Source organism: Sediminibacterium soli (assembly GCF_009939225.1).
In the GTDB taxonomy this organism is placed as follows: domain Bacteria; phylum Bacteroidota; class Bacteroidia; order Chitinophagales; family Chitinophagaceae; genus Sediminibacterium; species Sediminibacterium soli.
On record NZ_JAACJR010000008.1, the window covers coordinates 1417377 to 1475047 of the forward strand.

The 57671-nt window shown below is 49.0% G+C and carries 42 protein-coding genes; 22 read left to right on the forward strand and 20 right to left on the reverse strand.

Features of this window, described 5'->3' with window-relative positions:
* Both GWC94_RS13170 and GWC94_RS13175 read left to right on the forward strand, forming a co-directional pair.
* Positions 1 to 2748: T9SS type B sorting domain-containing protein (locus GWC94_RS13170; protein WP_161835475.1), on the forward strand; the 2748-nt coding region annotated here is incomplete at its 5' end.
* A 39-nt stretch (positions 2749 to 2787) separates the two neighbouring features.
* Positions 2788 to 3813 carry a PorP/SprF family type IX secretion system membrane protein gene (locus GWC94_RS13175; RefSeq protein ID WP_161835476.1) on the forward strand — a complete coding sequence of 342 codons (1026 nt, stop codon included), beginning with the start codon at positions 2788 to 2790 and terminating at the stop codon, positions 3811 to 3813.
* A gap of 78 nt (positions 3814 to 3891) precedes the next feature.
* Here the strand turns inward: GWC94_RS13175 and GWC94_RS13180 are convergent, their stop codons facing one another.
* The 6 genes from GWC94_RS13180 to rpoN all read right to left on the reverse strand — a co-directional run bounded on the left by GWC94_RS13180 (position 3892) and on the right by rpoN (position 12632).
* Entirely contained in the window at positions 3892 to 4548 is a 657-nt protein-coding gene (locus GWC94_RS13180) for a hypothetical protein (RefSeq protein WP_161835477.1), read from the reverse strand.
* A 56-nt stretch (positions 4549 to 4604) separates the two neighbouring features.
* Positions 4605 to 4760 (reverse strand): hypothetical protein, encoded by a 156-nt coding sequence (locus tag GWC94_RS13185; protein WP_161835478.1) that lies wholly within the window; start codon positions 4758 to 4760, stop codon positions 4605 to 4607.
* 184 nt (positions 4761 to 4944) lie between these two features.
* Positions 4945 to 7680, reverse strand: coding sequence for an OmpA family protein (locus tag GWC94_RS13190; RefSeq protein ID WP_161835479.1), 2736 nt, complete (start codon positions 7678 to 7680; stop codon positions 4945 to 4947).
* Positions 7665 to 8654 carry a PorP/SprF family type IX secretion system membrane protein gene (locus tag GWC94_RS13195; RefSeq protein ID WP_161835480.1) on the reverse strand — a complete coding sequence of 330 codons (990 nt, stop codon included), beginning with the start codon at positions 8652 to 8654 and terminating at the stop codon, positions 7665 to 7667. The genes GWC94_RS13190 and GWC94_RS13195 overlap by 16 nt, the downstream gene beginning before the upstream one ends.
* 20 nt (positions 8655 to 8674) lie before the next feature.
* Positions 8675 to 10993: a gliding motility-associated C-terminal domain-containing protein gene (locus tag GWC94_RS17020; RefSeq protein ID WP_161835481.1), complete on the reverse strand. Its 2319-nt coding sequence runs from the start codon at positions 10991 to 10993 to the stop codon at positions 8675 to 8677.
* Between the two features lie 148 nt (positions 10994 to 11141).
* On the reverse strand, positions 11142 to 12632 hold the full coding sequence (gene rpoN / locus GWC94_RS13205) for an RNA polymerase factor sigma-54 (RefSeq protein ID WP_161835482.1): 1491 nt from the start codon (positions 12630 to 12632) through the stop codon (positions 11142 to 11144).
* Position 12633: 1 nt separating this feature from the next.
* Here rpoN and GWC94_RS13210 point away from each other — a divergent pair, with 1 nt between their 5' ends.
* Complete coding sequence (locus GWC94_RS13210) at positions 12634 to 13032, forward strand: hypothetical protein (protein ID WP_161835483.1); 399 nt, start codon at positions 12634 to 12636, stop codon at positions 13030 to 13032.
* 24 nt (positions 13033 to 13056) lie between these two features.
* Here the strand turns inward: GWC94_RS13210 and GWC94_RS13215 are convergent, their stop codons facing one another.
* Positions 13057 to 14274 carry a DegT/DnrJ/EryC1/StrS family aminotransferase gene (locus GWC94_RS13215; protein ID WP_161835484.1) on the reverse strand — a complete coding sequence of 406 codons (1218 nt, stop codon included), beginning with the start codon at positions 14272 to 14274 and terminating at the stop codon, positions 13057 to 13059.
* 142 nt (positions 14275 to 14416) lie between these two features.
* On the opposite strand from GWC94_RS13215, the gene GWC94_RS13220 reads away from it, so the two are divergent.
* A complete protein-coding gene (locus GWC94_RS13220) occupies positions 14417 to 15061 on the forward strand; it encodes a DsbA family protein (protein ID WP_161835485.1) in 645 nt (214 codons plus the stop codon).
* A gap of 65 nt (positions 15062 to 15126) precedes the next feature.
* Here the strand turns inward: GWC94_RS13220 and GWC94_RS13225 are convergent, their stop codons facing one another.
* The gene (locus GWC94_RS13225) at positions 15127 to 15672 is read right to left on the reverse strand and encodes a DinB family protein (protein WP_161835486.1); all 546 of its coding nucleotides are present in this window, start codon (positions 15670 to 15672) and stop codon (positions 15127 to 15129) included.
* 273 nt (positions 15673 to 15945) lie between these two features.
* Between GWC94_RS13225 and GWC94_RS13230 the strand changes: the two genes are divergently transcribed.
* The 9 genes from GWC94_RS13230 (at position 15946) to porZ (ending at position 28471) form a co-directional block, all read left to right on the forward strand.
* Entirely contained in the window at positions 15946 to 16362 is a 417-nt protein-coding gene (locus GWC94_RS13230) for a DUF5606 family protein (protein WP_161835487.1), read from the forward strand.
* 106 nt (positions 16363 to 16468) lie between these two features.
* Positions 16469 to 19444: a glycoside hydrolase family 3 N-terminal domain-containing protein gene (locus GWC94_RS13235; protein WP_161835488.1), complete on the forward strand. Its 2976-nt coding sequence runs from the start codon at positions 16469 to 16471 to the stop codon at positions 19442 to 19444.
* Between the two features lie 58 nt (positions 19445 to 19502).
* Positions 19503 to 21227 (forward strand): DUF4836 family protein, encoded by a 1725-nt coding sequence (locus GWC94_RS13240; RefSeq protein ID WP_161835489.1) that lies wholly within the window; start codon positions 19503 to 19505, stop codon positions 21225 to 21227.
* Between the two features lie 80 nt (positions 21228 to 21307).
* Complete coding sequence (locus tag GWC94_RS13245; RefSeq protein ID WP_161835490.1) at positions 21308 to 21955, forward strand: ATP-binding cassette domain-containing protein; 648 nt, start codon at positions 21308 to 21310, stop codon at positions 21953 to 21955.
* Between the two features lie 8 nt (positions 21956 to 21963).
* Complete coding sequence (locus GWC94_RS13250) at positions 21964 to 23157, forward strand: ABC transporter permease family protein (protein WP_161835491.1); 1194 nt, start codon at positions 21964 to 21966, stop codon at positions 23155 to 23157.
* Between the two features lie 304 nt (positions 23158 to 23461).
* The gene (locus tag GWC94_RS13255) at positions 23462 to 23971 is read left to right on the forward strand and encodes a hypothetical protein (RefSeq protein ID WP_161835492.1); all 510 of its coding nucleotides are present in this window, start codon (positions 23462 to 23464) and stop codon (positions 23969 to 23971) included.
* A 668-nt stretch (positions 23972 to 24639) separates the two neighbouring features.
* On the forward strand, positions 24640 to 25431 hold the full coding sequence (locus tag GWC94_RS13260; protein WP_161835493.1) for a sensor histidine kinase: 792 nt from the start codon (positions 24640 to 24642) through the stop codon (positions 25429 to 25431).
* Entirely contained in the window at positions 25428 to 26081 is a 654-nt protein-coding gene (locus tag GWC94_RS13265) for a response regulator transcription factor (protein ID WP_161835494.1), read from the forward strand. The genes GWC94_RS13260 and GWC94_RS13265 overlap by 4 nt, the downstream gene beginning before the upstream one ends.
* A 119-nt stretch (positions 26082 to 26200) precedes the next feature.
* A complete protein-coding gene (porZ, locus tag GWC94_RS13270) occupies positions 26201 to 28471 on the forward strand; it encodes a type IX secretion system anionic LPS delivery protein PorZ (protein ID WP_161835495.1) in 2271 nt (756 codons plus the stop codon).
* 11 nt (positions 28472 to 28482) lie between these two features.
* Here porZ and GWC94_RS13275 read toward each other — a convergent pair whose 3' ends face one another.
* The 3 genes from GWC94_RS13275 to GWC94_RS13285 all read right to left on the reverse strand — a co-directional run bounded on the left by GWC94_RS13275 (position 28483) and on the right by GWC94_RS13285 (position 34995).
* Positions 28483 to 30915, reverse strand: coding sequence for a bifunctional YncE family protein/alkaline phosphatase family protein (locus tag GWC94_RS13275; protein ID WP_161835496.1), 2433 nt, complete (start codon positions 30913 to 30915; stop codon positions 28483 to 28485).
* Positions 30916 to 31013: 98 nt separating this feature from the next.
* Positions 31014 to 31598 carry a hypothetical protein gene (locus GWC94_RS13280; RefSeq protein WP_161835497.1) on the reverse strand — a complete coding sequence of 195 codons (585 nt, stop codon included), beginning with the start codon at positions 31596 to 31598 and terminating at the stop codon, positions 31014 to 31016.
* A gap of 40 nt (positions 31599 to 31638) precedes the next feature.
* Complete coding sequence (locus GWC94_RS13285; RefSeq protein WP_161835498.1) at positions 31639 to 34995, reverse strand: methylmalonyl-CoA mutase family protein; 3357 nt, start codon at positions 34993 to 34995, stop codon at positions 31639 to 31641.
* A 109-nt stretch (positions 34996 to 35104) separates the two neighbouring features.
* Here GWC94_RS13285 and GWC94_RS13290 point away from each other — a divergent pair, with 109 nt between their 5' ends.
* Positions 35105 to 36037: an aldose 1-epimerase gene (locus GWC94_RS13290; protein WP_161835499.1), complete on the forward strand. Its 933-nt coding sequence runs from the start codon at positions 35105 to 35107 to the stop codon at positions 36035 to 36037.
* Here GWC94_RS13290 and GWC94_RS13295 read toward each other — a convergent pair.
* Complete coding sequence (locus GWC94_RS13295) at positions 36032 to 36418, reverse strand: RidA family protein (protein ID WP_161835500.1); 387 nt, start codon at positions 36416 to 36418, stop codon at positions 36032 to 36034. The two genes, GWC94_RS13290 and GWC94_RS13295, sit on opposite strands and share 6 nt — an antisense overlap.
* Positions 36419 to 36559: 141 nt before the next feature.
* Between GWC94_RS13295 and GWC94_RS13300 the strand changes: the two genes are divergently transcribed.
* The 4 genes from GWC94_RS13300 (at position 36560) to GWC94_RS13315 (ending at position 39769) form a co-directional block, all read left to right on the forward strand.
* Positions 36560 to 37177, forward strand: coding sequence for a 3-hydroxyacyl-CoA dehydrogenase family protein (locus tag GWC94_RS13300; protein WP_161835501.1), 618 nt, complete (start codon positions 36560 to 36562; stop codon positions 37175 to 37177).
* Positions 37178 to 37180: 3 nt separating this feature from the next.
* Positions 37181 to 37873, forward strand: coding sequence for a tRNA (adenosine(37)-N6)-threonylcarbamoyltransferase complex dimerization subunit type 1 TsaB (gene tsaB, locus GWC94_RS13305; protein ID WP_161835502.1), 693 nt, complete (start codon positions 37181 to 37183; stop codon positions 37871 to 37873).
* 101 nt (positions 37874 to 37974) lie between these two features.
* Positions 37975 to 38310, forward strand: coding sequence for an ArsR/SmtB family transcription factor (locus tag GWC94_RS13310; RefSeq protein ID WP_161835503.1), 336 nt, complete (start codon positions 37975 to 37977; stop codon positions 38308 to 38310).
* 43 nt (positions 38311 to 38353) lie between these two features.
* Positions 38354 to 39769 (forward strand): MBL fold metallo-hydrolase, encoded by a 1416-nt coding sequence (locus GWC94_RS13315; protein ID WP_161835504.1) that lies wholly within the window; start codon positions 38354 to 38356, stop codon positions 39767 to 39769.
* Between the two features lie 56 nt (positions 39770 to 39825).
* Here GWC94_RS13315 and GWC94_RS13320 read toward each other — a convergent pair whose 3' ends face one another.
* From GWC94_RS13320 to GWC94_RS13350, 7 genes are all read right to left on the reverse strand, one after another.
* Entirely contained in the window at positions 39826 to 40710 is an 885-nt protein-coding gene (locus GWC94_RS13320) for a lysophospholipid acyltransferase family protein (RefSeq protein WP_161835505.1), read from the reverse strand.
* A gap of 2 nt (positions 40711 to 40712) precedes the next feature.
* Positions 40713 to 42308 carry an L-aspartate oxidase gene (gene nadB / locus GWC94_RS13325; protein WP_161835506.1) on the reverse strand — a complete coding sequence of 532 codons (1596 nt, stop codon included), beginning with the start codon at positions 42306 to 42308 and terminating at the stop codon, positions 40713 to 40715.
* 8 nt (positions 42309 to 42316) lie between these two features.
* On the reverse strand, positions 42317 to 44326 hold the full coding sequence (gene ispG / locus GWC94_RS13330) for a (E)-4-hydroxy-3-methylbut-2-enyl-diphosphate synthase (protein WP_161835507.1): 2010 nt from the start codon (positions 44324 to 44326) through the stop codon (positions 42317 to 42319).
* A 140-nt stretch (positions 44327 to 44466) separates the two neighbouring features.
* The gene (locus GWC94_RS13335; RefSeq protein ID WP_161835508.1) at positions 44467 to 45303 is read right to left on the reverse strand and encodes a class D beta-lactamase; all 837 of its coding nucleotides are present in this window, start codon (positions 45301 to 45303) and stop codon (positions 44467 to 44469) included.
* A 32-nt stretch (positions 45304 to 45335) separates the two neighbouring features.
* Complete coding sequence (gene kbl / locus GWC94_RS13340) at positions 45336 to 46529, reverse strand: glycine C-acetyltransferase (RefSeq protein WP_161835509.1); 1194 nt, start codon at positions 46527 to 46529, stop codon at positions 45336 to 45338.
* A gap of 77 nt (positions 46530 to 46606) precedes the next feature.
* Entirely contained in the window at positions 46607 to 47293 is a 687-nt protein-coding gene (locus tag GWC94_RS13345) for a response regulator transcription factor (protein WP_161835510.1), read from the reverse strand.
* A complete protein-coding gene (locus GWC94_RS13350; RefSeq protein WP_161835511.1) occupies positions 47290 to 49047 on the reverse strand; it encodes a sensor histidine kinase in 1758 nt (585 codons plus the stop codon). The genes GWC94_RS13345 and GWC94_RS13350 overlap by 4 nt, the downstream gene beginning before the upstream one ends.
* A gap of 123 nt (positions 49048 to 49170) precedes the next feature.
* Between GWC94_RS13350 and GWC94_RS13355 the strand changes: the two genes are divergently transcribed.
* The 4 genes from GWC94_RS13355 (at position 49171) to GWC94_RS13370 (ending at position 56215) form a co-directional block, all read left to right on the forward strand.
* The gene (locus tag GWC94_RS13355) at positions 49171 to 49995 is read left to right on the forward strand and encodes a GLPGLI family protein (RefSeq protein WP_161835512.1); all 825 of its coding nucleotides are present in this window, start codon (positions 49171 to 49173) and stop codon (positions 49993 to 49995) included.
* A gap of 500 nt (positions 49996 to 50495) precedes the next feature.
* Positions 50496 to 53744, forward strand: a complete 3249-nt coding sequence (locus tag GWC94_RS13360; protein WP_202628760.1) for a SusC/RagA family TonB-linked outer membrane protein — start codon at positions 50496 to 50498, stop codon at positions 53742 to 53744.
* Positions 53745 to 53848: 104 nt separating this feature from the next.
* Complete coding sequence (locus GWC94_RS13365; protein ID WP_202628762.1) at positions 53849 to 55546, forward strand: RagB/SusD family nutrient uptake outer membrane protein; 1698 nt, start codon at positions 53849 to 53851, stop codon at positions 55544 to 55546.
* Between the two features lie 183 nt (positions 55547 to 55729).
* Positions 55730 to 56215, forward strand: coding sequence for a peroxiredoxin family protein (locus tag GWC94_RS13370; protein WP_161835514.1), 486 nt, complete (start codon positions 55730 to 55732; stop codon positions 56213 to 56215).
* A 31-nt stretch (positions 56216 to 56246) separates the two neighbouring features.
* On the opposite strand, the gene GWC94_RS13375 is transcribed toward GWC94_RS13370, so the two are convergent.
* Complete coding sequence (locus tag GWC94_RS13375; protein WP_235918534.1) at positions 56247 to 57635, reverse strand: Gfo/Idh/MocA family oxidoreductase; 1389 nt, start codon at positions 57633 to 57635, stop codon at positions 56247 to 56249.
* Positions 57636 to 57671: the final 36 nt, after the last annotated feature.

Sequence of the window (57671 nt, forward strand, 5' to 3'; positions counted from 1 at the left end):
AATGCCAACACGCCCACTTCCGGTACAGGTAAATGGAGCGCGGTGGCCGGTAATCCTTCCGCTGTGGTGTTTGATGATGTCAATAACCCCACCACTACCGTAAGGGGTATGGCTGCCGGTACCTACCGGTTTATGTGGACCATCTCCAACGGTACCTGCTCGCCTTCTTCCGATATCGTGGACATTACCGTATATCCGCCCACAGTGGCGGGCAGGCTGATTGCAGATTCCTTTGTTTGCGCACCCGTGAACAAGGGTGTGGTAAGGCTGTCCGGCAATACCGGCCGTATACTGCGCTGGGAAATGTCTGCAGACGGCGGCGCTACCTGGACCATCAGCAACGATACCAGCTCCATCCTCACTTACCAGAACCTGACAGCCACAACCCGTTACCGCGTATTGGTACAAAGCGGAAACTGCAGCAGCGCTTACAGCAACACGGTAACGATCAATGTAAACCAGCCCACCAAGCCTGGCAACCTGTATACCAGCAACAAAACGGTTTGTCAGACCGTAAACAGCGGCGTGCTTGAATTAAGGGGTGCCACCGGCGGACTGATCCGCTGGGAGTCTTCCACAGACAAAGGCCGCAGCTGGAACGTGATATCCGATACCGATACCGCGTATCAATACGATAACCTCACCACCAGCACCTGGTTCCGCGTACTGGTGCAAAATGGTGTTTGTACGGCAGCCTATTCGGATACGATGATGATACAGGTAGACTCCAGCACGGTTGCCGGCAAACTTGGCGGAGACGCCACTGTTTGTATGAGCAATAACAACGGCAAGCTGGTATTGACCGGCAATACCGGATCGGTGATCCATTGGGAGTCTACGATCAACAAGGGCGTTACCTGGACGGTGATCGCGCAAACAGGCACACAGCTGAGCTATACCAATGCCGACTCCACCACGATCTACCGTGCGCTGGTTAAAAACGGCGTCTGCGCTACGCAGTATTCCAACGAGATTATGGTGATCACAGTACCGCCGGTTACCCCATCCAATGCCGGCCCCGGCCAGACATTGTGCAATGCAGAAACCAACACTGTGCTGAATGCGAATAAACCTGCCTCCGGCGCCGGTATATGGACACAGCTGCGCGGCCCTTCTGCCGCGGCGTTCACCAATGCGGCCAGCGCTTCTACCAGGGTAGACGGACTGGTACCGGGCACCTATGAATTTGCCTGGAGCATCGCCAACGGGGTTTGTACCGCATCGACCAGTACGGTTACCGTAAAAGTGGAAAAACTAAGAGCTGCATTCGGCGTAAAAGGCATCTACGACTGCGGTCTCACCACGTTCAATTTCCGCGATTCCTCTGCTGCACATTTCAATATTGTTAAACGCAAATGGGTGCTGAACGACAGGGACAGTTCGTTTGATGTAAACTTCCAGGCGCTGTTTACGCAGACGGGCACCAACCGCGTGGCGCTGACGGTTACCAGCGAAGTGGGCTGCAGCAACACCGCCCGTATCGAATTCCCTGTGGATGTTTTTGAATTTCCGAAAGCCAATATCGCAGCCATGAGCGAGGCATGCCGAAACCAACTGCTCGAACTGAAATCGGATGTGCATTCAAAAGACTCGATTGCCTATATGCTCTGGTTCCTCGGAAACGGCACCAGGATTGCCGACTCGCTGGTTAAGGCGCAGTATACCAAAGAAGGTGAATACACAGTGAAGCTGCTGGTATCGACTGTTAACCGCTGTTTTGATTCGGCATACAAACAACTGATGATCCATCCAACACCGGTGCTTTCCCTTAACAAGGAAAACATCGTCTGCTCAGGAGACTCGGCCGGTCTGGGTGTATCCGGCGCCTTTAACTATATATGGAAAGACCAGAACGATAATGTGGTATGTAATTCCTGCCGCGTGTTCCGTGTAAAACCCACCGAGAATACCACGTACAAGGTGATCGGTTATACAGAATACGGATGCTCTGATGTGGCCAGCACTTCTGTTCGTGTGATCAAACCGCTTTCGCTCAGCGGACAGTTGCAGGATACGATCTGTTTTGGCAACAATGTGCAGATACGTGTACAGGGAGCCGCAAGCTACCTGTGGCGCAACGATCCGGGACTGAACAATTACTCCATCGCCAACCCGGTTGCTTCACCAAAGGAAACCACTACCTATCAGGTGGTGGGCAAAGACGCCTACAACTGTTTTGCAGATACAACGGATGTGCGCATCACGGTTGGCAAACCCACCGAAATCAAACTCAATAAGGATACCGCGATCCTGGCCGGCACCGGCATACAACTGCGTGCCATCAGCAGCCTGCCCAATATCAGGACCTGGCGCTGGGAAGGAGCCGATTTCTCCTGCCTCAATTGCCCGGCACCGATGGCAAAAGTGGTGATGGACCAGACCATCCGCGTTACCGGTACCAATATATACGGTTGCACCAGCAGCGATACCATGCGGATAAAAACATTCTGCCCCACTACCGAAATATTTATCCCGAATGCCTTCTCTCCCGATGGAGACGGCATTAACGATAAACTGGTTGTACAGGGCAAGGGCGTAAAAGTGATCAAGAGTTTCCGCATCTATAACCGCTGGGGCGAAATGGTATTTGAGAAACTGAATTTCTATCCCGGAGATGCAAACAGCGGATGGGACGGCACCGTACGCGGAAAAGCCGCCACACCCGATGTGTTCGTATATGTCTGTGAAGTGATCTGTGAACGAGGTACGCCCGGATTCTTCAAAGGAAATGTTGCCGTACTGAGATAACCGATATCCAAATCCTATGAACCCCAAATAAGACCCCCTATGAAAACCAAATTTTACACACTCCTGCTTACGCTGTGCTGCAGTGGCTCGCTGATGGCGCAGGACTTTTCGTTCTCGCAGTTTTACGAGCAGCCGCTGCTGCGTAACCCGGCGCTGGCGGGGTTGTTTGTGGGCGATCTTCGCGTGTCGATGGCCTATCGCGACCAGTGGAGCAGTGTAACCGTGCCTTACCGCACCGCATCACTGAGCGTTGAACACAAGACGCCCATCGGCAAACACGATGATTTTATCACCATCGGCGCACAGATGAGCCTGGATGGCGCCGGCGATATACGATTGAAACGAACACAGTTCCTGCCTGCGGTCAACTTCCACAAGTCACTCAATCCTGAACGCGACACCTATCTTTCGCTGGCGGTAATGGGCGGGCCGGTGTCAAGCCAGTTCGATCCCACAAAACTGAAAATGGGCGATCAGTACGGCGCCAATGGCTACGACCCGGGTATCCCCAGCGCACAGCCTATTTCGCGCAACGGTTATTCTTACTGGGATCTGAGTACCGGTCTTTGTTTCAGCACTGTGCTGGATAATAATATCAAATTCTACCTGGCTGCCGGCGTATCGCATATCACACGCCCAACCATCCGTTCGGTGATCAACAATGGGTCTACGTTTCTTTCGCCCAAAATTTCTTTCAGCATGGGCACCAGCACCAAAATGGGCGACCGCGGCCACGTGATTGCATTTGCCGATTACTATGCGCAGAACGGCAACCGCCAGCTGCTGGGTGGTTTACTGTATGGCATAGACCTTACCCAGGATGACAGCGGCGATGATCAGGCAGCCATTTATGCAGGCAGTTTTTTAAGATGGGATGATGCCGTTATTCCGGTGGTAAAGATCGACTTCGGCCATATGACAATGGGTGTAAGCTATGATATCAATATATCCAAACTCACCGTGGCGTCCAACTGGCGCGGCGGTCTTGAGTTCACTGCCGCATACAGGGGTTTCCTGAAAATACGCAGTTCTACGCTGGACAGGGTGCGTTGCGTTCGTTTCTGATCCGGCCAGGGGATTGGGGTTTACTCAGGGAGCCGCAGACTGACATTTGCCATTGCGCAATGCTCAGTCTGCGGTTTTTTACATAGCGACCACATACGCCAGCCATTGCGAAAAAACACCCACCAGCAAACCGGAATACACTTCCAGCGGGGTATGATCGCTTACGATAAAACGGCTTGTACAAACAATGCCGGCCAGTAAGGTAACGACACTGATTGCCACACCCATCGGCATCTGGTAATACATCGCAAATAAAATAATAGCTGCCAATGCACCGCCGGCGCCCATGCCATGAAGGCTTATTTTGAAATAATTATTCAGTATCAGACCGATAATCGTTGCGATAAAGATGCCCATGAAAAAAAATTTCAGTGCAATGGGCTGGTCGGTGAAATTCTTGGCGAGATAATACATCCACCAGTAAAAAAACATGGTAACCACATAGGGAACGATGCGTTCTTTCTGCGTTCGGAGAAAAATACTGTTGCTGAATTTCAGTCGCCATAACAGGAACACGGCGAATGCGGGGAAAAACGCGGTCATCCAGAACACACCGAAGATCCGCATTTTTAACTGCCATTCGGTGATACCCGCAAATTCGTACGGGATCTCTTTTACCAGAAAAAGAAAAATATAGATCGGTACAAACAGGGGGTGACACACATACGATATGGTCTTTGCCCCAATTCGCAGTAACCATGGATGCCGCACCCGTGATCCGTCTGTTCTTTCCATGGCGCAATGTTACAGCTTTTTGCCCTGACGGGAATGAACGCGGTTACCCGCGCATGTCACAAACAAAAGAACCCGGTCGCCAGCGGAAAACTGACCATAGCGATGAACCACCAGTAGTCATCGCTATACGGCCCCCGGGCCAGCAATGCCCTGATCAGAAATGCCAGCGATAAAACGCCTGCAATAACCACCGTGATGAAAATATAGACCATCGGCGAAAAATCGCAGGTGTTCCTTCAGTCACCGGCTACCGGCCGGAACCATAGGTACAGCGGCAGCGTCCACCATAGGAAAGAGAAACAAAGCGCTGCCGAAAAAACAACATGTCGCCTGAATATCCTGCCGGTCATCGGTGGGTTTACATTAATACCGGTGGCAGGCCGGAAGTAACCTGTTCTATTTTTTCAGTTTGATAAAATAGATCACCGTATTGTGTTCAAGATCGCTGGCAACGTTTACTTCCGTACGCCGGTTCTCGCTGTCGGTGATTACCATCAATGCCGAATTGGGTGGCGTAAGACCCAGGTTCTCGGCAAAGAAGATCATTTCATTTTTGGCAACATCGGTACTGAGCTTGATATAGAACGTAACCGGTTTACTGGTTTGCAGCACACGCTGGTAAGCCACCAGCTGTTTATTGAATATCACCGAAACCGAATCGCCGTCAAATACCCCGTTATCGTACAGGTCAACACGCACAGAGTCGGATGTGGAATACACATACAGCGGCTGCCTCGGGATGCGTTTGGTCATCTCTTCAATAACCCCTGTTTTTACTTTCGGTGTAAAATCAAGTATGTTGTCTATATCGAGTTTTAACGGCGGCGCCGGCCGGTTTTTTACGGCGGGAGCGCTGGCAGTGGCGGCAGGCGCTCTGCGAACAAGGGCGGCACGGTCATCAGCGGCGGCGTTTTTCGTTTCTTTTTTGGCAGCAGTACCGGCATAATTACTGGAACCCGTTTTGGGTTTGGCTTCCTTAATCAACGCACCGGTATTTGCTTTATCCGGCCTGGTATGGGTATCCGGTATTTTTACTGAAGCAGCTTTTGACCCGCTTTTTTCTGCTGCTGCAGGAGTGGCGGATTTTTCCGTTGCGGCATCAGTGGTTTTTACCGGTCCTGATGCCGGCGCTGTTCCCGCTCCGCTGACCGGCACCGGCCGGTTCGAAGCAACAGAAGACCGCGCATCGGCATTGGCATTCACCGTACGGAACAAAGGATTCATCTGTGCCGGATCCAGATCCAGTTCATTACCCATCGGCCGCCATTTGGGATGCTGCTCTTTGGTTATGATCAGGTCTGAACGCCTGTTGGCAAGCTGCGCTTCTTTATTGAACGATTTATCCGCCAGGCAGGGAAGCACAAAATGTTTCCGACTGAAGAAATCCGTATTGATACGCGATGCGTTGATACCATGCGCCACCAGGTACGCCTTTACAGACTGCGAACGCGCCTTGGCCACCCGTTCATTACCCGCGGGCGTACCATTGCAATCGGTAAAAGAAGCCACCACAATATTCAGCAGCGCATTTTCCTTCAGTTGTTTCACGATGATATCCAGCTGCGGTCTGTCGGTACGGCGGATCTTTGAACTGGCATAATCGTAATGCACATAGGCTCTTTCGAGCATGTTCGAATTGATGGAATCCAGTATGCGTCTGTTCTTTTTTTCTTCCGCATCATCGGTTACCGCGGGTGTGGATACGGATTTGGGTAATTCCGTTTTGGCCATAACGGGTTGTTTCCCTGCAGTATCGATATATTTTACCGTAACGGCTTTAAAAATTTCCAGGCAACAGGAAGAAGCCCTGTCTGAACTCAGGTAGGCCGTCTGTGAATTTTTTTCCTTTCGGTAATACTGGTCGTCGCGCACCGAGTTGAGCGGCGCACCCAGGTTGGTGATATGGCCCCATCGATTGCCGGAGGGGTGACCGGCCGCGCTGTAAATATCCAGTCCGCCCATACCGATCCTTCCGTCGGAACTGAAATACAGTTTTGCTGAGTCGAGATCGTAAAAAGGTGTCACCTCATCTCCCGCGGTATTGATGCTGTCGACATGAACGGCTTTACCAAGCACGTTCCTTCCCTCCATCGGCACCATCCATATATCGAATTTACCTGCTCCGCCGGGCTGATCGGATGCAAAGAACAGGTACTTGCTGTCGCGTGTGATATACGGTTGCTTGGACTGGTAGTTTGCCTGGTTCACCGAGCTGCCCATTTCAACCGGCAAATGCCAGGGAGAATCCACCGCGTTGCGTATCATGTAATAAATATGATAAGGTGTGGTGGCGCCGCTTTTTGCATTGCTTTTCCAGCCGGTAAAATACATCGTCAGCCCATCGGAAGAAAGCGAGGGCGTGGCCATGTTCAGTTCGCCCGGTATCGGCGCAGGCCTGGAAGCGGTACGGTTGTTCAGGTTACCGGTATATAACCGTATCGGGTATACTTTCTCTCCTTTTTTATCGATTTCGTGCCTCGACGTAGTGAACCAGAACAAACTGTCGTTGATCTTCTCCAGTGCAAAATCGGAGCCATCCTGGGGATTGGTGGCATTCAGTTTGGTCACTTCCGCTGCCGGCTTCAGTGTTTTATTGGCCAGGATAAAATTGGCGGATGCAATTCCCTCTCTTGCTTTGGTGGCGTTGGCGTCTTTGGTCCGGTTTGTTTTGAGGTAGTTGTTGAATGCAACGGTTGCCTTTTCGGGTTCGTTGTTGGCAATAAGTGTATAGCCATACCATAACTGGGCGGTTGGGTTGTGCATGTCCTTCGATGCAATATATTTCTCGTACTGCAGCGCCGCATCTTTGGGTCGGTTGTACAGGCGATACGATTCCGCAAGCTTAAACACCACTTCATTCCTTCGCGAATCGGAAATTTTTTCCGGTTTGCTGTTGTTCCTGGTCTGGAAGGGATACAGCCTGCTGTTACCCAGAGCGGTCAGCGGGCTATCGTACAGAATGGCCGCATATAATTTGGAAGCGCTGTAATAATCCGTACGTGCAAATGCACCATCACCTGCCCGCTCGATCTTCCTGGCGCTTTGCGAAAAAACGATGGCCGGCAATAGCATGATCGCCGCTGTACAAATGCCCTTACAGGCATTCAGCTTATATCTTACAGTCTTGGGCATATAAATTTGGTGTCAGGAATTTTCCTGGGTTTGGTAAAACTGATCGATAGTTCGTATCCGCCGTTGATGGAGGAAACCGTTTTCATCTGCGACATATTGATATCATAACTGAAACCGATCATCAGGCCGTTCAGGTAAAGACCTATATTGGGTGCGATCGCATCACCGGTCCTGTACATTGCGCCGGCAACAAGGTCTTTGGCACCGTCGATCCGGATATTCATCGAGAGACCCGCGGCAATTTCATTTGCATTGCCCTGCGCCGCGTAAAGGGCATTGGGCATCAGATCCACCCTGTTGTTCATTTTCAGCCGCATGCCGCCATGTATCGAGTAGCGTGCAGGTATCTTATTTTTTTCGCCGGTGTTCAGGAACTGGTTATTCGGTTCCGACGGATGGTACAGGCTTACCCCGATAAAAGGATTGACGGAACTGTTGGGGTTTGCGTCAAAATACAGCAGGCCCACACTTCCGTCGAGCGAGCTGGCCGAAGCGTTGCTGAAGTTTTCGTTCGAAGGAAGCGTCGGATCATACCCCATCAGCGGATTGAACTGACTGCCGAACTGCAGTTTGGAAGCATCGAGCCGGCGGTTCAGCAATCCCACCTGAAAACCGGCGCTCAGTATTTTATATTCGGAAAGATGCACCTGGTAAGAAAGCGAAAGATACCCTGCATTGTACTGGTAGCTGCCATCGCCTGTTTTCTGGTTGAATACCGTGGCGCCTACGCCAAAATTTTTGGGCAGGGCAATATCGGCCGAGACAGCCTGCGCCGTCATGGCGGCTGTTGAAGAAGGCCATTGCTTTCTGTAGTTGGCGCTGATACGGTAACTGCCATCAATCGCTCCCGTAAAGGCGGGGTTCAGCCACTGCGGGTACGCATAGTATTGCGTAAAATGCGCATCCACCTGCGCATGCACACGGCCCGTGACAAACAGCAGGCAACCGAATAGCAATAAAAATAAGTTACGCATCCTGTTGAATTAAGTGGTGGTTATCGTATCAAACTGAACGTCCCTACCTTCGTTACACGCTGCCCGTTCTGCATAATCGCTTCCAGTGCATAGGTATAGGTTCCGGCCGGCGAGGGCTTTCCGCTATAGGTGCCATCCCATCCCAGTCTCCTGTCTTTCGTCTCAAATACCTGCTTCCCCCATTGGTTGTACACCATCAGCCTGATCGACGACATCGCGGTGGCATATACCAGGAATTCGTCGTTAACGCCATCGCCATTGGGGGTAAATGCATTGGGTATATACAGGTTATTGCCAAACGGGTTCGGTGTGATCACGGTTAATTGGCTCGAATCGCTTGTTTCGCAGACAAACCTTCCCTCTGCTATCACGGCAATGGTGGCAGGCTGGTTGGGACCCAGGTTGGTAACTACCTGTACCAGTGCCTGCGATCCGCCGGCGGGCACCTGCGCGTAGCTGGTTCCTTTGTCGATGCTTACGCGATAGGACACCGCGTTGGGCACCACATCCCAGCGGAAATTTACATCAGGTACGCCCACCGCTTCTGCACGTATCACCGGTTTGGGCAGCTTGCTGCGAAGGATGATCCGGGTGGCAGCACTTTTTGCGGGGCATGCCGGCGGTGTTCCTGTTGCGTTGACGATATAATCGGTATTGCCGATAATGTTCTGCAGCACCAGTGAACTGCCTTTGTTAACCGGGTTGGGATTACCCGGAATATACCAGGCATATTCGATATTGGCCTGCGGCGACACTACGTACAGCGAATCCGATTCGCCGGGACAAATAGAATCTTTCAGGTTCCGTACAACAAAATCGAGTATCGGTACCGCAAACCTTACCACGCTTGTATCTTTTACGGTGCAACCGCCGATCGTAACGGCCACGCCATAACTTCCGTTCTGCGTTACATTGATGCTTTGTGTGGTCTCACCCGTGCTCCACTGGTAACGCTGGAAATTAGGACCTGCATCGAGCTTGGCCTGGCTGCCGCAGACATCCAGTTTTTTCTGGATGTTGGTGGCCATATTCGGGATCGTAACCGTAATGGTATCGTTACAGGATTTGCCCGATGCGATGCGGTTGACAAAATAGGTTGTGGTGGCAGTGGGTTTGATATTGATGGATGCTGTTGTTTCGCCCGTGGACCATTTATACGATTGCTGCGAAAAAGGTATCAGCGAAGAATCGGGGTAGTAAGCCCAGATGCCATCGTACCTGGCCCAGATAATCCTTTTACCCGCTTTATCATAATAGGCTTTTCCGTTGGTGCCAAACCCGCCTGCAGCCGGCGGTGCAGCTCCTTCTCCGGTAAACGCTACAAAGCCGGTGTCTTTACCAAGCCGGTACCGGAATGTTTTGAAGGTGTTGGGCAAAGACTGGTTCTGCACCGCATTGCCTGTGGGCTGGAACCCGCCGAATAAAAAAAACCGGGAAGAATCGTAATCATAGGCAACCGCTCCCTCGTACTGAATCGTGGGGTTATTAACCGGCAGCAGGTTCCGGAAACGATAGGTGGCAAGATCCAGCTCCCAGAGATCGCGAAGCCAGCAGTACATGCCGCTGGCCGTAGCCCAGGGACTTCCCAGCAAACAGGTTCCGGTTAACTCATCGCCGGTATAATTGCCCTGTCCGGAGAACATGTATACCTTGGATCCGTCGGCATTGGCGCCAATGATGTTACCACCTTTGGGTACGGTATCAACGGGCAAATCGGGTCTTTTCTGCTGCCATGCCGTACCGTTGTGTTCGTATATCCATCCCTTGGTTTTGTTAAACCCGTAACCGCCGTAAAAACCCGGCTGTTTTGTCACCGGGTTCCAGAAAGAAGCGGCACCAAAAGCATCCCTGTCGAGCGCACCCGGCCCAACAGATACCCAGCTGCCTCCCGCTGCAGGCAATGCAAATACCTCATCGCGACCGGATTTCCATAACAGCAACCGGTTGTTAAGCGGGTCGAAAACAAACTCCGTAAGATCGCCGGGCCAGTTGGTGGCAGGGATAGAACTAACTGTATTGTTCTTCAGGTCAAACCGGGTGATCCGCTGGTAATTGATGGAATAGAGGTACTGGTTGACCCTGTCAAAACCAAATGATTTCAGGTTGAAGAGCAGCGAATCGATGGCCCCGCGTGTAATCAGTAATTTCCAGACACCGGGTAAGATGGAATCGGGCGGAGGTGGCGGCTGCAGATCGAGTGTAAGCGGTGTGCCTGAACAAACGATGGTATCACGTAAACGGATAAAAGGGCTGCAACCAGATTGGCTGTACAATTCTGTACTACAGAAAAACACGGCCAGTACCAGCAACCTGTAAAGAAGCAGTTCGTTTTTTTTCACAACGCTTTCATTAGGATATCAAGACCGGAATGATCGTTTTAACCAGTCGAAATCAGTCAGTAAGATAACTAATAAAAACAGGATTTATTGCAGGTAACCTTGATTAAAATACAGATTTTCAATTCTTTACAAGAGTATAGGAATATCACTACAGCTCTTTGCGTAATCTTGCTACGGGCACATTCAGCTGTTCGCGGTATTTGGCCACTGTGCGGCGGGCGATATTGTAGCCTTTTTCCTGCAGCATATCGGTAAGCACTTCATCGCTGAGTGGCTTGCGTTTGTCTTCCGCCTCGATCAGGTCGCTGAGGATCTTTTTCACTTCGCGTGTGCTCACTTCTTCTCCGCTGTCGGTGCTTAGCGATTCACTGAAAAAGAATTTCAGGCGATAGGTACCAAATTCTGTCTGAACAAACTTACTGTTGGCAACCCGGCTCACAGTGGATATATCCAGTCCTGTGATCTCCGCAATATCTTTCAGGATCATCGGGCGCATGGTGGTTTCGTCGCCGGTAAGGAAGAATTCCCTCTGGTGCTGCATGATGGCGCTCATGGTGCCGATCAGCGTTTCCTGCCGCTGTTTGATCATATCGATAAACCATTTTGCCGAGTCTATCTTCTGCTTGATGAACAGTACCGCTTCCTTCTGCCGCTTGTCTTTTTTGCTGCCTTTCTCATAATCTTTCAGCATATCCCTGTATCCCTCGCTGATGCGCAGATCGGGTGCATTCTTGGCATTGAGTGTAAGCTCCAGTTTGCCGTTGTTATTGATCACAAAAAAATCGGGAACGATATAACTCTCGGCTTTATTGATCTCGCCGATATTGCCACCGGGTTTGGGATTGAGTTTGATGATCTGGCCGATTACGTCCTTCAACTGCTCATCGTTCAGGCTAAGACTGCGCTGGATCTTCTCATAGTGCTTCTTCGTAAACTCATCAAAATACCTGGTGATCACCTGTATTGCCAGTTCAACACTTTTTCCTTCGCTGAGCTTGCGTCTTAGCTGCAGCAACAGGCATTCCTGCAGGTTGCGCGCACAGATACCGGGCGGATCGAACTGCTGTATCTGGTCAACCAATGCTTCGATCTCCTTTTCCTCAACAGACAATCCCTGCCTGAACGCCAGGTCGTCTGCGATGGACGACAGTTCCCGGCGCAGGTAACCGTCGTCGTCGAGACTGCCAACAATCTGTTCTGCAATTTTCAGGTTGCGCTCGTCCAGGTCAAGCATACCCAGCTGGTTGAGCAGCATCTCATGAAAACTGGTTTCCACCCTGATCGGGATCACTTTCTGGTCATCGATCTCAGGATAATTGTCGTCCTTCATTTTATAATCGGCAATCTCTCCATCATCATCCACTACGTATTCGCTGATATCAACGTTCTCGTATTCGTCAGCACTGCCGTCCATATCCGAATCGTCATCGCTGCTGTTGTCGAACTCGTCGTGCATTTCATCCGCATACTCATCTTCATGTCCCTCTTCGCCCTGTTCCAGGGCAGGGTTCTCCTCGAGCTCTTCCTTGATGCGCTCCTCGAGGTTGGCCGTAGGCACCTGCAACAATTTCATTAACTGAATCTGTTGAGGCGACAGCTTCTGCAGTAATTTTTGCTGTAATGACTGGTTTAATGACATAATGGTGAGGGTATGGGTGTTACAAAAAAACCATACCACTGTTCAAATCCCTGTTCCTGTTAACGCCGTAAATTTACATACAAATCAAAGCAGCACGATGATGAAAGGAATTTGTTTGTTTGTGAATTTATTGCTAATTGGCTGCTTTCTTCATGCGCAATATCTGGCCGCCCCGGCAAAGAACAGTGTTAAAATTAGCGACAGCCTGCGAAGCGCACCCATACGATTGTTGCCCGAAAATTTTTATGTAAAGCAACTTCCTTTTTTCTGCAAAAAAGAATGGCAGCTGGAAAAAATAACGGGCATTCCTTTCAGGCTCCGTCTCGGCAGCCTGGATTATGTTGATGCGCTGGAAGGAAAACACAACCTTCTTAGGCAACCGCGCGATCGAAAAAAATAAACCCTTACCGGTAACCCGGCGCTGCTATGCTTTTTGTGCGTGTGCAGCCAGAACTGTTCTCACGGCATCAGCTATCTTCTCTCCTTTTTCCCTGACCTGCTGTTCTGTCCACAACAGGCTGATCGAAGTGGAGATGCAGCGGCTCATGATCTCATCGCTTGCTGCAAAGGATGCACTGTTCAGAGCTGTCAGCGCGTTTTTCTGTTCATCGCTGATGGCGTGCAGGGCGAGTGCCTGCTTCAGGTGATCCCATTTACGGATATAATGCCAGTTGTTGACGAACCAGTAAAAACTTCCCGGCATCACCTGCTGCGCCCTCATTTCTTCAACAACGGCTGCGGTGATTTCCGCCGTAGGCAGGAACCAGGAAAGAAATGTGCAGCTGTCTTCGCCTCCTTCCGGAACCCGCCTGAAACTGATCTCCGGAACCTGGGCCAGCTGTTCGCGCAGCAAGGCGCAGTTCTTTTTCTGCAGCGCAAGAAAGGTGTCCAGCTTCCTGATCTGCGCCAGGCCAACCGCCGCATGCAACTCGCTGATGCGGTAATTGTACCCGATAAAAGGATGCAGATCCGCGCCCCGGTCAACACCCTGGTGATCGTGCCCGTGATCGGTATAACCGTCCGACTTCACATACACTTCTTTCTTATTCGTCATCACCACACCGCCTTCCGCGCAGGTGATCGTCTTTACAAAATCAAAGGAAAAAGTGCCCGCATCGCCGATGGTACCGAGAAATTTTCCTTTGTACCGGGCGCCGATGCTCTGGCAGGCATCTTCCAGCAGTATCAGGGAATGCGCTTTACAAAGCTGCTGCAGGGCATCCAGGTCGGCAGGGCTGCCGCACATATGCACCGGCATGATGCATTTTGTTCTGGGCGTGATAGCCGCGCGGACCGCAGCGGGATCAAGGGTAAGTGTGTCATCAACATCAACCAATACGGGTATGGCGCCCACACTCAGCACCGCTTCGAAGCTTGCCACGAAAGTAAAACTCGGCATGATCACCTCATCCCCCGCACCTATGCCCAGCGCCGCCATGGCGGTGGTAAGCGCCGAGGTGCCGCTCGATGTCAGTTGCGCGTAAGCTGCCCCAAACACTTCCGTGATCGCCTTCTCCAGCTCTTTCGCCTTCCAATGCCCTTTACGCGCACCGTCAAAACCATAACGCATCAGGATACCTGTTTCCAGTACATCATTGACTTCTTTTCGTTCTTCTTCTCCAAAAAATTCAAAACCGGGCATGGATGATCTTTTAATGATAAATAAGCAAAATCCGTTGCCCGCAAAGGTATAGAAAAGGAGGTTCTGGAAAAGCGAGTCAGCGCAGATTCGGTTGTTTGCACCCGGCCTGCTTTTCACGATCCCGGCTTCCTACCTTTGCAGTATGGACCCTATTCTGTTTTATTGTTACGATGCTTATTGCGGCTGGTGTTATGGATTCAGCCCCGTGATGAAAAAACTGGCGGCCGAAAACCCGCAGTTGCAGATAGAAGTGCTGTCCGGCGGCATGATCTTACCCGAAGAACCGGTGCATATTTCCGCCACCGCGGCATATATTGCCAAAGCCTATCATACCGTGGAAGAACATACGGGCATCAAATTCGGCGAGGATTACCTCTGGCATGTAAAAAACCCGGAGTTGAGCGACTGGTACCCCAATTCAGAAAAACCTGCTATCGCTCTCTGCATATACAAGGAATTCTATCCCGGCAGGCAGGTTGCGTTTGCGGCCGATCTGCAGTACGCGCTGCATTCAGAAGGCCGCGATCTTACAGACGACGAAGCCTACCGGCATCTTCTTGAAAAATACAGCATACAGCCCGAAACATTTTACGAAAAACTGCATAGCGAAACATATAAGGAACAGGCCTATTACGAGTTTCAGTTATGCAAACAGCTGCAGGTTACAGGCTATCCGGCCGTGCTGCTGCAGGTTTCAGAAACCAGGTTCCACCTGCTTGCAAGGGGTTATACGGATTATGAAACGCTTGCGGCGAGATTAAAAACCGCCATGGCTGACCAGACCTGAGCCATAAGCAGCAGATTTGCATACGACCGCTGTTGTACGCAAATCTGCGGTTGCCGTTTCCTTCATCAGAACAACATTTCATTCGGTGGCTTTACACCCTGTAAACGGATATAGATTGTGCACTGCCCGCGGTGATGTGTCTGGTGCTCGAACGCTTTTTGTATCCAGGATAATTTTGTTTCATCCAGGTTACCGCGTTTTACATGTTCGCCCAGTTGCGCGGCATCCATATTCCGGATGGAATTGATGGCATAGTCATAGCTGGCATTCACATAATGTGTAACAGAATCCTTGCTTTGGGCACCGGCTGATTTCTCCATGTTGAACCCCGCAAATATCCGCTGTGCTCCCGTACCGTTCGCCACCAGGCCGATATTGCCTGACGCCAGGTGCAGCATCTGTTCGGAAAACGTGCGGATACTGTCGACCACTTTTTTAGCATACCTGTCTGCAGGCATTGCATCGAGATAGGCATCCGTATATTTTTTGGCGCGTTCCCAGTCCTTGATCAGCTGTGCTTTCAGATCCTCGTTCGAAAGGGTCTGTGCACCGGCCGGAAACCAGGCGGTGATGGCAATAAGGATGGTGATGAGGGAACAGATTTTTTTCATGTTGAAAATTTTAATGATGAATAATTTATAGCGCTACAAAGTGTAATCCGGTACGGTTTTCTTCCGTATCGGGTGATGGACATAGGGTTTTTAGCATAGGAATGTACAAAACCCACTTATTCCACCCCGATTTTTTATATGAGCGCGCCGGCGGTATGCTGGCTCCAACCGCAAAATCGGCATTATGATGACCGGGCGGCAGATCCTGCCCGGAAACGGGTTTATTCCAGATTGCTTCATTTCCCCTTACTTTGCAGCCTTAATACCTGATGTATGGAATATAGTAAACTGATAGCTGTAACAGGCCTGAACGGCCTTTTTGAACTCGTAGGCAGCAAAACAGACGGCGCGATTGTAAGATCCCTCGACGACAAAAGCACAAAATTTGTCAGCAGCCGCGTACATAATTTTTCGCACCTGGAAAGTATCGAAGTGTATACCATCCGCGAGAATGTAAACCTGGTAGACGTTTTCCAGGCAATGGACGGCAGCAAGGAAAAGCTTCCTGATGAGAAAGATGCGGCGGCTGTTAAAGCCTATTTCAAAAAAGTGTATGCCGATATGGATTTCGAACGGGTATATGCCAGCGATATGAAAAAAATGATCAAATGGTACGGTATCCTCAAAGTCAACAACATTGAACCCAAGTTAAGCGAGGAAGAGGAAGAAAATACGGACGAACAGGCCTAAAATAACTGACAGCAGCAACCCCGGCACCCCGCCGGGGTTTTGTTTTGCCATTCTTTGACATACTTGAAACATGATATTACCTAACTTGGCGTTTCCAAGTACGGTTATGAAAAAAACGATTCCATGCCTGTTGCTTGCCTTGCTGGCAGGTTTGTTTACAACGGCTAAAGCCCAGAAATTTTACGAAGAAACCCCCGATGCAAAACGCTGGGTGAAAAAGAAGTTCCGCAAACTCAGCAAAGACGAGCGGATAGCGCAACTGATGATCATCCGCGCGCACAGCAATCTTGGCCCGGAGCATGTTGCTGAAGTTACAGAGCTGATCAAAAAATACAATGTGGGCGGACTCTGCTTCTTCCAGGGTGGACCGGTTAGACAGGCCCTGCTTACAAACAGCTACCAGTCGATCGCCAAAACACCGCTGATGATCTCCATAGATGCGGAATGGGGTGTTGGCATGCGGCTGGACAGTGTAACCAGTTTTCCGCGCCAGCTGATGATGGGTGCAACACCCGATGCCAGGCTTATTTATCGCTTCGGCCGGGCGGTGGGAGAGCAATGCAGGCGTTTGGGTATACAGGTAAACTACGCGCCGGTGGTGGATATAAATAATAACCCGCTCAACCCCGTGATCAACGACCGGAGTTTTGGCGAAGACAAATACAAAGTGGCGCTGTACGGTGTTGAATATATGAGGGGCATGCAGGACGTGGGCATTATGGCCACTGCAAAACATTTTCCCGGTCACGGAGATGTGTCGGTTGACTCGCACAAGGACCTTCCCGTGATATTGAAAAGCCGCGGACAACTGGAAGGACTCGAACTGTACCCATTTAACGAATTGATCAAAGCGGGCGTGGGCAGCATCATGACGGCGCACCTGTCTATTCCGGCCATCGATACCACCACCAACCTGCCCAGTTCTCTTTCTTACCGGAATGTAACAGAATTGCTGCGCAACGACCTTCACTTCAAAGGCATCACTTTTACAGATGCGCTCGAAATGCAGGGCGTAGCCAAGTTCTTTCCCAAAGGAGATGCATCGGTGATGTCGCTGATAGCAGGTAACGATATGTTATGCCTGCCCGGTGATATACCCGGCAGTATACAGAAAGTGAAAGAGGCCATCAGAGAAGGCAAACTCAGCTGGGATGATATCAATGCCAGGGTGAAAAAAGTGTTGCTGGCTAAATACCATCTCGGTCTCAACAACCTGCAGTCCATTCAAACCGAAAACCTGCTTACAGATCTCAACGCACAAACCGATGCCATCCGTAAAGAAATCAGTGAAACAGCGCTTACGCTGCTGAACAAACCCGATCAGGCTGTTTTTCCAATCGCCAAGGGAAAAAAGATTGCCTATGTAAGCATAGGTGCGCCCGCAGCCAATACCATCAGCAACCAACTGAAAGTTGATTACAATGCGGATATTTATCTTTTCGGGACCAGGGCGCAGATTGGCGCGCAGGTGATGGATGACAAGACAAATATTGTTCCCGCTGATAAAATCGACAATGAATCTGCAGCACAGGTTATCAACCTCATCAAGCAGAAGAATTACGACGTGATCGTTGTAGGACTGCATAATTTCAGTCGCAGACCTGCCGGTAATTTTGGATTGAGCAATGCGGCTGTTGCGCTTGTTAACGGGCTGCAGCAGAATAACTCGATAACGGTGGTATTCGGCAATCCGTATGCCATAAAAAATATCAGCGCCCCCACTGCGCTTATCGCTGCTTATGAAGACGATGAGCTGACACAGGCGGCGGCGGTTAAACTGCTGGAGGGGTCTATTCAGTCCAAGGGCAAATTACCTGTTAGTGTAACGGATCAGTTCAGGTTCGGAACAGGTATCGTGTACAATAGTTATTTTGCTCCTGCCGATCCCGCTGTGGCGGGCATCAACGCTTCGGCCCTGACGAGGATCGATAGCATTGCAAATGATGCCATTGAAAAAGGCGCCATGCCGGGCTGCGTGGTACTGGCGGCAAGAAATGGAAAGATCGTTTACCACAAAGCCTTTGGTTATACCACTCCCGATAAATCCGAACCGGTTAGCAAGGATATGGTATACGATCTGGCATCGGTAACCAAGATATCGGCCACTACGGTCTCCATTATGAAACTGTATGAACAGGGCAAAGTCGACCTCACCAAAACGCTTGGCGACTACCTGCCATGGACACGCGGTACGGATAAGGCGGGGCTGAACCTTACCGATATACTGCTGCACCAGGCGGGGCTGAATCCGTTTATCCCGTTCTATCGCGAGGTGATCGATACCAGTACCGGCGAGCCCAGATGGCAGTACTTTTCCATGGTAAAGGATGCAGCACACCAGACACGTGTTGCAGAAGACCTGTACCTGCGAAACGATTGGCAGGATTCTTTATTCAGGCGCATATTACAAAGCAAGCTCACACCACATGGCAGATACGTGTACAGTGATAACGATTTTATTTTTCTCGGAAAGATCGTGGAAGCCGTCAGTGGCAAGCCGCTTAATGAATATGTAAGAGAAATTTTTTACGAACCCCTTCATATGAGCAGCACCACCTTCCGGCCGAGGGAGCTGATGCCCCTGGATATGATCGTTCCCACAGAAGAGGAAAAACATTTCCGCCGGCAACTGATCCGCGGCGATGTACATGATGAAGGCTCTGCCATGTTTGGCGGTGTTGCAGGCCATGCAGGCCTGTTCAGCAATGCTTACGACCTGGCCCAGCTCTACCAGATGCTGCTGAACGGCGGACAACTGAATGGAATAAAACTGCTTCAGCAATCCACGATCGATAAATTCACCGCCTACAACAGTGATATCAGTCGCCGCGGCCTGGGCTTTGACAAACCGGAAAAAGACAATGCAACAAGAAAAGAGCCCTATCCCTCCGCCAGCGCTTCGCCGCAAACCTTTGGGCATACCGGCTTTACGGGCACCTGTGTTTGGGTTGACCCGAAAGAAAACCTGGTATATATTTTCCTGTCGAACCGCGTAACGCCCACCAGGAACAATACCAAATTCGGGCAAATGAATGTTCGTCCCAATATACAGGAGGCGATTTATCACGCCATAATTCGGTAATGGCGGGCATCGGGTTTAGTTTACTTGTTCTATCTTAGTGTACACAAGTAAACTATTTATGAAATCCATTTTACGCTTCGGATGCGGGGTCCTGCTGTTGGCGGCCGTCCTCACATCCTGCAAAAACACCGTATCCAAAGAGGCCAAATACATTCCCAAGGAAGCCACCATGGTATTTGTGGTAGATGCTGGTCAGATGCAGGATAAACTGCAGAAAGGCGGTATCAGTACCGATAGCCTGATTGCCCGTTTGTTCAAAAATGAGCCGGCTGACTCCAAAGACCGCGCAGAATTCAATGAAGCCCGGACCAATGCAGGTATCGACTGGGAGAAGAAATGGTTTTTCTTCATGATACAAAAAGCATTGCCCGACAAGAGCATGTCAACGACTTTCAGCGTACTCGGCTCTTTAAAAGATGCAGCGAAGCTGGAGGCTTATCTGAAAAAACAGGAAGACCTCAAAACCAAACCCATCCAGAAAGAGACTGATTACAGCTACCTCCTGGCGAAGGACAACACCCTGTTTGCATGGAACAAGGAGCAGGTGATCATTACTTTTTACTCGCACGCATCCAACTTAATTGGAGATACCGCAGCGGTTCAGATGGACCAGCCCAAAGATGTGGATGAAACTGCGGCACTGAAAGCACAGGTAGCAAAGTATTTTACCCAGAAAACCAGCGAATCGCTGGCTGACCAGTCGATCTTTATCGATATGTTCAAAGAAAAAGCAGACGGCTATGTGTTTACCAATACCAACAATGCGCCTGGCTATCTGCGCCTGCTGCCAATGCAGGTTCCGAAACTGGAAGAATTTATAAAAGACAATTACTCAACGACCACCTTGCATTTCGAAGAGGGAAAAATTGTTGCCCGGGGAACCAGTTATCCCAATCCGATCGTCAGCAACCTGATCAAACAGTATTCAGGACCGGCGGTGAATCTTTCGCTGCTTGAAAAATATCCATCCGCCAACCTCAATGGTTTTATGCTGTTTGCGGTGAACCCTGAGATCATCGGCGGTTTACTGAAACAACTGGAGATAGAAGGCTTTGCGAACATTGCTATGCAGAAAACCGGGTTAACACCGGAAGATATTTACAAAGCATTCAAAGGTGATTTTGCGGTGATGGTGTCAGATATCGGTATGATGGGTATTGAACCGCAGCTGAAAACCGATGAAAAAAGCATGATCAGCAAAAGACCATGGGGTAAAATGATCGTCAATCTTCCGGTGGGCGACAAAACAAGCTTCGACAAGGTCATGGGTAAGGGGGTTGAAATGGGTGGACTTGTAAAGACACTCGGCGGGTATAAGGGCAGCCAGCTATTGTCTTCTATCGGCTTATTTATACAGGCCGATGAGAAGAACCTTGTGATCGCAAGCGATTCCCTCACCTATACGCAATACATGGCCGGAGCATCAAAAGCTGTGATCGGAAAGGATATCATGGATAAGTTCAGCGGCGGCAAGTCTGCGATCATGTATTTTGATATCGCAAAAACGCTCAACACGCTTGCAAAAGACTCTGTTGGCAGCTATCATAACTCCCTGCTGACGGCCAGGCAAACATTTAAAGATGCAATAGGAGTGGTGAACTCGTTTGACGGCAAAACCCTGAAAAGCAGTTTTGAAGTACGGCTGCAGGACGAAAAACAGAATAGTCTTGTAACGCTTACCAGGCTGTTTACCGATATAGCGGTTGATATGCGTGTACAGGCAAGAATCCAGGACAGCAAACTTTTTCCGGGTGGTGTACCGGCGATTATCAGGACAAATTAAGAAAGCACAACGCGTATAAAAAGTCCTGCATGGCAGGACTTTTTATTTTGAATAAAATTTAATTTAGGACACATCAGCTGATGCGTATATCATTTACCAATATCATACCCCTTCCGCTAAGAGACAGGCTGACGCAAAGAAGCTCGGATATATGGAATACAACACTGACCCTTGAGCAGGGAGAATGGGTCAAAATAAAAGCCCCAAGCGGGACAGGGAAAACAACATTGATACATATCGTATACCGGCTCAGGCAGGATTACGAGGGGAAAATTTATTTTGACGATGATGCTATCGATTCAATGAAAGACGAATCGATAGCCGGGATCAGGCAGCAAAAGATGGCGATCGTCTTTCAGGATCTCCGTTTGTTTCCTCAATTAAGCTGTCGGGAGAATATCCAATTAAAACGTGTTATGCAGGACCCGGTTTACGCAGAACCGATGATAGATACCATGGCCGAGGCATTGGGCGTGTCGCATATTATGGAACAGAAAGCCGGTATCTGCAGCTACGGGGAACAGCAGCGTGTGGCGATCATTCGTTCGCTGATGCAACCCTTTGAATGGCTGGTGATGGATGAGCCTTTCAGTCACCTGGACCAGGTAAATACCGCTAAAGCTGTTCAGTTGATTACTACCGAATGCAAAAAAAGGAACGCGGGATTATTGATCACCGATCTTGAGGAGGACAATCATTTTACCTATACCCGGCAGTTACAGTTATAAAGAACCCCATGCAATTATTCAATAAATTATTGAAGAAACTGATCCGCACCGGCAGAGGGCGCAGAAGTTTTTTAATGGCGTCGATCGGTTTGTCCATAGCCATGCTGCTGATCCTGGCCGCCGTGCAGATACAGGAAAACTACCACGAACTATTGTACAGCAAAAGCAACCAGGACAGCGTGGCCAATTTCCTGGTCCTGAACAAAGAACTGACCGATCGCAATCTCGGCGCAACTGCCCTGGAGCGTGCGGAGATAACCGGGTTACGGAACCAGTCGTTTGTTGAATCCGTTGGCATATTAACGGCCAGCCGTTTCAAGGCGTCGATACAGAGTCGCAGCGATCGGTTCCCGTTTTTCACCGATATCGCTTTTGAAAGTGTACCCAAAGAATTTCTGGATGTAAACAGTAAAGAATGGAAATGGGAGCCCGGCGAGTTCTTTGTGCCGATCATAGCGCCCAATATGTTTCTCGATTTTTACAATTTTCAGTTCTCTTTTTCGCAGAACCTTCCGCAATTGACCCAGGAAATTGTAAAAATGATAGGGTTTACCGTCAATGTGTATGATGCTCAGGGAAAGGCGACCAGTTTTACGGGACGGGTAGTGGGTTTCAGCGACCGGATATCGTCGTTACTGGTGCCGCAGGAGTTCATGGATTGGGCGAACGGTCAATTTGCGCAGTCTGGTGAAGCCAAGCCCTCCCGGGTGATTGTGCGTACAAAGGATCCGGGTAATCCGGAGCTAGTGCAATATTTACAGCAGAACGGGCTAACTACGGATGCGGATAAGACGCGTTTCAGCAGGTACCGGCAGGTAGTTACCATTGTAGTGCGAATCGCCTGGATCACGGGGGTTGTTATGTTTGCTTTCGCGATGCTGGTTTTTACGCTTTTCATTCAGTTGACGATTGCCTCGAGCAAGGATGATATTTCGCTTTTGATCGGCCTGGGCACTTCACCCCGGCAGCTGCAGCGTTTTTTGATGAGGCAGTTTTTCCCCGCCAATATCTGGATAATCTGCGTTGCGTTGCTGGCGATCGGGGTGCTGCAGTATTTGCTTCATGGATGGCTGGTGCCGCAGCATGTATTTATAAAGCCGATTCCCTCGCCAGTATTGTTGGTGGCCGCCGTGCTGGTTTTATTGGTCATCTGGCTGGTGAACCTGGTAACCATAAAAAACTATACCAGACAGGTTATTTAATTGGGCAAAATAGGCAGGTGATTAATGACTTTTATCGACAATTTTCGCCCTAAAATCTATAGTTTTTTGTAGACTATTTATAAATTTTTTGTCATGAAGCACCGTGTTTTCACCGTTTTATTAACAAGAAAACACCGTTTTTTAAAACAATACTATCCTGTAATTAATTGAAAATCAACATATTTTTTTATTTTAATGTTTTTTACAGGTTTTGCCTATTTAACAAATTCTAATATAGACTACCTTGCGTACGATTGGGTTTTTCTCGAAAGGTCGGAAAAGCAAAATTTTAAAACGGAAAGACATGAAAAAATTTACGTTTGCCGGTAGCGTATTTACACTCTTTTTTGTTACAGGTTTTTTGATTATTGGGTGTAAGAAAGAGCAGGTTTCTACTCAAGAAAGCCAGATCAACTCATCAGAGTTGACAAACGTGTCTAGCCAAGGTATGGGCACGGAATCCATAAAAGGTCTTATTCCGCAGGATCATGCCGATAAAATGAGCGAAGCCTTTATTAGAAGATTTCCAAATGTTGATACAAGATCCGTTGGATACTCTACTAAAAACTTGATTTCCTTCTTAAATACACTTCTCGCCAAATATAAGTCAGACAGCGTTTTTGTTAGTTTTGGGTACTATGATAAAGAAACGGCTCCTCAAGCCTCGTATGTTGGACGGACAACGATCTTTTTCATGGGAAAAAATAATAAAGCTAAAACTTCTGGCGGCTCTCAGGGTTTTGAGGCAACTAGCGAAACCTCATCTAACTTTATGAATACCGGAGCAGTTGTTCCCCCTCCAGCGAATGACTAGAATGTTAGCTTAAATATGCATAGATTCTTTTCGCTGTTTTTTATTTTTGAAGTAGTTAGTCTGATTTGTTGTGTCTTTTTTTATTTCAAAAAAGGTCATAAGTTAATTGTATACTTCCTCCCGTTTCTCTTACTTACAGTAGGTGTAGAGTTTATTGGTAATTGGTGGATCGATCATGACATTTTCGGGAAATCCGCTTCCTTCGGAAAAAATGCGATGTACAACATTTTTTCCGCGGTTGAATTTATTTTCTATGGTTTCCTTTTTACTCGTTTTTTTAAAAAAAAGGTATTTAAGAGATTGGCCGCACTATTTATCCCCTTTTTTACTGTCGTCGTCCTTTTAAATATGATTTATGTACAGGGGTTTAATAAAACATACAATACTAATCCCTTACTTATAGGTTCCTTCTTTGTAGTGCTTTTTTGTTGTTGTTACTTTTATGAATCGATTTTACCAGACCAAGTAGATTTACAATTGACAAAACAACCATTTTTTTGGATATCCTGCGGTTTGTTGATTTTCTACTTGGGTTCCGTAATTATTAATGCCCTATTTGAGTACCTTACCAGTCAGGATTTAAAAGCAGAAGGATTAAAGATTTATAGTATAATAAATAATTCCTTAAATGTATTTTTGTATACATCTTTTTGTATAGCATTCTACGTATGCCCCAAGAGAAAGAAAACATTTTAGTTACTATTGTAATCGTTTCCGTTTTCTTAGTATTGGTTGGTGCATTTCTTTTATTGCTCTTATTCGTCTTCCTCCGTCGCCAACGAAAGAATAAACAGGAGAAAGAAGAGATGAAAAATCGTTTTGAGCAGACCCTGCTTAAAACACAGCTGGAGATACAGGAGCAGACCTTTAAATACATCAGCCAGGAAATTCATGACAATATCGGGCAGGTACTGAGTCTGGTTCGACTAAACCTGAACACCCTAGGTGAAAACGCCAACGGAGAAAAGGTGGAAGCCACCGATGAACTGCTTGGCAAAGCCATCAAAGACCTTCGTGATTTAAGTCATAACCTTCAAAATAACAGACTCCACGATATCGGCATCATCGAATCTCTACGCCAGTTGCTTTTCTCCTTGGAAAAAAGCGGCAGGTACCAGACCCGCTTCATAGCCTCGGATCACTTTTATATCGTAGATGCCAATAATGATATCATCCTTTACCGGATGATCCAGGAAATCATCAACAACATCATCAAACATGCCAACGCCAGGACCATCGACGTAAAAATCGATAGCCTGCCAGACCTCACCACCGTTACCATCGGCGATGACGGCATCGGGTTTAACACCAGCGTATTGAAGGAATCCCGTACAGGTATCGGACTTCAGAACATTGCCAACAGGGCAAGAATGATCAATGCATCGGTAGACATAAAAAGTACGCCGGGTAGCGGAACTGTCATAACTTTATTAATAAGATCTAAACAAATACCTGTATGACGTTTGTTGCTTTAGTAGATGACCACGAGCTGCTTAGAACAGGGCTTGCGGCCATGATCAATTCGTTCGAGGGATTTAAAGTTGTTATGGAAGCCAACAACGGTCAGCAGTTCGTTGAAAAAATAAAAACCACAAAAATAAACCCGGATATCGTACTCCTGGATATCACCATGCCACAAATGGACGGGTACGAAACCTCCAGCTGGATCAAAAGCAATCTTCCGCAGACAAGGGTATTGGTACTTAGCATGCTTGAGAACGATACGGCCATCATTCGTATGCTCAAGAACGGCGCACGCGGCTATATCTTAAAAGACAGTAAACCCAAGATTTTTAAAGATGCGCTCGACAGCATCAGAGACAGCGGCTATTACATCAACGATCTGGTCAGCAACAAACTCATGCATTATATCAACCACGAAGAAGTGTACGATAATGATGCCATGGCCCTAAGCAACCTCAGCGAAAATGAAATCACCTTCCTGAAATGGATCTGTACCGAGAAAACATATAAAGAAATCGCCGACGAAATGTGCCTCAGCCCGCGTACCATCGACACGTATCGCGACAACCTGTTTAAAAAACTGGATGTCAAAACAAGGGTGGGGTTGGCTATTTTTGCCATTAAGAACGGTATCGTCACTATTTAATTCATCTTAGCAACGGGTACTGCTATTATACTATGCAGCCGTCAAATACCATCATCCGACGGGTACCAGCACCCGACATTTATCAGGCCTGCTTCCGTTGCGCCCTCTTGTTTTTTTTGTTGTTTTTACACGGCCTGGTCTTTGCCCAGGTTCGTTTACAACCCATCGGCTTCTGGAGAGACCACCTGAGTTACCAAAATACCACACAGGTGATCACGGGCGATAAAATATACTGCGCCGCCAATACCCATGTATTTTCTGTTGATGCTGCAAACGAGGTGGACCGGTATACCAAGGTCACCGGCCTGAACGATGTGGGCGTTCGCTGTATTGGCTGGGACAATGCCAGCCGCCAACTGATCATCGCTTATCATAACAGCAATATCGATGTGGTACATGGATCTGGCGTAAAAAATATCGGCGATGTGAAAAGAAGCGGCATTTCAGGAAACAAAAGCATCAACGCTGTTTTTTGCAGGGAAGGATTTGCCTACCTGTCATCAGGCCTGGGTATCATCATAGCAGATCTTTCAAGGTATGAAATCAAAGACACCTGGTTTATCGGTAACAATGGAGGACAGGTAAATGTGAACGCATTTTGTACCGATAATACCTTCTTTTATGCGGCTACTGCCGAAGGTGTTAAACGGGCGCCCATAAATTCAGCAGCACTTGCCAACTACAACTCCTGGCAGAACCTGAGCGGAAACAACGGACTGCCGACAGGTGTCGCTAAAAATGTCGTACTCGCTTACAGCCAGGTTTTTGTTCAGACCGGTGACTCGCTGTTTGTTTTTAATGGCAACACATGGCAATTAGCCTACACCGACCCTGCCTGGTCTATTGTAAACATCACTTCGTCAGAGAACAAATTATTGGTTTGTCAACGCAATGCATCCGGCAATGCAAGGGTCATCGTGTTAACAGGCAACGGATCCATTGAACGAATACTTTCCCAAAGTGGTGTCATCTCGCTGCCGCTGTCTGCCATCCTCTCGAATAATATTCCCTGGGTCGCCGATCAGTTTGGCGGTCTTTCACGTTTTTCTGCTACGGTTGACCGGTTTGTGCCTAACGGACCGCCTGCACCCGCAGACGGTGAAATGGCCTTTTCTAACGATACCCTGTTTGTTGCTGCGGGCAGCGTTAACACATCCTGGAATTACCAGTATAACCGCAACGGCGTGTACCGGTTCCGGAACGGTCTGTGGGATGCACGCAGCAATTTCAACACACCGGTACTTGATTCCGTTCTTGATTTTATAACGATCGCTGTCAACCCCGGCGATCGTAGTCTCTGGGGAGGCAGCTATGGCGGCGGCCTGGTGAATTTCCGAAACGACAATACCATCGTCCTTTACAAAAAAAACCTCACCCTGCAGCCGGCAACAGGCGATCCCTCCAGCTATCGCATAAGCGGCCTGGCTTTCGACCGGTTGAATAATCTCTGGATCAGCAATTACGGCGCTCCGCAGAACCTGCAGGTCAGGAAAAACGACGGGAGCTGGAAATCGTTCACGATTCCTTTTCTGCTGACCGAAAACGCGGCCGGACAGATCATTGCCGATGACTATGACCAGTTGTGGATCGTAAGCCCGAAAAACAATGGCCTGGTCTGTTATCGTCCCGGTGCGGGTATCGACAATACCAACGACGATAAATGGAAGTTGTACCGGCAGGGGGCCGGAAACGGCAATCTTCCCAGCAACAATATACTGTGCATCGCCAAAGATAAAAACGGGTTTATCTGGGTGGGTACAGACAGGGGCGTAGGTATCATACAATGCACAGGCGATGTCTTTGGCGCACAGCTCTGCGAAGCCACTGTACCGGTTGTTCAGCAAAACGGATTTAATGGTTTGCTGTTCAAAGATGAGCTGGTGCAAAGTATAGCTGTTGATGGCGCCAACAGAAAATGGGTTGGCACAAAAAACGGTGTATGGCTGGTATCGGCAGACGGAGAAAAAATCCTTTACCGCTTTACTGCAGAAAACAGTGCGTTATTACACAACGATGTCAGGAAGATTGCAGTGAACCCTGTTACCGGCGAGGTTTTCTTCGCCACTTTCAGCGGCATCTGCAGTTTCAGAAGCACCGCCACTGAAGCGGACAATCGCTTTGACCAGGTGCTTGTATTTCCCAATCCCGTACCGCCGGGTTATTCGGGTACCATTGCCATCAAGGGTCTTGCGGATAATTCGTTTGTTAAAATCACCGAGCTGAATGGCAGACTGGTATACCAGGGACGCGCTCTTGGCGGACAGTTTACCTGGAACGGAAAAGACTACAAAGGTGGCAAAGCGGCCAGCGGCGTTTACCTTGTTTTAGCAAGAAACGATTCCGGGAACGAACAATTCGTTACCAGGATCGTTATCGTATCAGGAAGATGAAGTCATAAGGACTAATCATCATCGTCGTCTGCTTTTTTGATCGGCTTGAAGAAAGCTGCACGTTTGGGACCCGGAAACGGCACGTTGTCTCCTTTTAACCCATGCCATAATACAATATTAAACTCCAGGTCAGGCACCGCGTCTTCCTTGGCAAGATTAAACTTCTCGGAACGTTGCTGCCATTCATTCATGGCCGTATTCCGCTCGTTCAGATCCACTTTAGCCATCCTTGCCGTAAAGCCGGCAGGATTTGTTTCAGATGAAAAGCAGCGCCACATGGGTTGTGCAGCGGCATCATACTGGCTCATGGGTGGTATTCCCAAAATCAATTCCATTGTGCGGAGCATGGAGGACGTTGAGTACATAGTATGATCAACCAATCCTCTTTTTACAAAACCACCGGCAACATAGGCCGTGCTTCTGTGTGCATCCACATGATCTGCGCCATTCTGCGCATCGTCTTCTATGATAAACACAGCTGCCTCCTTCCAGATCGGGCTTTTGCTGAGGTGTTCCACAAACAAGCCTACCGCCAGGTCATTGTCTGCCACATGCGCATAGGGCGTAGGCCTTCCCTTACGTAAACCCTCGGTATGGTCGTTGCCAAAACGAACGCTGTTGAATTTAGGCACCGCGTTCACACTTACCAGTGAATCAAATTCTCTTTTCCATTGGAAAAAGCGCGTGGTATCGGGTATCCGGTTATCGTATCCGTTGAAATAAGGACAGAAATGATTTTTCAACGAGGGAATATTGGCTTTAAAATTATCGACAAACTCGCCGTAAGACCGGTAGCTCACACCCGCTTTTTTGCAATGGTCCCATATAAATCCACCTTTGTTATTGGCTGCCTCCCGGTTACCTTCTCCGTCGTAGGAGCCACCGCGGCCACCGTAACTGCTTACCCAGCTCTTTTCCAGGAAATCGGTTGCGTAGGCACCCATGGTCCAGTTATGCCCGTCGGCGCTTACTTCCCCGTCTACATAAAAATTATCAAGCAGCACAAATTCTCTTGCCAGCGCATGCTGGTTGGGCGTAATATGCTCGCCAAATAATACGAGCCTCGGGTCGCCATTGCCTTCTTTCATATCACCCAATACCTGGTCGTAGGTCCGGTTTTCCTTGATGATATAGAAAACATATTTGATGGGGCTTGGATCTCCGACTTTTCTTGGAATGGGATTGCCGGTCTCGCCCTGTGTAAACATCTCCTTAACCTTATTGTAAGGCGTATTGCGATAAACCACCTGCGAATACACGCTTAACTGCTGTTCGGTGGGCTCTTCCATCACCGTCATCGTTCCCTGGAAAAGACCTGCAATGTATTGTACGTTCTTCGGTCTTTCCGGGTCGCCTTCGTGATGCAGCACGATCTGTTTGTTTCCCAGCGGGTTTGGCCCGTATACATTGGCCATAGAAGAGAAGCCTTTGCCGTTTGATACAAATAATTTCTTCCCTATCACCTTAACATTGGTGGGGTACCAGCCTACGGGAATAAACCCCTTGCTTTTGCTCTTTACCGGAACTGCCACATCGAATACAGTCACACAGTTGTTGTCTGCATTGGCTATGTATAAAGTCTTTTCATTTTTACTCAATGCGATGCCGTTCGTGGTGGAGCCGTTCGGGGCATCGGGGTAAAGCGCCGCGTTAAGCGTTTCGATCACTTTTCTCTGTTTTGTATCGATTACAGAAACGGAGTTATCGTTGGAATTGGCCACATAGAGGTATTTGCCGCTGGCGGTAAGACAAAGCTCGTTGGGGTTATCTCCCACTGTTATTTCAGATACAATGTTATTTTTCTCCGTATCGAATACATATACCTTATCGCATCCCCAGCAACTGATATACAGCTCTTTTTTATTTGGTGAAAGCATACAGGCATATGCTTCCGCACCGAGCGAAAATTTCTGTTTTATGTTTTTTGTACGGAGATCGATGGTGTACAGGTAATGATCGTCCCTGGTAACCACATACAGCAGCTGTTTATTGTCGTCGATCGCTATACCGGCGGGAGCAATGCGGTTCGGCCATTTTTTACCCAGGATGATGCTGTCTTTTAACACCAGCTTTTTATTCTCGATCGCATACTCGAGTATCCAGTTATCATGACCGCCCGAGGCGTATAATCTTTTTTCATCGCCGCTGAAGACCAGTCCATACCAACTCTTGGGAACGATAACACTGTCGATCATCTTTTCCGATTCGGGATCAATCAGCTGAATGCTTTGAACGCTTTGCCCGTTATTGGTCACAGCCATCAGTTTTTTTGATTTGCTGACTGCGATATTCAGTGGCAGGTCTCCCAGCTGAAAGCTGCGCCCCACGGGCGTGAGGCCCCATCCGTTGGGAAGCATTACTTTTTTTGATTCGATGTCTGAAATTGTCTGGGAAAACGACGCGTAAGCGATGCCGATACAACATACAAACAGCAGCTTTCTCATAAGGTAGTCCTATTTAAAATAAAGGTATGAACAGGTATCTGTCAACAGGCGGCGAAACAATTATTTAATAAAAAAGAGCCGTTACCAGCTCTTGTCAATCAGGGTTTGTTGAAATCATAGGTACGTGTTACTCTGAACCGAAGGGTACCCTTTTCATCGCGCTGTACCCGGTACATCACCTGCCGCATGGTGCCTGTTGGCTTCAGATCCGTAGTGTCTGCGGTTGCATACACCGGAAACCTGCGCACCAGTGTACCTTCCATCAGCGCAAACTGGTCGTTACCCATATAGCCCGTACGTATTTTGGGATCGTCTACAATGTCGGGGAAAAAGATAGGCGCATACCCCTGGTTCTTGTCGGAACTGATGGCAATCACGCTTCCCTTGTTTTTAGCATCTTCCGGAAACACATATAACAGCAGATCCGGAAACCCATCCGCATTCAGGTCGTCCACCTCAGATTTGCGTATCCTTCCTTTCACTTCGATGGATACATCGCGGGCAGTATTTTCAAACCCGATCGGGCTGATGGTAACCATATTTTTATCCGGGTTCCTGTTGGTCGAATTTACCCGGTAACCCGTCTTACCCAGTTTCATGGTGGTGTCAAAGCGTCTATTCTGCGCCTGCAGGCAGGCAATGCACAACATTCCCAGCAATGCCAACCCGATCTTTTTCTGCATGTCTACTTCTTTAAGCGCTAATGTACAGATTTTAACGGCATCACATATTGCGCCTGTATTGTCCGCCCACTTCGTACAGGGCATGGGTTATCTGCCCCAGCGAGCAGTATTTTACGGCTTCCATCAGTTCGTTAAAGATATTTCCATTGGCCGTGGCCACTTCCCTGAGTTTTTTCAATGCCTCCGCACTGCTGTTTTCATTGCGTTTCCAGAAACCCTGCAGGTTTTGGATCTGCTGTTCCTTTTCTTCGGTCGTGCTGCGTATTACTTCGCCGGGAAGAACCGTGGGACTTCCTTTTTTATTAAGGAAAGTGTTGACGCCGATCAATGGCAGTTCTCCGGTATGCTTCAGGGTTTCATAATAAAGACTTTCTTCCTGGATTTTGTTGCGCTGGTACATCCGCTCCATGGCGCCCAGTACGCCGCCCCGTTCGGTAATCCGGTCAAATTCGGCCAGTACGGCCTCTTCCACAAGGTCTGTCATCTCCTCTACGGCAAAACTTCCCTGGATAAAGTTTTCGGTAACCGCCGAACCCAGCTCCCGGTTAATGATCAGCTGGATCGCCATGGCGCGTCTTACACTTTCTTCGGTGGGAGTGGTAATTGCCTCATCGTATGCGTTTGTATGAAGGCTGTTGCAGTTATCGTAGATAGCATACAGTGCCTGCAGCGTTGTACGGATATCATTAAAATCTATTTCCTGTGCATGCAGGCTGCGGCCGCTGGTCTGTATATGGTATTTCAGTTTCTGAGAGCGTTCATTCGCCTTGTATTTATACTTCATCGCCTTGGCCCAGATACGTCTGGCCACACGTCCTATCACACTGTATTCCGGGTCCATGCCGTTGCTGAAGAAAAACGAAAGATTGGGTGCAAAATCGTCGATACGCATGCCCCGGCTCAGGTAATATTCCACGTAAGTAAACCCGTTCGATAAGGTAAATGCCAGCTGCGTAATGGGGTTGGCGCCGGCCTCGGCAATATGGTATCCGCTGATGCTGACACTGTAAAAATTCCGCACTTTCTGCTCAATAAAATAGGCCTGTACATCACCCATCAGCTTCAGGGCAAATTCGGTGGAGAAGATACAGGTATTCTGTGCCTGGTCTTCTTTCAGGATATCCGCCTGCACGGTTCCCCTTACCTGCGAAAGGGCCTGCGCTTTTATGGACGCGTACACATCCGGCGGCAGCACCTCGTCGCCGCTGATACCAAGCAGCTGCAAACCCAGTCCGTTGTTTCCTTCGGGCAATCGTTCCGGGGAAGCCGGATTATAATAGATCGGTTTGGGTACAGACGCAAATTTTGTCTGCATGTATGCATGCACGCCATCCCAGGCATTGTTCTCCGTAATCCATTTTTCGCATAGCTGGTCGATGGCTGCATTCATGAAAAAAGCCAGCACAATGGGCGCGGGACCGTTGATCGTCATGCTCACCGATGTTTTGGGATCGCAGAGATCAAAACCGCTGTACAGTTTTTTGGCGTCGTCCACAGTGGCAATGCTCACACCGCTGTTGCCAACTTTTCCATAGATATCGGGACGATGATCGGGATCTTCTCCATACAGCGTAACGCTATCGAACGCGGTAGACAACCGGATTGCCGGCTGCCCGATCGATACATAGTGAAACCGCTTATTGGTTCTTTCAGGCCCGCCTTCGCCGGCAAACATTCTTGTCGGGTCCTCGCCCTGGCGTTTTAATTCAAAAACACCCGATGTATAGGGGAACGAGCCCGGCAGGTTCTCCTGTAATTGCCAGCGCAGAATATCGCCCCAGTCTCTGTATTTTGGCAACACGATCCTGGGTATCCTTGTTCCGCTTAAAGATTTTGTTGTCAGCGATTGCCTGATGGTTTGGTCGCGGACGGTATATTCGAAATAATCTCCTGCATATTTCCTGATCACGCCGGGCCAGTTATCGACCAGGTGCCGGCAATCGGGGTGCAGCTCCTTTTCCCACTGGTCTTGCAAAGACTGCAGGGCAGTGGCTGTATGGCTGTCGCGGATATGACCGATGGTTCCGTATAACTGGTACAGCCTGGTGGCAATAGCGCATTGCTCGGTTACCCAACTGTCGTAGCTCCTGTTGGCCTCAGCTATTTCAGATAAATACCGGGCGCGTTTGGGCGGTATGATCTGCGATTTGGTGGTGGCATTTGCATTGCCCGGCTGATCATTCCCGTTCGCAAACCGTACACGACATTTTGCACTGATCGTGTCCATGAGTTTATCAAACAGGTGATTGATTCCGGCATCGTTGAACTGTGCGGCAATCGTTCCTATCACCGGGATATCCTCGTCTTTAGCCGAAAACAGGTTGTGGTTGCGCCTGAATTGTTTTTTTACATCGTGCAGTGCATCCAGCGCCCCGGCCTTGTCGAATTTGTTGATGCAGATAAGATCTGCATAATCCAGCATATTGATCTTTTCCAGCTGCGAAGCCGCGCCGTATTCCGGCGTCATCACATACAGGCTCACGTCGCAATAATCGAGTATCGATGCATCGCTCTGTCCTACGCCGGCAGATTCAAGAATGATGAGCTCAAAGCCGGCATCCTTACAGATATCGATCGCCTCCTGTACATAAGCGCTCAGCGCGGTATTGTCATCGCGGGTAGCGAGGCTGCGCATATAGGCACGTGCGTGGGAGATCGCATTCATACGTATACGGTCGCCAAGCAGCGCGCCCCCCGTTTTCTTTTTCGACGGATCAACAGAAATAACCGCTATGGTCTTATCTGTAAACCGGCTAAGGTACCGTCGAACGATCTCGTCGGTAACGGAGCTCTTGCCCGCGCCGCCGGTTCCGGTGATACCCAGTACGGGAATATGTTTTGTTTCGTTTTTCTGCGTTCCGGTGTTCACAGGCAGGCCATTCTCTGCATTGGTGATCTGGCGGGCAATCCGGCGCACGTCTTTTACTTCGGGCAGCGTCATCCCGTTTTTGTATTCGCCGTTGCCGTTAAGATTAAAATCGCACTGCCTGATCACATCTTCGATCATCCCTTCCAATCCCATATGACGCCCATCGTCGGGACTGTAGATCCGCGTAATCCCGTACTGGTGCAGTTCCCGGATCTCTTCGGGTAAAATGGTGCCGCCGCCGCCGCCGAATATCCTGATATGCCCGCAACCGTTCTGGTCAAGCAGGTCTTTCATGTATTTAAAAAACTCCACATGACCGCCCTGGTAGCTGGTGATGGCGATGCCCTGGGCATCTTCCTCTATGGCACATTCTACGATCTCCGCAACACTGCGGTTATGGCCGAGATGAATGATCTCTGCCCCCTTTGCCTGCAATATGCGGCGCATGATATTGATGGCGGCATCATGACCATCAAAAAGGCTGGCTGCTGTAACGATCCTGATCTTATGGGTAGCTGTGTATGACATGGTGCTGGTAGCCCGCAAATCTACAACAATAGTTAACAACTGTTAGCTTTTTGGGTTACGGCTTTTTCCTGCCGAAACTTCTTACTTTCAGTGCCCGAAAAAGACATCTATGCCATTTGAGACGAATAGTAACAGGGAAGAAGGAATTGTTGTTTTAAAAGATACGGACAGTGGCACGGAAGCCAGGATTTTTCTGTTCGGCGCCCTGCTGAATGCGTTCTGCGTCAAAACCGGTGATACCACCGCCAACATCATCGATGGATTTTCCTCGCCTGCCGATGCGCGGCTGCGTATCACAGACGGTTTCAGGAGCGCAAAGCTAAGTCCCTTTGTATGCCGGCTGCGCGGGGGCAATTATTCATTCGAGGGAACCGATTACCATATCACCGGCCATTTCCTCAACGGTCATGCCATTCACGGCCTGCTGTTTGCGCAGGAATACCTGGTGCAGGATTCGGGAAGCAACGACCAGGAAGCTTTTGTGGTACTTACTGCGGAGTACCGCGGCTCGGATATGGGCTATCCCTTTCCCTTTCATATTACCATCGAGTGGAAACTGGGCGCCGGAAACACGCTGAGCGTTACAACCTGTCTATCGCATAAAAACGCGCACGCCATTCCTTATACAGATGGATGGCACCCCTATTTTACGCTGGGCGAAACGGTGGATGACTGTACACTGCAATTCGACAGCCGCACACAGCTGGAGTATGATGCAGAACTGCTGCCCACGGGCGAACGATTCACCGATACCCGTTTTGAAAAAGGAATCTCACTGAAAGGGATCGAGATCGATAACTCTTTTGTACTGGAAGGAACCGATCCTGTATGCAGACTCAGTAACAAACGCCTGGAGCTGACCATACGCGCCGATGCCGCTTACCCCATCCTGCAGCTGTACATACCACCGCACAGGAAAAGCATTGCCATAGAGAACCTGAGCGGTCCTCCGGACAATTTCAATAACCATATGAACCTGCTGCTGCTTTCTCCGGGAGAAGAGCGGGCGTTCACCACCAGCTACTCGGTGAGGGCCTTATAGATCCACCACGGCTATCATGCTGATTTCTACGTTCACGCCACGGGGCAACCCTTTTACGGCAACGGTTTCGCGCGCCGGAAAATCGCTGTTGAAATAGGTGCCGTACACTTCGTTCACCTGAGCGAATAAAGACATATCGCTGAGAAAGATCGTGGTCTTTACAATATGTTCAAAGCTGAGTTTGGATTCTTCCAGCACAGCTTTCAGGTTCTGCATCACCTGGTGCGTTTCTGCAGGAATACTGCTGAGCTCAAGCCCTCCGGTTGCCGGAATGAAAGCCACCTGGCCACTGATAAAAACCAACCCGTTGGCTTTAACAGCCTGGCTGTAAGGACCGATCGGAGCCGGTGCTTTTTCGGTATTGATGATCTGCTTTGACATAAAAGACGTTATGGGGCAAATGTACTCAGGCCGCAGGAAACGGCAAAGAGCCGCGATCCTGGAACAGGAATGACATCGCAAAGACCGTATTACCGCAACCGGCTTTTGCGGGGTTGCTTTTCTGTAACTTTGCAGGCCGTTATGCTGATTGTTATCAATGCCACCGAAGAACAGAAAAAAGAACTGCTGATAAAGCCGGTTCCCGATGCTATTGCACTGCGCTGGTGGCGCAAGGGAGATGCGGTAGAAGCAGCGGACGCCTATTTTGACCTGCAGTTTGAAGACGGAGAACCGGCATTTACGGGTGTTGATGAAAAGCCTGTTTTTGTGCATGCGGTATTGACTTTATCGGAAAAGCTGCCGGCCAATTTTATCCGCATCAACGCCTGGAAAGGCTTTCTGCAAAGAGCCGTTATGGAAATTGCCGGCCGGGAACAGGCGCTCGAAAAAGCTGCTGCCGTACTGTATGCCCTGCAGTGGAAATACCAGGTAGTGCCCGATACACCGGGTATGGTTGCGGCAAGAGTGATTGCCATGATCATCAACGAAGCTTATTTCGGGCTGGGTGAAGAACTCAGCAGCAAGCAGGATATAGACACCGCCATGAAACTGGGCACCAATTATCCTTACGGCCCTTTTGAATGGAGCGAACAGATCGGTCTGCAGAAAATACATGCCTTATTAACCCGGCTGAATAAATCCGACACGCGCTACGAGGTTGCGCCGGCGCTATCGGAAGATCTCTTTAAAAACCAATAACGGATGCCCACCATTCTCTATATAGACACCGCCACGGATCTTGCCAGCGTATGCATCAGCAGCGATGAACGCGTACTCGGCATTACCGAAAGCAGCGATCAGAAAAACCATGCCTCGTTCATACAATCGGCTATTGCCGAACTCTGCGCGCAAACCGGTACCGCATTACCCACGCTGGACGCGGTTGCCGTTACTGCCGGGCCCGGCAGTTATACGGGACTGCGCGTGGGCATGGCTACGGCAAAAGGCATCTGTTACGCGCTGCAGAAACCATTGATAGCACTCACTACGCTGGAGGTGATGGCGCAGGCTGCACTGTCAAAAAGCGGTATCGCCGCAACACCGGCCGCGCTGCTTTGCCCGATGATAGATGCTCGGCGCATGGAAGTGTTCACGGCATTGTTCGATCAGTCGATGCGGACCAAAAAGACCGCACATGCGCTTATCATTGATGAACAATCATTTGCAGCCGAGCTGGAGCAGGATGCCGTCTTGTTTTTCGGTTCGGGCATGCCAAAGTTCAAACATCTGATTCAGCATACCAATGCACTGTTCACCGATATAAAACACAATGCCACCGATATGGTTCTGCCCGCGCTTGCGGCTTTCCGGTCGTCGCATTTTACCGATCTCGCTTATAGTGAACCAGTTTACGTAAAAGAGTTCTTCTCTCCGACGAAATTAGAATCCAATTAGAGTTAAAAAATATACATAAAATTTATACTATGACTACAAATCTGTAGTACCTTTATGTGGTCACAATTTTAAGTTCACACCCCCCTTTCAACTTTTATTGTATGACCCAGTCTTTGCAATCCGTAGTACTGTTAAACGGCAAGAGCCAGATCAAGGTCGATTTTCTGCATACGAAAAAAGCTTCGCTGATTTTAAGATCGATCAATCATAAGCTGCGTCAACAGATCATCAAACTTCTGGATGAGCACCAGCGAATGACGGTAACAGAAATCTACGTCAAGCTCCGCCTGGAGCAATCCGTGGCATCCCAGCACCTGGCCATCCTTCGCCGCGCGGGCATTGTGACCACCTCGCGCGATGGCAAATTCATCTTCTATTCTGTTAATTATAACCGCCTTGCGGAGGTTGTGCAGTTCGTGGAATCGCTGGTGGGATAGGCATCTGCTATTGTTTGTTATCTTTGTGTTTTAAATCACAGGTATGTTTATACAGCAACTTTACACGGGCTGTATCAGTGAGGCAGCTTATTATATCGAGAGCGATGGTGTTGCCGCAGTGATAGACCCCTTACGCGATATTGAAGAATACCTCGATCTTGCGCGCGACAGAAAAGCGACCATCAGGTATATCTTCGAAACCCATTTCCACGCAGATTTTGTCAGCGGCCATCTTGATCTTGCCACCGCCACAGGCGCTACGATCGTTTATGGGCCCGGCACTGTCACCAAAATGCCCGTACATATTGCAAAAGACGGCGAAGTGTTTTCCATCGGCAAACTAAAGGTGGAAGTATTGCATACACCGGGACACACCGTTGAAAGCAGCTGTTACCTGCTGAAAGATGAACAGGGAAAGGATCACGCGCTTTTTACGGGCGATACCCTGTTTGTTGGTGATGTAGGCCGGCCGGATCTCTCGCAGAACATCACCGAGGTAACCACCAATGATCTTGCCGGCATGCTGTATGAAAGTCTGCAGAAAAAGATCGTACCGCTGGCCGATGATATCATCGTTTATCCTGCGCACGGGGCGGGCAGCAGCTGCGGTAAAAACCTGGGCACCGAAACCTATAGCACCATCGGCGAGCAGAAGCAGACCAATTATGCGCTGCAGCCGCAGACAAAAGAAGTCTTCATCAAGGCGGTAACGGAAGGACTTACCGCACCGCCGCAATATTTCCCGATCAACGCGCGGATCAACAAGGAAGGCTATGAAAGCCTGGAAGCGGTTATGGAAAAAGGCATGAAGCCTTTGAGTGTAGCGGCATTCAAACAAAGAGCCGGGCAGGATGATATGATCATACTGGATACGCGCAATTCAGACCTGTTTACCCAGGGCTTTGTTCCCGGATCGGTCAGCGTCGGTCTTGATGGTCGCTTTGCCGAGTGGGCGGGCAGCCTGCTGCCTTTTGATAAACCGATGCTGCTGGTAACAGAGGCCGGTAAGGAGAAGGAAACCATTGTACGACTGGCCCGTGTGGGTTTTGACAAGATAGAAGGCCATCTTGACGGCGGTTACGAGGCCTGGGTAAAAGCCGGTGAAAAAGTTGATATGATCATCGATGTGGAAGCGGATGAACTGGCGATGGATATACCCTTTGATCCCAACCTGGTGATCGTGGATGTGCGCAAGGAAGCCGAATACGCCAGCGGTCATATCAGCGAAGCAATCAATATACCCCTGGCCGAACTGACCGACCCCGGCAGCATGGCCAACCTGGACGATAACCATAATATCTATGTTCACTGCGCCGGCGGGTACAGAAGCGTGATCGCCGCTTCGCTTATCAAACGCCAGGGAATCCATAACCTGCGCAATGTTGTGGGCGGATGGGGCAAGATCAAGGATCTGCCTGGTAAGTTCACCATAGAGAAGAGCGCGGAAGTGCTGAATTAGGGTCGGGTAAAATTGGGTGGTTGTGTGCGAAGTAATTCCGTTGGCAACCACTCAGCTTATTCAATCAGCAATTTTCCATGTTTCTCCGGATCGAACGTGTATTTCCACCTGCGATGGCTCCACAAATAGTTTGCAGGACGTTCGCGGATGGATTTTTCCAGGTGTTGAACGAATAATTTTGTCAGCTCACCGTCTGCAAATTTGCGCGGCTCATCGGTAAGCAGGGACACTTCGATGTTGAAATATCCTCTTTTTCTCCTGTAAAAATTGGCGTAAAGCACCACCGTATCGTTGCGTTTGGCTCCTTTTTCAGGGCCTGGTGTAAACGGCGCCGGTTTACCCAGAAAATTCACCCAGTAAGCAGCCATGGGATTACCGGGGTTCTGGTCTGCCGCAAGCGCCAGCGCATACCTGTCTTTTACATACTGGTGAAAAGAAGTCCTGAACGAGCCTGCCGGTATCAGTATGGCGCCGTACCGTGTGCGCATACGGTAGATCATCCGGTCGAATGCCTTATTGGCGATGGGCATATACACCACCACAAAAGGATAAGGTCCGCGCCTGGACTCGCCGATGTTCACATATTCGATATTGAAGAAATGACCTGTATGGTATTGTATGTTCTTCCCGGTTTGATAAAACGAAGCGGCCAGCGTATTATTGGTTTCGTAACGTTTCAGGAAAGATTTTTCACTGAGCGATAGCAGTTTGATGGTTTCAACAATGGTATCGGTAAGGTTCCTGTAAAAATCTTTTGCGATACGGGTGCGCTCTCCTTCGGTTTTTTCGGGGAATGCAATAAGGAGATTGCTCATCACCACTTCTTTCCGGTAACCGATGATATAATAGATCAGCCCGTATAGTCCGTCGCTGATAATATACAAAACACGCCAGGGAAGCAGCGAGAGTAAATACAATATCGGGTAAACAATGTAATACATACTTATAATATCGTGTTTTGCAGTAAACTGCTTTTTTCTTTGTGATCTGTGTTAAAATGCAACCCCCGGCTTTCTTTGCGGAACTGCGCGCCTTTTACGATCAGGTAACCTACGGTGATCAGGTTACGGAGCTCGCACAGCTGCGGCGACACTTTGGTGGACCGATACAGGTCTTCTGTTTCTGTAAACAACAGGTCTAACCGCTTCATCGCCCTTTCAAGTCGCACATCGGTTCGTACGATACCAACATAGTCGCTCATGATCTGCTGCAGTTCTTTCTGGCTCTGCGTAATGAGGATCATTTCTTTGGGTTCGCCCGTACCCTTCGCATTCCAGTCGGGTATGGTGGTTTCAAACGATACCTGTCCGATCTTTTCCATGCTGTCGAGATAACAGCGGTGGGCGAATACCATGGCTTCGAGCAAACTGTTACTTGCCAAACGGTTAGCGCCGTGCAAGCCCGTGCTGGCGCATTCGCCGCAGGCATACAGGTGTTGTATGGATGTTCGGCCCCATTCATCGGTTTTGATACCGCCGCAGCTATAATGCGCGGCCGGCGCAACCGGTATCATCTGCTGCTGCACATCGATACCGATGCTGAGACATTTCTCATAGATATTCGGAAAATGATGAATGAATTTTTCTTTGTCCATATGACGGCAGTCGAGGTATACATACTCGGTACCCGTCTTCTTCATTTCATTGTCGATGGCCCTGGCTACGATATCGCGCGGCGCCAGGTCGCGGCGAGAATCATACCGTTCCATAAAAGCCTCGCCCTGTTTGTTGCGAAGGATACCCCCATCGCCGCGCACGGCTTCCGTGATCAGGAAGGACGGCGATACACCCGGTTCGTACAAGGCAGTGGGATGGAACTGGATGAATTCCATATTCTCTATACGCCCTTTCGCCCTGTATACCATGGCAATGCCATCACCTGTTGCAATACGCGGGTTGGTTGTGGTTCTGTATGCCTGCCCCGCGCCGCCCGTGGCCAGCAGTGTGATACAAGCCAGTATTTTTTCGATCTTATTGGTATGAAGATTTAAAACATATACCCCGTAACAGGTGATATCGGTGGTTGATTTTGTAACAAGAAAACCCAGGTGGTGCTGCGTCAGGATGTCCACCACGAAACAATGGTTGATCAATTCGATGTTCGGTGTCTCCTGCAATTGCGCCAGCAGGGCACGTTCCATTTCCCTGCCCGTTACGTCTTTATGATGCAGGATCCGGTTTTCGCTATGTCCGCCTTCCTTGCCAAGGCTGTACTCTCCTTTCTCATCCTTGTCAAATTCCGCTCCGTACCCAATGATCTCCTTGATACGATCCGGCCCTTCCTTAACAACGATCTCAACGATATGCGGGTTACACAATCCATCACCCGCTATCAGCGTGTCTTCTATATGTTTGTCGTAGCTGTCTTTTTCTTCATCCCATACACCGGCAATACCGCCCTGTGCATACTTGGTATTGGTTTCATCAGCCTGTGTTTTGGTGATGATGGCCACTTTCTTATCAGGAAACTGCCTGGCTGTTTTCAGCGCATAGGTCAGACCAGCAATACCGGAACCAATTACAAGAAAATCTGTTTGCATCTTATCAGTTACGCCGGTTCTACCCAGGCATTGTTTTCTTTCAATAAGTTGATCAGTTCGTCAACGGCGATATCGCTGTCGATATTCCGCTTCATGATATCTTTTCCCTTATACAGGGTTATCTTACCCACCCCGCTGCCTACATAGCCAAAATCCGCATCGGCCATTTCGCCCGGTCCGTTCACAATACAACCCATGATGGCGATCTTAACACCCTTGAGGTGATTGGTAACGCTGCGGATCTTTGCAGTGGTTACCTGCAAGTCAAATAAAGTGCGGCCGCAGCTGGGGCAACTGATGTATTCCGTTTTGGAGATGCGTGTGCGTGTTGCCTGTAGTATGCTGAACGCGGTTGAATTGACGAACTGTTCAACCGTTGTATTGCTGATATAATTTCTGCCGCTGGTATCCTGTTTGTTCGATGACTGCTGTTTATAGCTCTCCAGCGTCATGCCCAGGCAGATTCCGTCGCCAAAACCATCCAGCAGTAAGGCACCGCACTCGGTGGAATAATGGATCAGGTGCTCGTCGGTTGTTTGCCAGCGGCTGTCGCTGATGATCACAACAGGGTTGTTGATGTTCCTGCTGATCAGCTCCATGAACATGCGACGGATGGCAGGCATGGTATGGGGGTTGGTGCTGCTGAGACAGAGCACCACCGTTGGGTCATTGGCGATCTCGTCAAGCCCGGTGAAATCATTGATTGCCGTGGCATCGGTAAAGCAATCCATCATCACAAAATTCATTATACTGCTCTTATGCTCTGCCTGCAGGTAACCGGTGATATCGAATATCGGAAAGTGTTTTTCCTTATCTGCTGCCAGCTGCCAGGTGGCGGGATAGCTGATCACTTTCACCGTACCGGGTAAGGCAAAATCCGGCAGGCGGTTTCCGGTGAAAATATAATCCGCCGCCGCATCGCTGATATTCCATTTATCCGATGGTATATCGTAGGTATAGCCGATGCCTGCAAGATCCGCGGGTGCGATGGAAGCAAGTTTACTGAGATCGGCCACCGCCACGGGAACCTGCCTGGCGCCGATATTGCCGACGGCAAAACTCTCGCGGCGTTTATATTCGAAGGGACTATACGGAACTTTGGCTATCGGGGGAATGGTGTCTGCTGTTTTTGCGCGTGTTGTGTAGCGTTTTACCAGGTCGCGGCAAACAGGTATTTCAAATTCGGGGTCTTCAGTCAGGCTTACCCGAACCGTGTCGCCGATGCCATCTTCCAGTAAGGTGCCGATACCGGCGGCGCTTTTCACACGGCCATCTTCTCCGTCGCCAGCCTCCGTTACGCCAAGATGCAGGGGATAGCATTCGCCGAATTCGGCATCCATCTGCTGTATCAGCAAACGGTACGCCTGTACCATTACCTGCGGGTTACTGGCTTTCATACTGAGCACGATGTTATGGTAACTTTCCGAGCGGGCAATACGCAGGAACTCCATCGCACTTTCCACCATACCCATTGGCGTATCGCCGTAACGGCTCATGATACGATCGCTGAGCGATCCGTGGTTGGTGCCGATGCGCATGGCGGTGCCATATTCCCGGCAGATCGACACCAACGGGGTAAACCGCTCCCTGATACGCTCTATCTCTTCCAGGTATTCCGCATCGGTATAATCGATCTGCTCAAATTTTTTCTTATCAACATAATTCCCCGGGTTAACCCTTACCTTTTCAACAATACGTGCGGCGATTTCTGCCGCATTGGGTGTGAAATGGATATCGGCCACCAGCGGCGTGGTATACCCTCTTTTGCGCAGTTCGTTTTTGATAGTAAGCAGGTTCTCCGCTTCTTTTTTACTGGGCGCTGTAATACGCACCAGTTCTGCTCCCGCCTCGATACAACGGATGCTCTGTTCAACTGTTCCGATGGTATCCATCGTATCGGTTGTTGTCATGGTCTGCAGGCGGATGGGATGCAAATTGCCCAGCAGCAGGTCACCGACCCCTACTTCTCTGGTCTGTAAACGACTGTATCGGGTGAGGGAAGGACAATAAAGTTGCATGCCGCAAAGCTAATGAATATCGAACAGAGGAATGCCGAATATAGGGTGGGAAACCGGCGGCTTTTTCCTCGAAAAACACGACTGCTTCCGCCCTGTGGTGATCGCCATGCTGAAACAGCGCGCCATGCGTCGATGAACGATTATTTTTTACCCTCGAAAAATCCCTGTTCTTTCAGTACGGACCGGAGAATGCCGAGGCGTATGGGTATCATATCCGCAGAATGCGGGCCTTCGACATTGAGCACAAAGAAATACGGATGTTTGTTTTCCTCTATCCAGCCAACCACCCAGCCAAGGGCGTTGCCGTTCTCGCGGAAACCCCACCCGGTTTTGTAGCTGAGCTGGTAATTGGCGTTGTTTTCCTGCAGCATCACTTTTTTAACAATATCCTGTGTACGTTTCTGGAAAGGGAGCTGACCGAAATACAGTCTTTTTGCCAGACCCATTTCCTCGTCGGGGGTCAGTTTCAGGGTGTTGTCGAGCCAGAAAGAATCGATACGCGCGCCAATTGTATGGTTACCGTATTTCAGGCTGTCCAGCCAGCGCTGCATGGTATCGCGGCCAATGCGCCTGGCCACTTCCTGGTAATAGGGAACGGCCGAGGCTTTGAAAGCTTCTTCCATCGTAAGATCCTTATTCCAGGATACGGCCGTGTCTCCATTGGGGAAACGGCGGACAACACCATCCCATCTGATCTGCATTTTCTCATCGGCGATACGGCCGGTTTCTATACCGATCAGGGAGTTCACGATCTTGAATGTGGATGCGGGCAGGTAAGCCGAATCCCTGAAACGGGATAGGTTGTACATCAGGAATTCGCCTGTGCCGTTGTTATACAATCCGAAGGTTCCCGTTACATGGTGCGCATCAAAATATTTCTTCAGCGAATCATCCGTCTTCACATTATTCGGCGAACAGGAAATAATGACAAGGCACACACTTATGATAACGGCTGCTACTGATACATTTTTTTTCATTCCTGTCCGGATTATTGGTTCTTGGTTACTGATTATGCATTCTTCAATACGCCCAGTTCCTTACCTGTTTTGGTAAAGGCGGCAATAGCTTTGTCCAGGTGTTCCTGTTCATGCGCTGCGCTCAGTTGCACGCGTATCCGGGCAAGCCCCTTGGGCACTACGGGGAAGAAGAAACCGATTACATATACGCCTTCGTCAAGCAGTTTTGCGGCAAAATTCTGTGCCACCACGGCATCGTAGAGCATAATGGGAACGATGGGATGATCGCCGGGTTTGATATCAAAACCCGCTTCGGTCATTTTGCTGCGGAAATAACTGGTATTGTACTCGAGTTTATCGCGCAGCTGGGTGGTCTCCGTCAGCATATCCAGCACCGCTATGGAAGCGCCCACGATACTGGGGGCCACCGTGTTGGAGAAAAGATAAGGGCGGCTTCGCTGCCGCAGTATTTCAATGATCTCCCTGCGCCCCGAGGTAAAGCCCCCGCTTGCGCCACCAAGGGCTTTGCCCAGGGTGCCTGTGATAATATCGATCCTGCCCATTACATTACGGTATTCGTGGGTACCGCGACCTGTTTTTCCTAGGAACCCGGAAGAATGGCATTCATCGATCATCACGATCGCGTCGTATTTATCGGCCAGATCGCAGATCTTATCGAGCTGCGCTATCGTTCCGTCCATGCTGAACGAGCCATCGGTAACGATGATGCGGCTTCTGCAGCCTGCCGCTTCTTTCAGTTTGACCTCCAGGTCGCCCATATTGTTGTGTTCGTAGCGAAAGCGCTGCGCCTTGCACAAACGCACCCCGTCGATGATGGAGGCGTGGTTGAGTGCGTCGGAAATGATGGCATCTTCTTCGCCAAACAAGGGTTCAAACACACCGCCGTTTGCATCAAACGCAGCGGCGTAGAGGATCGTGTCCTCTGTTCCGAGAAACTGCGCGATCTTTTGCTCGAGTTCTTTGTGAATATCCTGCGTACCGCAGATAAAACGCACACTGCTCATACCGTATCCATGCGTATCGATTGCCTTATGCGCGGCTTCGATGACCCTGGGATGAGAGGAAAGCCCGAGATAATTGTTCGCACAGAAATTCAGCACCTGTTTTCCGTTTACGGTGATTTCCGGTCCCTGTTCGCTGGTAATGATCCGCTCTTTCTTGAACAGTCCGGCTTTTTCTATTTCGGCCAGCTCTTCGCGAATGCGGGTAACAAATTTCTCATTCATGGATGCATGGTTTGGGAAGGCAAAGGTAATGGAATAAGTATGACCGGTTACCGAATTTCGGAGCTGCGGACCACGGGCTATGCCGTTACAAAACGGTAGCCTACGCCTTTGATGGTGATGATTTCGAGAGAGCCATCGTCTTTGAGGTAGCCGCGTATCTTGGTAATATACACATCCAGGTTACGGCTGTTGAAGAAGGAATCGTTGCCCCAGATATGATTGAGGAGGTCGCGGCGGTCGATAACGCTGTCGCGATTCTGGAAAAGGTATTTGAGCAGTTCACTCTCGCGGTAAGAAAGTTTTTTTTCTTCCCTGCCCGACGATAATACCTGTTTATTCAGGTGAAACTGGTATTTGCCAAGGGTTATCGTATCGCCTGTTAAAGCAACCGGTATTTCTTTTTTCACGCGCACTGCGTTCTCGATACGAACGATCAGTTCTTCCATGCTGAACGGCTTGCGTATGTAATCGTTGCCCCCGATACGGAAGCCATGCACCACATCGTCTGTCTGTGTTTTTGCCGTCAGGAAGATCAGGGGCACATCGTTGTTGAGCCGGCGTATCTCTTCCGCAATTTCAAAGCCGCTTTTGTTGGGCAGCATTACATCGAGCACACATATATCGGGTTGTTCGTCCTCGAAAGTGCGCACCACATCCGCGCCGTCGCTCTCCATGACCACTTCAAAACCCCGGGTTTCCAGGGTTTCTTTAACGATCTTTCCGAGAAACAATTCGTCCTCTACGTACAGCACTTTGATGCTCATGCAATTGGAAATTTCACTGTGAATGTGCTTCCTTTCCCCTCTTCGCCCGTTACCGAAATGGACCCTCCGTGTTTCTCCACCACATGGGCCACATAGCTCAGGCCCAGGCCGTAGCCCCTGGTATTATGGTGGTTGCCCGCGGGTACCCGGAAGAATTTATCAAACACCTTATCCCGGAAAGCGGCGGGTATGCCCATGCCCTTATCCGAAACCGATAATACAACCGTGTCGGTATCGCGCTTCAGTACCAGTTTGATCTCGGGGTTTCCGGGACTGTACTTTATGGCGTTGTCCAGCAGGTTATAGATCACACTGGTGATGTGCAGCCTGTCGGCATTGATGGTGAAATAGCTGCCCTGTATTTCCATATCCAGTTTTGCCTGGTGTTTCTCGAACTGGAGACGCATGGTATTGCGCACTTCCCTTACCAGCTCCTCCAGGTCAAAATGCTCCTTCTTCATTTCCAGTTCGCGGTTTTCGAAGAGCGAAAGTTTCAGCACTTTATCTACCAGCAAACCCAGTCTCTGCAGTTCAGCAGCTGAAATATCAAGGTATTCTTTTGTGCGTTCCGGATTGTGTATACCGCCGAAATTGCGCAATGCCTCCACAGCCACGCTCACCGTGGCGATCGGTGTTTTCAGTTCATGCGTGATATTGCTGATGAAATCGTCTTTCATTTCCGCAAGCCTTCGCTGCTGCGCCAGGTTGCGGTAGAGAAAAATAAAAGCAACGGATGTAAAGGCCACCAAAAAAACCGAAAACAGTATCTGCGGCGATACTTTTCGGGCAAGAAAAGAAGCCGGGTTTTCGAATTCTGCCTGGTACCATAAGGGTTTCATAAACCCGACCGATGCGGGCCTGGTACCAAATTGCCCCGCGGCCAGCGTGTCTTTGCGGTGCAGGGAATCATCTTTTCCCATATGAATGGTAAAGGAAAGCCGGATATTGTTTTTGCCGAGTTCTTTCCGGTATACAGAATCCACTTTGGCAACAGGAATGCTGTCGTCCAGTATTTTTCCATTTGTCAGGAACCGCACGAAGGCTTCGCCGGGCTGTTTCAGGTTTACGCGCAGGTCTCCGTTTATAAACCTTCTGTTGCCGCTGTCTTTACGCTGCGTCACCCATACGCGGCGGTCAACGGGAACAGGCGGTTTCAGGATCAGATTTTTGCCTGCACCCATCTTTTGCATAAAGACGTTGCGGAGCGAATCGGCGCTGGCACCTCCCCGCACGATGATGTTCACACCCATACGGGAAGACAGCTTGCGCATAACAGCAGAATCATCCATAGCAGATTTGCCATCGGGCATGATCTGTTTACGCAACGCCAGCTCCAGTTCTTTGGGTAATACACGGTTAACGGACATGCCTGCCCCACGGGGAAACAAGGTATCTGTTTTATCGTTCATAACAACCGCTATGCCACCTGCACTGTCTGGCTGCCTTGTACCTGCAGACTGGTTACGCATCTCTCCCGCCACTTCTTTCCTGAAATCGTTCATAAAACTGTGCACGAAAATATTCGGGCCTACGGTGGTGCGATAGTAGGGTGTATCTGCCCTGAATTTTTCGGCCTGCAGGTTAAACACCACATCGCGGAAAATATTGTTGGCTTCTTTTTTCAGTCCTTCCCTTTCTTCTTTATACAAACGGCTTACCCAATACGACTGGAATGCGACAATCAGCAGTATGGCTGCGATCATCAGCACGCGGGCCGTCTGTAGTTTGTTTTGAAGGAATGTTGTTTTCTTCATGAATCGATGAGTCAAATATACCCCGCGATGCGGGGCGCCCTGGTTTTTATTAACCTAAATTAACCTTTGTGCAAGAATGCTTAACACAGGGCTGGATAGTTTTGGCTCATCAAACCGACACAAATGAAACGAGTATTTATTATGGTGCTTGCCCTGCTTGGCGGTTCCGGGTTATATGCACAGATCAAGGAAGGGACCATCGTCTACGAACGCCGGATCAACATGCACCGTACGATACAGAATGAACAGATGAGGGCTATGATACCTGAGTTCCGCACCAGCAAACACATGCTGTTGTTCAGCGACAGTGTATCCGTCTACAAACTGGTTCCTGAAGACGAGGCGCCGGATCCCTTTGCAGGTGGGGGCGGCGGTGTCAGGATGATCATGCGCGGCGCGGCCGATGGCGGCGATCTGTACAAGAATTTCTCGCAGGCAAAATCGGTGCAGACTTCCGAACTGGCGGGCAAAAACTACCTGATCGTTGATTCTATACGTCAGCAGCCCTGGAAATTGTATCCGGAAACCAAACAGGTATTGGGTCATACCTGTCGTAAAGCGGTCAGAAAAATGCCGGCGCCGGTTGCCGCTATGCGCACCATCAGCATGGTCAACGGTGTACAGCGCGACTCCGGCAGCGCGCCCGCTGTACCGGCCGCACGCGAAGTGGAGGTTATTGCCTGGTATGCCGATAATATTATAACACCCGCAGGCCCCGAAGGTTATGGCCAATTACCGGGTGCTATTTTGCAGCTTGATTTTGACAACGGACAAAATGTAATTACCGCTGTTGAGATCAGGGAAAAAGTTGATCAGAAAGAATTAAAAGAACCCCGGAAAGGAAAAATTGTTACACAGGCAGCCTACCGGCAATTGATGCAGGATCTGATGAATACACAAATGCAGTCAATGCCCGGTGGTGGAATGAGAATGAGGTTTGGGAATTAGTTGAAACGTAATTCAATACTATCTGCCCGGTAGGAGCAGAACGCGATACCCAGCGAAAAAATACCGGCAATATTACCCGGTATCGCATCAATGCGCCGGGTGGGTCTTCTATAGACAACTACGAACAGGTTTATTTACCCCTACATCAGGAAATATGCGGTGGCCACACTTTCACCTGCATTAACGTCTATTTATTGCACAGATTCCTCCCATTTCCTCGGCCTGTTCCGGAAAAGCAGATATATATCAACAAATTATTATTAAAGCATTTATTTTTTAAAATTTTGTTATAAATTCTGTTAATTTAGGTGAATATTGATTTGAAATAGGTGTATACAAATTCCTGATCGGTTAATAAATGCTTACCCAACCCAATCAATTATGAAATCGGCTGCTTATATGTCGGAGAATTCATCATTGTGGAACATACCCTACGCGCGTCCCTATTTATATCCTCATACAGCCATACAGGCTTTCTTTTAACCAAAAATCAATCTTTCATGAAAAAACGACTGCTTGCTGCCAAACTTTTCATGTTTTTGGCATTGCTGATTACCTGCCGAACGGCATTGGCTCAGAACCGGCAGGTTTCGGGGATGGTAACTGATGCAAAGGGGCAGGGAATCCAGGGGGTTTCTGTTTCCGTGGTAGGCACCAGCATCAATTCTGTTTCCGATGCCGATGGAAAATTCACCATTACAGTAAGAAAACCGGCCGATCAGATTTTGATCTCGTACGTAGGGTTTATCTCGAAACGGATCACTGTTGGAACGCAAACCAACATATCGGCGGTATTACTGGAAGATGAAAGTCCGGCAACGGAAGTAGTAGTGACCGGTTATTCCGCACAACGAAAAAGAGATATCACCGGCGCTGTAACGGTAGTGAATGCCAAAACCCTTACCTCATTACCGGCGGCATCCGTAACACAAATGCTCCAGGGGCGCGCAGCCGGTGTAAGTGTAGGTAACGACAATTCACCGGGAGGAGGCACCATGGTGCGTATTCGGGGATTTGGCACCATTAACAATAACAGCCCCCTGTATATTATTGACGGGGTGCCTACGCAAGGTACACTGAACCAGATCAATCCCAACGATATTGAAAGCATGCAGATACTCAAGGACGCGTCTGCCGCTTCCATTTACGGAGCGAGAGCTGCTAACGGGGTAGTGATTATCACAACTAAAAAAGGAAAGGTAGGTGAATCGAATATCACATTCGATTATTATACCGGCTCGCAAAGACCCGGCAAAATGCTGAACCTGTTAAACACGAGTGAACTGGGCCAGTACCTGTACCTGGCAGATATTGGCGCAGGAAAAAATCCTTCAGTCACTTCACCCTCGGCTCAATACCGCTTTGGACCAAACGGTGAACAAACCATTGCCGATTATATTTACCCGAATGTTTTCGGAGCACTTCCTTCAAATTATACCTATACCAATGATATCGCAGATCCGGCATTGGGTAAAACTGCCTTTAATATTACTAAGGCAAACAAGGAAGGTACAGACTGGCAGCGTACTATTTTCAAGCCCGCCAGTATCTCCAATTACCAGATCGGCGCCACTGGCGGTTCAAAAACAGGCAGATATGCCATATCAGGCAATTATTTCAGGCAGAATGGTATTCTCCAGTACACAAAGTATAACCGCTATTCTGTGAGGGCGAACACTGAATTTACCAAGGGCAGGTTCACCTTCGGCGAGAACCTCACTTTTTCTTATGATGAAAGGCAGGGCATTGCCAACAATGACGAAAGCAACCCCATTATGTTTGCCATCCGGGTGCATCCGATCATTCCGGTGTTCGATATCACCGGTGGCCCACCCGCTCTTGGGGGTACCAATACATCTCCTTATAATGGGTTTGCCGGCAGCAGGGGCGTAAATCTGGGAAATGCACCGAATCCGCTGGCCAGGCTATACCGCGAAAAAGATAATATCACAAAGGGGTTGCATCTTTTTGGTAATGCTTTCCTGGAATTGCAGATAACCAAGAACCTCAAAGCGAGGACCAGTTTCGGTGCAGAGATCAATCAATACAACAGGTCTGAATATTTCCATCGTGATATTGAAGCAGCGGAACCAAGGAATTCCAACAGTTTAAATGTCAGGAATGACTATGACCGGTCACTGACCTGGTTCAATACGTTGAATTACAATCGGACGTTTGGCAATCATGCGGTTAACGTACTGGTTGGAACGGAAGCTGTTACCACCTATTCGGTCGGAACAGTTGCCAGCCGCAGTGGTTTTTCCTTTGATGACCTCGATTATCGTTACCTCGATGCAGGATCGGCCTCTGGTTTAAGCAACAGCGGCGGAGGTGCTACAAAAACCGCCCTATTCTCACAATTCGGCAAGATCAATTATGGTTATAAGAATATTTACCTCGCCGATTTCACCCTGCGCCGCGACGGATCTTCCCGTTTTTCCAAATCGAACCGCTATGGTGTTTTCCCGGCCTTCTCCGTAGGTGTACGTATGACGGAACTGGCTTTTATGAGGAAAGCAACTTTTCTTGATGAATTCAAGATACGGGGAGGCTGGGGTAAAACAGGCAACCAGCTAATCCCCAACGTGTATAATGCATACACCCTTTATCAGTCTGATCCTTCCAACAATGCTTACGATATTAACGGCACGGGTTCTTCCATCGTAGGCGGGTTCGACAACAGCCAGTTTGGAAATCCGAATGGCAAATGGGAGACCACCACTTCCACCAATATCGGGTTCGATTTGGTTACCATGAAAAATAAACTGGAAGTGGTATTTGACTGGTACAACCGTATTACATCGGATATGCTGACGCAGGTAGCGATTCCCAGAACAATGGGTACCGCCACTATTCCTTATACCAATATTGGTGAAATGCGGAACAGGGGATTTGATCTGGGTATCAATTACAGGAACAACAGCGGCAATTTCCGTTACCAGATAGGGCTGAACATTGGCCATTACAAAAATGAAGTGCTGAAATTGAACAACGATCCCAATGCAACGATCTTCGGATTTTCGACCCGTCTTCCCCCAATCTCTGCAACCCGAAGAGGATTACCGATCGCCAGCTTTTACGGATATATCGTGGATGGTGTTTTCAAAGACGCATCTGAAGCTGCCAAGGGAGCCAAATTCGGAACCTATACACGGGAAGGCACATTCAATTTCCGTGATGTGAACGGCGATGGTGTTATTACCGCTGCCGACAGAACGATCATCGGCAACCCGCATCCTGATTTCACGTACGGATTAAATATCAATATGGGATACAAAAGCTGGGATCTTACGCTTTTTGCCCAGGGCTCGCAGGGCAACCAGATATTTGATTACGTCAGGTACTGGACAGATTTTAATACGTTTCAGGGAAACCGTTCAAAAGACATCCTGTATAATTCATGGAAACAACCCGGAGATGTTGCCAAATTGCCACGTCTGAATTCCGGAGATGCCACCAGCCAGCAGGTATCTTCTTATTTCATTGAGGATGGCTCGTATATGCGCATAAAAAATATACAGCTTACTTATACCATTCCGGCGAATATCTTAAAGAAGGTACACCTGGGATCTGCCCAGATATATTTGCAGGGGCAGAACCTGTTTACTATTACAAAATACAGCGGCCTCGATCCTGATATCAACCTGAGAACATCCGGCAATAACAACCAGGATATTCACATGGGTATTGATGAAGGAGCGTATCCGGTGGCAAAATCATACCTGCTGGGTGTACGTCTCGGTCTTTAAATTATACAGATATAAATTCTATCTAAATGAAAAAGATATTCCTACTACTATTGGCAGCTGGGTCTCTGGCGGGGCTCCATTCCTGCTCAAAAAGCTTTTTCGATGTGCAGCCGCAAGGGCGTGCTTCTATCGAACAGTTGAGTAACAAAAACGGTGTATCCGCTTTGTTGATCGGCGCCTATTCTCTTCTGGACGGTGTTGGCGCAGGTAATACCGGTCGGCAGTCTACCATCTCCAATTATGTTTTCGGGGGCATCGCCAGCGATGATGCCGTAAAGGGAACTGATGCCGGCGACCAACCGGAGCAGTCTTTTATAGAGCAATACAACTGGCTTGCCGATAACTCTTATTTTCTTGGAAAATTCCAGCATTCCTATGATGGTGTGGCGCGTTGTAACGAAGTGATCCAGATCGTTAACAGCGCTGCAGTTGTTGATATGACTGCCGCCGAAAAAACGCAGGTAATTGCCGAAGCACGCTTCCTGAGAGGTCATTATCATTTTGAAGCAAAAAAAATGTGGAACATGGTTCCTTTCATAGATGAAAAAACCTATGACCGGAACGATCCGAATTCAACCAAGATTCCCAACACCGCGGATATCTGGAAGGATATTGAAGCCGATTTCGATTTTGCTGCCAAAAACCTTCCAGCCACCCAGGCTCAAAAAGGAAGGGCAACGCAATGGGCTGCTAAAGCCTATCTGGCAAAAGCCTATGTGTTCCAGAAAAAATGGGCAGCAGCCAAACCGTTGCTGGAAGATATCCTGACCAATTCAGGCAAGAAACTGGTTGCCAACTACCATGATAACTATCGTTCCGCCACAAACAACAATGTAGAATCCATATTTGAGGTTGAATTTTCGGTAAACGACGGCACCACGGGCAATAACGGCAATGCTGGCGATAACCTTAACTGGCCTTATTCTTCTACCGCTCCCGGCAGAGGATGCTGCGGCTTCTATCAGCCCTCGCAGAACCTCGTCAATGCTTTTAAAACAGATGCTTCAGGGTTGCCGCTGATAGGCGCAGCATCTGACGGATCGCTGGACACTTACAACAAAGTAGACCTGCCGAACGACCAGGGTATCGCAGCGAATGCTGCGTTCACATTGGACAAAACGATTCCTGTTGATCCGCGCCTCGACTGGACAGTAGGCCGCAGGGGTGTAAGTTTTCTTGACTGGGGGCCTATGCCAGGCGCCAGCTGGATCCGCGACCAGGCATATGCGGGGCCGTATACAGGGAAAAAATGGATGTACTACCTCGCTGAGGAAAACAGCTCCACCCACGCCACCTCCAAACGCAGTGTGAACAATAATTACCGGTTATTCAAAGTGTCGCATATCATTCTGTGGCTCGCCGAATGTGAAATGGAACTGGGCAATCTCACTGTTGCCGAAAATTACGTCAACCTGATCCGTAACCGCGCCAAAAACGGATCTGTGCAGGATGCCACGGTTACCTACAAAGTAGAACCCTATCCGGCAGGAACATTTCTTGCCAAAGGAACTGAGTTCGCCAGGAATGCGGTACACATGGAAACCAGGCTGGAATTCGCCATGGAAGGGCATCGCTTCTTCGATCTCGTTCGCTGGGGCGTTGCAGAAAAAGTATTGAATAAATATGCGCAGGAAGAATCCGTCCCGGGTACAGAGCCTTCCGGCAGAACGTTTAATAAACGAACCTATATGGCAGGCAAAGTATTTGCTGCAAAAAACAATTACTATCCGCTTCCACAGGACGAAATCCTGAATTCACAAAAGAACGGCAAACCTACTTTGGTGCAGAACCCGGGTTATTGACCGGTTACTGTTTAAAGACCGGTAAAACTATCCGGTCTTTGGCTGTTCTGCAGGTTTAGCTTTTTGGATAGAGAAGCGCTGGTACTTTAAAGGGTGCATCTTTGGATGCACCCTTTTTTTAGGAATGAATGATGACGATAGAAAAACGAAAACAGCCTTTACGTACTTTCACCGAACATTACTATGGGAAAAACACTAATTACAGGACTATTGCTGCTGGCGGTTTGCCTGCAGGTGCCTGCTCAGCCGGCGGTAAATAAAACCGAACTGCCCCACTTTACACTCCAGTTAACGAGTGGACATTTCGTCAGCTATAAAGATCTTCCACGAAAAAAAGACCTCATTCTTATTTATTTTGCCCCTAATTGCGACCATTGCCGCGAATTCATAAAAAGGTTAGTGGATAAAATAGACAATTTCAAACATGCACAGATAGTACTGATCTCCTATTTCCCCCTCGCCGATCTTCGAAAATTCGGTACGGAATTCGGACTTGACAGATTATCGAATGTGATGATCGGCACGGAAGGGAATTCTTTTCTGGTTCCGGCATTTTTTAAAATCGTAAACTTCCCTTTTACGGCTGTATATAATAAATCCGGGCGGTTGATACGCGTATTCCGCGAAGCACCGCCCTTGAATTTACTGGCAGATCTCTTAAAGAAATAATAAGCTCTTATTCAATCCAGCCGTTTTAACCCTACACCTTATAATACTGCTCCCATCCCTTTCGCGGAGGAAGGCCATGCAGCATTTCGTTGGCGGTTTTGTTGTTGGTGATGGTTTTTGTTTTGCGGTCGAACAAAAGCTTGGTGTTAAGATGCTGCGCCAGTACACCTAAACAGAACACCTGGCTCAACGGACCTGCAACAGCAAAAGGCGATCTTGTTTTCTCTTCACCCATACAGGCTTTCAGGAAGTTGGCATAGTGGTTAGACGGGCTCTTAGGCACTTCGGGAAGCCTGGATGCCATTTCTTTGGCTTTTTCTTCGGGGATGATCGATAATGTGGAACCATGCGAACCGCCTTTGAAAGTGAGTTCCTTGCTGTAAATGATCTTGCCCGGATTCAGTTTGGCAGACTGAAGGGTTCCGCTGCTGGGCGGCGGTATATTGGGATCAAGTCCCAGTACGCCATATCCTGCCGGGATCGGAGGAAGGTTGTTTACACCGTCGTACCAGGTGATATCGCAGGCCGGCATATGGTTGCGCTCGGGGAAGCGGAACAATATGGTAGATGAATGCGGGAAGAAGAAATCGTTATGACCTTCCGCCTTCAGCATATTGATCTCATAGGGCAATCCCAGCTCGAGGAATTCATGCGCCGTATCAATCAGGTGCGCGCCCCAGTCGCCCAAAGCACCCATTCCGAAATCGTACCAGCAACGCCACTGCCCGTTGATGTAATCATGGTTATAATCATGTACAGGCTGCACAACGCCATGCCATGTATCCCAGTCGAGTGTTGCCGGGATGGCTTCTTTGGCAGGAAGGCTCTTGATATTCGCATTCCATCCATGCCAGCGGCGTGCGTTGTTCATATGTGCGCTGATAGCCGTCACGTCTTTGATAATACCTGCTTCCTTCCATGCTTTGAACTGGAAGTAGTTCGCATCCGAATGACCCTGGTTGCCCATTTGGGTAGACAGCTTGGGGTATTTTTTTGCGGCCGCCATCATCAGTTCCACTTCATGGAATGTGCGAGCCATGGGCTTTTCAACATATACATGCTTGCCCAGTGCCAGCGCCATCATGGTAATGGCAAAATGAGAATGATCGGGCACGCCTATCGCAACAGCATCGATCTGGTTGCCCATTTTATCGAACATGGTGCGGAAATCCTGGAAACGAGGCACATCAGGGAATTTTTTCAATACGGCCTCGGTCTGCGGAGCGCCCATATCCGTATCGCAAAACGCCACGAATTCGGCAAGACCGGTCTTATCGAACGACATTACGTCCGAACCACCCTGGTTACCGATGCCGATACAGGCGAGTTTTACTTTTTGCCCTGCAAAGGGATTGATCAATGCAGGTGCGCCATAGGCTTTGGTAATCATGGATGGCACCGCTGATGCCGCGGATAACATAGCCGCATTTCTCAAAAATTTGCGGCGTGATTTCTG

Excerpts from the sequence above, each read along its gene's own strand:
- GWC94_RS13175 (WP_161835476.1), top strand. The coding sequence starts at position 2,788 with ATGAAAACCAAATTTTACACACTCCTGCTTACGCTGTGCTGCAGTGGC.
- GWC94_RS13180 (WP_161835477.1), bottom strand. The coding sequence starts at position 4,548 with ATGGAAAGAACAGACGGATCACGGGTGCGGCATCCATGGTTACTGCGA.
- GWC94_RS13185 (WP_161835478.1), bottom strand. The coding sequence starts at position 4,760 with ATGGTCTATATTTTCATCACGGTGGTTATTGCAGGCGTTTTATCGCTG.
- GWC94_RS13190 (WP_161835479.1), bottom strand. The coding sequence starts at position 7,680 with ATGCCCAAGACTGTAAGATATAAGCTGAATGCCTGTAAGGGCATTTGT.
- GWC94_RS13195 (WP_161835480.1), bottom strand. The coding sequence starts at position 8,654 with ATGCGTAACTTATTTTTATTGCTATTCGGTTGCCTGCTGTTTGTCACG.
- rpoN (WP_161835482.1), bottom strand. The coding sequence starts at position 12,632 with ATGTCATTAAACCAGTCATTACAGCAAAAATTACTGCAGAAGCTGTCG.
- GWC94_RS13210 (WP_161835483.1), top strand. The coding sequence starts at position 12,634 with ATGGTGAGGGTATGGGTGTTACAAAAAAACCATACCACTGTTCAAATC.
- GWC94_RS13215 (WP_161835484.1), bottom strand. The coding sequence starts at position 14,274 with ATGCCCGGTTTTGAATTTTTTGGAGAAGAAGAACGAAAAGAAGTCAAT.
- GWC94_RS13220 (WP_161835485.1), top strand. The coding sequence starts at position 14,417 with ATGGACCCTATTCTGTTTTATTGTTACGATGCTTATTGCGGCTGGTGT.
- GWC94_RS13225 (WP_161835486.1), bottom strand. The coding sequence starts at position 15,672 with ATGAAAAAAATCTGTTCCCTCATCACCATCCTTATTGCCATCACCGCC.
- GWC94_RS13230 (WP_161835487.1), top strand. The coding sequence starts at position 15,946 with ATGGAATATAGTAAACTGATAGCTGTAACAGGCCTGAACGGCCTTTTT.
- GWC94_RS13235 (WP_161835488.1), top strand. The coding sequence starts at position 16,469 with ATGAAAAAAACGATTCCATGCCTGTTGCTTGCCTTGCTGGCAGGTTTG.
- GWC94_RS13240 (WP_161835489.1), top strand. The coding sequence starts at position 19,503 with ATGAAATCCATTTTACGCTTCGGATGCGGGGTCCTGCTGTTGGCGGCC.
- GWC94_RS13245 (WP_161835490.1), top strand. The coding sequence starts at position 21,308 with ATGCGTATATCATTTACCAATATCATACCCCTTCCGCTAAGAGACAGG.
- GWC94_RS13250 (WP_161835491.1), top strand. The coding sequence starts at position 21,964 with ATGCAATTATTCAATAAATTATTGAAGAAACTGATCCGCACCGGCAGA.
- GWC94_RS13255 (WP_161835492.1), top strand. The coding sequence starts at position 23,462 with ATGAAAAAATTTACGTTTGCCGGTAGCGTATTTACACTCTTTTTTGTT.
- GWC94_RS13260 (WP_161835493.1), top strand. The coding sequence starts at position 24,640 with ATGCCCCAAGAGAAAGAAAACATTTTAGTTACTATTGTAATCGTTTCC.
- GWC94_RS13265 (WP_161835494.1), top strand. The coding sequence starts at position 25,428 with ATGACGTTTGTTGCTTTAGTAGATGACCACGAGCTGCTTAGAACAGGG.
- GWC94_RS13275 (WP_161835496.1), bottom strand. The coding sequence starts at position 30,915 with ATGAGAAAGCTGCTGTTTGTATGTTGTATCGGCATCGCTTACGCGTCG.
- GWC94_RS13280 (WP_161835497.1), bottom strand. The coding sequence starts at position 31,598 with ATGCAGAAAAAGATCGGGTTGGCATTGCTGGGAATGTTGTGCATTGCC.
- GWC94_RS13285 (WP_161835498.1), bottom strand. The coding sequence starts at position 34,995 with ATGTCATACACAGCTACCCATAAGATCAGGATCGTTACAGCAGCCAGC.
- GWC94_RS13290 (WP_161835499.1), top strand. The coding sequence starts at position 35,105 with ATGCCATTTGAGACGAATAGTAACAGGGAAGAAGGAATTGTTGTTTTA.
- GWC94_RS13295 (WP_161835500.1), bottom strand. The coding sequence starts at position 36,418 with ATGTCAAAGCAGATCATCAATACCGAAAAAGCACCGGCTCCGATCGGT.
- GWC94_RS13300 (WP_161835501.1), top strand. The coding sequence starts at position 36,560 with ATGCTGATTGTTATCAATGCCACCGAAGAACAGAAAAAAGAACTGCTG.
- tsaB (WP_161835502.1), top strand. The coding sequence starts at position 37,181 with ATGCCCACCATTCTCTATATAGACACCGCCACGGATCTTGCCAGCGTA.
- GWC94_RS13310 (WP_161835503.1), top strand. The coding sequence starts at position 37,975 with ATGACCCAGTCTTTGCAATCCGTAGTACTGTTAAACGGCAAGAGCCAG.
- GWC94_RS13315 (WP_161835504.1), top strand. The coding sequence starts at position 38,354 with ATGTTTATACAGCAACTTTACACGGGCTGTATCAGTGAGGCAGCTTAT.
- GWC94_RS13320 (WP_161835505.1), bottom strand. The coding sequence starts at position 40,710 with ATGTATTACATTGTTTACCCGATATTGTATTTACTCTCGCTGCTTCCC.
- nadB (WP_161835506.1), bottom strand. The coding sequence starts at position 42,308 with ATGCAAACAGATTTTCTTGTAATTGGTTCCGGTATTGCTGGTCTGACC.
- ispG (WP_161835507.1), bottom strand. The coding sequence starts at position 44,326 with ATGCAACTTTATTGTCCTTCCCTCACCCGATACAGTCGTTTACAGACC.
- GWC94_RS13335 (WP_161835508.1), bottom strand. The coding sequence starts at position 45,303 with ATGAAAAAAAATGTATCAGTAGCAGCCGTTATCATAAGTGTGTGCCTT.
- kbl (WP_161835509.1), bottom strand. The coding sequence starts at position 46,529 with ATGAATGAGAAATTTGTTACCCGCATTCGCGAAGAGCTGGCCGAAATA.
- GWC94_RS13345 (WP_161835510.1), bottom strand. The coding sequence starts at position 47,293 with ATGAGCATCAAAGTGCTGTACGTAGAGGACGAATTGTTTCTCGGAAAG.
- GWC94_RS13350 (WP_161835511.1), bottom strand. The coding sequence starts at position 49,047 with ATGAAGAAAACAACATTCCTTCAAAACAAACTACAGACGGCCCGCGTG.
- GWC94_RS13355 (WP_161835512.1), top strand. The coding sequence starts at position 49,171 with ATGAAACGAGTATTTATTATGGTGCTTGCCCTGCTTGGCGGTTCCGGG.
- GWC94_RS13360 (WP_202628760.1), top strand. The coding sequence starts at position 50,496 with ATGAAAAAACGACTGCTTGCTGCCAAACTTTTCATGTTTTTGGCATTG.
- GWC94_RS13370 (WP_161835514.1), top strand. The coding sequence starts at position 55,730 with ATGGGAAAAACACTAATTACAGGACTATTGCTGCTGGCGGTTTGCCTG.
- GWC94_RS13375 (WP_235918534.1), bottom strand. The coding sequence starts at position 57,635 with ATGTTATCCGCGGCATCAGCGGTGCCATCCATGATTACCAAAGCCTAT.